Raw genomic sequence first — 56,274 nt, forward strand, 5'->3', positions numbered from 1 at the left:
CGGCGCGGACGTCGACATCCACGCGGCCGACTTCTTCGCGGGCATCGAGCTGTACCGCGGCGCCTCCTTCGAGGACTCGGCCTTCTTCTTCGACAGCAACGACGCGAGCTGCACGGACTCCTCCGCGACCGTCGCCAACTGCAAGGCCACCGTCGAGATCGACCCGTTCGCGCTGCTGAACGAGGACGCCGGCTCCTGGAAGGCCGCGGGCTTCGCGGTCGCCTTCAACGGCGAGAACCCGGAGGAGCCGAACCTGGACAAGGTCGGTGTCGCGGTGACGGACCCGACCAACTCCTTCAAGCTCCAGCGCTTCTCCAAGCTGACGGTCAACGCCTCGCCCGAGCCGGTGAAGAAGGGCAAGACCATCACCGTCACCGGCAAGCTGTCCCGCGCCAACTGGGACGACAACAAGTACCACGGCTACACCAACCAGTCGGTGAAGCTGCAGTTCCGCAAGAAGAACTCCGACACCTACACCACGGTGAAGACCATCAAGTCGAACTCCACGGGCGAGCTGAAGACCACGGTCAAGGCGTCCGCGGACGGCTACTTCCGTTACTCCTTCGCGGGTACGACGACCACTCCGGCGGTCAACGCCGCGGGCGACTTCGTGGACGTGAAGTAAGGCAAGGCGGCTACGCCGGGAAGCGGCGGTCCACCCATCTCCACGCGAGTTCCAGGGTGGCCGCCGCCACCGCCGCGATGCCGACCGCGATCCACGGCAGCGTCATGCCGACCAGCTTCAGGGCGAAGAAGTGCTGGAGCCACGGCACCACCAGGACCAGCAGGAACGCCCCGGCCATCGACGCCACCAGGGCGATGCGCCACCAGGTGTAGGGGCGGGCGATGATCGCCAGGACCCACATCGAGATCAGGAAGAGTGTCAGCGTCGCGGCGCTGGTCTCCGCGTCCAGCGCACCCTCGCCCGTGTAGTGCTCCCGGGCGATCAGATACGTCGCGAAGGTCGCCATCGCGGCCACCACCCCGCCCGGGATCGAGTACCGCATCACCCGCCGGACGAAGTTCGGCTTCGCCCGCTCCTTGTTCGGCGCGAGCGCGAGGAAGAACGCCGGGATGCCGATCGTCAGCGTCGACAGCAGGGTCAAGTGGCGCGGCAGGAACGGGTACTCGACCTGTGAGCAGACCACCAGGACGGCCAGCAGCACCGAGTAGACCGTCTTGACGAGGAACAGCGTCGCCACACGCGTGATGTTGCCGATCACCCGGCGCCCCTCGGCCACCACCGACGGCAGCGTCGCGAAGCTGTTGTTCAGCAGCACGATCTGCGCCACCGCCCGGGTCGCCTCCGAGCCGGAGCCCATCGCCACGCCGATGTCGGCGTCCTTCAGGGCGAGCACGTCGTTCACCCCGTCGCCCGTCATCGCGACCGTGTGCCCACGGGACTGCAGCGCCCCCACCATGGTCCGCTTCTGCTGCGGGGTGACCCGCCCGAACACCGTGTTGTCGTCGAGCGCCCGGGCCATGCCGTCCTCGTCGGCGGGCAGCCGACGGGCGTCCACGGTGGTGCCGGACAGCCCGAGCTTGGAGGCGACCGCTCCGACCGACACCGCGTTGTCGCCGGAGATGACCTTGGCCCGGACGTTCTGGTCGGCGAAGTAGCCGAGGGTGTCCGCCGCGTCCGGGCGCAGCCGCTGCTCCAGGACGACCAGGGCGGTGGGCTTCGCGCCCTCGGTCACCTCGGCGTCGTCGAGGTCGCGTGCGACCCGGGCGAGCAGCAGCACCCGCAGGCCCTGCTCGTTCAGCCGCCCGGTCTCGGCCAGGGCCGGGTCGTCGTCGGGCAGCAGGACGTCCGGCGCGCCCAGCAGCCACGTGCTCGTCTCCCCGCCCGCCTCGGCGAACGCGGCGCCGCTGTACTTGCGGGCCGAGGAGAAGGGCAGCGCCTGGGTGCAGCGCCACTGCTCGCCGTCCGGATAGGCGTCGATGATCGCCTTCAGGGACGCGTTCGGCCGCGGGTCCGACTCGCCGAGGGCGCCGAGCACCTGTCGTACGTACGTCTCGTCGGCGTCCTGGAGCGGCCGCAGCTCGGTGACGTCCATGCCGCCCTCGGTGAGGGTGCCGGTCTTGTCGAGGCAGACGGTGTCGACCCGGGCCAGCCCCTCGATCGCGGGCAGCTCCTGGACCAGGCACTGCTTGCGGCCCAGCCGGATCACGCCGATGGCGAAGGCGACGGAGGTGAGCAGGACCAGGCCCTCGGGGACCATCGGGACGATGCCGCCGACCGTGCGGGCGACGGAGTCGTCGAAGGCGTTCTCCTTCACGAACAGCTGGCTGATGATCAGGCCGATCGCGGTCGGGACCATCATCCACGTCACGTACTTGAGGATCGTGGAGATGCCGGAGCGCAGCTCGGACTGGACGAGGGTGAAGCGCGAGGCCTCCTCGGCCAGCTGGGCGGCGTACGCCTCCCGCCCGACCTTCGTCGCCTGGAACGCCCCGCCGCCCGCGACCACGAAGCTGCCCGACATCACCTGGTCGCCGGGGCTCTTGACCACGGGGTCGGCCTCGCCGGTGAGCAGCGACTCGTCGATCTCCAGACCGTCCGCCTCCACGCAGACGCCGTCGACCACGACCTTGTCCCCGGGGCCGATCTCGATCAGGTCGTCCAGCACGATCTCGGACGTGCTGACCTGCGTGGCGTCCCCGTCCCTGCGGACGGTGGGCCGTACCTCGCCGATCAGCGCGAGGGAGTCCAGCGTCTTCTTCGCCCGCCACTCCTGGACGATCCCGATGCCGGTGTTGGCGAGGATCACGAAGCCGAACAGGCTGTCCTGGATCGGCGCCACGACCAGCATGATCAGCCACAGGATGCCGATGATCGCGTTGAAGCGGGTGAAGACGTTCGCGCGGACGATGTCGACGGTGGAGCGGCTGCTGCGCACCGGTACGTCGTTGACCTGGCCGCGCTCCACGCGTTCGGCGACCTGAGCACCGGTCAGGCCGGTCACCGGTGAGGTGACCGTCGCCGGCCGCGCGGAGTCGAGCCGGGCACCCGCGTCGAGATGCGTCATGCATTCGACGGTACGTGCGGATTTGCCGCTTCACCTGCTGAATGTGGGGAAGATCCGACCTGGGGAGGAGAGGTGTCGTGCCCTGGTCGTACGGCAGTTGTACGTCGTCGGACCCTGGTGTCGCACCGTTGTGTCAGCCCGCTCGGCGGGCGGTGAGCAGGAGGTACTCCCACTCCAGGGCCGTGCCGCCCGGGCCCGTCCCCAGGTCGCCGTCGCGGCCGAGCTCCACCAGGTCGCGGTCCAGGGCGGCGACGCGGTCGGGGTCGTCGGCGATGTTCTTGTAGACGGTGATCGTCGGGCCGTAGCGCTCCTTGAAGTAGTCCCGGAACGCCTCGGGTGTCGCGAAGCGGTCGACCCCGGCGGTGCGGCGCTCGGCGCGGAAGTCGGTGACCCGGTCGCCGTCGCCGAGGAGTGCGCGCACATGGTTCACGTCTCCCCACAGCGGGGGCGGCTGGGCGCCGGGCGGGGGCGGGGGCGCGTACGGCTTCATCACGGCGAACATCCGGCCGATGAAGCCCCGGGGTGTCCAGCTCAGCAGGCCGATGGTGCCGCCCGGCCGGCAGACCCGGATCAGTTCGTCGGCGGCCTGCTGGTGGTGCGGGGCGAACATGACGCCGACGCAGGACAGGACGGTGTCGAACGTGGCGTCGCCGTAGGGCAGGTCCTCGGCGTCGGCCTCCTGCCAGGTGAGGGTGGCTCCCTGCCGTTCTGCCGCGAGCCGGCCCGCCCCGAACAGTTCCGGGGTCAGGTCGGAGGCGATGACGTCCGCGCCGGCCAGGGCCGCGGGGATCGCGGCGTTGCCGCTCCCGGCGCCCACGTCGAGCACGCGCTGGCCCGGGCGCACCCCGCAGGCCTCTACCAGGACCGCTCCCAGGCCGGGGATGACCTCGGCGGCCAGGGAGGGGTAGTCGCCCTGGGCCCACATCGCCCGGTGCTTGGCCTTCAGGGTCCGGTCGGCCTCTTCCGCGCTGTTCTGCGTCGTCATGGCTGCGCTCCTCACCGGGGCCGGGCGTTCGCCGCCTCCTCTTGAGCGTAGGGAGGGGGCGGGGCTGTGTCTCGCCGGAGCGGGTGGGGCGGGGCGGGCGGGCGCGGGTGGCGCCTTCTCGCCGGTGGTGGGTCGGGGCCGCGTCGGAGGGTGTCCGTCCTCGGAACGGCGCGATGGGGTCGGGGACCGACTCGCTGTTCGTTGACGCGCCAACCGCTGCGGGCGGACACCCCCCCCGACACGTCCCCTTCCGTGGTCCGGCGGCTGCGGGCGCGTCTCGGCTCGGGAGCCGTCCTGCGTGGTCCCGCTGGGCGGAAGGGGCCGTGCGGTCGGGGGTGGCTGCTTTTCGCCGTGGGCGGGTGTGTCTCGGCTCGGGAGCCGTCCTGCGTGGTCTCGCTGGGGTGAAGGGGCCGTGCGGTCGGGGGTGGCTCCTTCTCGCCGTGCGCGCCGGCACGGGCCCGCTGGGGCTACTGGGCCGAGGGGGCCGACGGGGTCGGGGGAGGGGTTGTCGGGTCCTGGGTCGCTGCTCGCTTGATCGCGGCGTCGCGCTTGCGGACGTACCAGATGCCCAGGAGGCCCAGGCCGCCTCCGGCCAGGCAGGTCCAGATCCACCAGGTGTGGCCGTGGTCGTCGAACCAGCCATAGAAGGGGAGCTGGATCAGGAAGAGGAGGAACCACAGAATCGTGCCGCCGATGATGGTGGCGACCACGGGGCCCTCCAGGGGCTCCGGCGCCTCGTGCCTGGGGGTCCACTTCGCCATGGGGACAGCTTACGAGGCGATCAGGTCTACGCGCGGAGATGGTCGTTCGGGGGTTTATATGTTCATACTGAAACGGTTTGTGTCTGACCACTTCTCTTCGTAGGAAACACCAAACACATGTCGTCCTCGGCTCCCGCCCAGGTCCCCGCCCCTGAACAGCCGGGAGCCGGGCCCACGTACGGCGCACTCGACCGCTTCTTCCGGATCTCCGAGCGGGGCAGCACCCTGTCCCGCGAGGTCCGGGGCGGTCTCGCCACCTTCTTCGCGATGGCCTACATCATCGTGCTGAACCCGATCATCCTCGGCAGCGCGAAGGACATGTACGGCCACCAGCTGGACAACGGTCAGCTGGTCACCGCGACCGCCCTCACCGCCGCCCTCACCACGCTCCTCATGGGCGTCATCGGCAATGTGCCGATCGCGCTGGCCGCCGGGCTCGGCGTGAACTCCGTCGTCGCGCTGCAGCTCGCCCCGCGCATGTCCTGGCCGGACGCGATGGGCATGGTGGTCCTCGCCGGGTTCGTCGTCATGCTGCTGGTCGCCACGGGGCTGCGCGAGCGGGTCATGAACGCCGTGCCCTTCGGGCTGCGCAAGGCCATCTCCATCGGTATCGGCCTGTTCATCATGCTGATCGGGCTGGTCGACGCCGGGTTCGTCTCGCGTATCCCGGACGTCGCGCAGACGACCGTGCCGCTGCAGCTGGGGGGCGACGGCCATCTCAACGGCTGGCCGGTGCTGGTCTTCGTGCTGGGCGTGCTGCTGACGCTCGCCCTGATCGTGCGCAAGGTGTCCGGCGCGATCCTGATCTCGATCGTCGCGATGACTGTCGTGGCCGTTGTGATCGAGGCCTTGGTCGATGTGCCCAGCTGGGGGCTCACCACTCCGAAGTGGCCCGGGAATCCTGTTGCCAGTCCTGACTTCGGGCTGGTCGGGCAGGTCAGTCTGTTCGGCGGGTTCGAGAAGGTCGGCATGCTCACCGGCGTGCTGTTCGTCTTCACCGTGCTGCTGTCGTGCTTCTTCGACGCGATGGGCACGATCATGGGCGTCTCCGACGAGGCGAAGCTGACGGACGCGCAGGGGCAGATGCCCGGCATCAACAGGGTGCTGCTGGTGGACGGCTTCGCCGTCGCCGCCGGTGGGGCCAGTTCCTCCTCGGCCACGACCGCCTTCGTCGAGTCCACCGCCGGTGTCGGCGAGGGTGCCCGCACCGGCCTCGCGAACGTCGTCACCGGCGGCCTCTTCGCCCTCGCGCTCTTCCTGACGCCGGTCGCCACGATGGTGCCGTCCCAGGCGGCGACCCCGGCCCTGGTCGCGGTCGGCTTCCTGATCCTGGCCGGCTCGGTCAAGGAGATCGACTGGGCGGACTACACGATCGCCGTCCCGGCCTTCGTGACGATGCTGATGATGCCGTTCACGTACTCGATCACCAACGGCATCGGCATGGGCTTCATCACCTTCGTGGTGCTGCGCCTGGCGGCCGGCCGGGGCCGGGAGGTTCCGACGGCGATGTACGCGGTGGCGGCGGTGTTCACGTTCTACTACCTGATGCCCGCGCTGGGGCTGACCTGAGCGGACGGGGTCCTCAGGTGACCCCGTAGAACCTCTCCGTCTCCTCGACGGCGGACTGGAACCGTTCGTCGAAGTCATCTCGAATGAGCGTCCGGACGACATAGTCCTGGACGCTCATTCCCCTTTTCGCGGCATGGTGCCGGAGCCGGTCGAGCAGCTCGTGGTCTATTCGCAGGCTGAGCACGCTGGTCCCCATGGGCATGAGGGTCGCGGCATCCTTCGGTGCGGCGGGTCGCGTTCCGCCGTCGCGTCACCCATATGAGTGATGTCACGGGTAAGTGGCCAGGGTCACGGGGGCTTCCGCGCGTCCCGGTGTTCTTTAGCGAGAGTAATGAGTTACGCTAAAGAACATGCCGGACCTCAGCCATGGCGACGACGTAGCCGCCGTGAACTCCCTCCGATCCGCCGTGATGCGGCTGTCCCGTCGGCTCAAGCACCAGCGTGTCGACGAGTCGCTCAGCCCCACCGAGATGTCGGTGCTCGGCACCCTGTCCCTCTGCGGCAGGGCCACGCCGGGCGAGCTCGCCCGCAAGGAACACGTCCAGCCGCCGTCGATGACCCGCATCGTGGCGCTGCTGGAGGCGAAGGGGCTGGTCCGTCTGGAGCCGCACCCCGAGGACCGGCGCCAGAAGGTCGTGACGCGCACCGAGCAGGCCGAAGCGATGCTCGAGGAGAGCCGCCGCAAGCGGAACGCGTTCCTGGCCACGCTGGTCGAGGACCTCGACGAGGACGAGTGGGCGAAACTCCGCGCCGCCGCCCCCGTGCTGGAGAAGCTCGCGCATCTGTAAGCCGTAGTCGCAAGGAGGCGAACCTGTTGAGTACGGGACCCGGAGCAGCTTCCGTCCCCGCACCTGATCCCCACGATTCCCCGCCCACCTCCGACACGCCTCCCTCCGGCCCGCTCCCGCGCAAGTCCTCGATGTTCTCCTCCCTGAAGGTCAGGAACTACCGCCTGTTCTTCCTGGGGCAGGTCGTCTCCAACATCGGCACCTGGATGCAGCGCATCGCCCAGGACTGGCTGGTCCTCAGCCTCACCGGCTCCTCCGCGGCCGTCGGCATAACGACCGCGCTGCAGTTCCTGCCGATGCTGCTCTTCGGCCTCTACGGCGGTGTCCTCGTCGACCGGCTGCGCAAGCGGCCCACCCTGCTCGTCACCCAGACCTCGATGGGCCTCACCGCCCTCGCCCTCGCCGTCCTCACCCTCACCGGCCATGTCCAGGTGTGGCACGTGTACGTCGCCGCCTTCGCGGTCGGTCTGGCCACGGTCGTCGACAACCCGGCCCGGCAGTCCTTCGTCTCCGAACTGGTCGGCCCCGGACAGCTGCAGAACGCCGTCAGCCTGAACTCCGCCAACTTCCAGTCCGCCCGTCTGGTCGGCCCGGCCGTGGCGGGTCTGCTGATCACCGGCGTCGGCACCGGCTACGCCTTCCTCTTCAACGGCCTGTCCTTCGTCGCGCCGCTCACCGGTCTGCTGCTGATGCGCGCCCGTGAGCTGCATGGCGTGGAGCGCGCCCCGCGCGGCAAGGGGCAGCTGCGGGAGGGCGTGCGCTATGTCACCGGCCGGCCCGAGCTGATCTGGCCGATCGTCCTGGTCGGCTTCGTCGGCACCTTCGCCTTCAACTTCCCCGTCTACCTCTCGGCCTTCGCGGACGACGTGTTCCACGCGGGCGCCGGCGCCTACAGCATGTTCAACACGCTGATGGCGGTCGGCTCCGTCGCGGGCGCGCTGCTCGCGGCGCGGCGCGGTACGGCCCGGCTGCGGCTGTTGATCGCCGCCGCCATGGTCTTCGGCGCGCTGGAGATCGTGGCGGCGACGACGCCGACGCTGTGGATGTTCGCGCTGCTCATGGTCCCGCTGGGCCTGTTCGGCATGACGGTCAACGTCACGACGAACACCAGCATCCAGATGTCCACGGACCCGGCCATGCGCGGCCGGGTCATGGCCCTCTACATGATGGTCTTCCTCGGCGGCTCCCCGGTCGGCGCCCCGATCGTCGGCTGGATCACCGATACGTACGGCGCCCGGGTGGGCCTCGCGGCCGGCGGTGCCGTGGCGGCGGCCGCCGCGGCCGTGATCGGCCTGATCCTGGCCCGCGTCGGCAATCTGCGCCTGTCGGTGGGCTGGCACCACGGACACCCACGGGTGCGGTTCGTCCCCCGGGAGCGGCAGGAGGCGCTGGCTCCGGCGGCGTAGGAGGCCGTTGGTGCGGGGTCCGGGGGGCTACACCCTGCGGGCCAGCAGCTGGCCCGGCCAGTTGTTGTCGCCGACCGTGAAGGACTCGGTGCGGGTGAAGCCGTTGGTCTCGTAGTAGCGGACGAGCTTGCCGTCGTCGCCGGCGTAGCAGTCCACCCGCAGGAGGCCCACCCCGGCCCGCCGGGTCTCCTCGGCGGCGTGCGTGAGGAGCGCGCTGCCGAGGCCGTGGCCCTTGAAGCGGCGGTCGGAGGCCAGCCAGTGGATGTACCGCTCGGGCTCGCCGGGCGGCGAGAGGTGGGCCAGATAGGCGCCGGGCGAGTCGGTCAGGGTGAGGGTGGCGGCCGGGACGCCGTCGGCCTCGGCCAGGAACACGCTGCCCTCGCCCATGTACCGGCCGACCGACTCCACCGTCTTCGGGCTCCGGGACAGGGGCTTCGTCCCCCACTGCCCCGTGCGACCCTGCGCGACCAGCCACTCCACGCAGCTGTCGAGCATCCCGAGTATCGCGGGAATGTCGTCGGGACCGCCTTCTCTGATGGTGATCTCCATGGGCTCATGGTGCCAGGCTGTCCCCATGAGAGTCTTCGCCGCTGTGCTGCCTCCCGACGACGTGGTCCGTGAACTCGGCTCCGTCGTGGACGCGTTGCGGAAGCTGCCCGGGGCGGACGGGATGCGCTGGACCGGCCGGGCCGGCTGGCACTTCACGCTCGCCTTCTACGGGGAGGTCGACGACGGCCTCGTACCGGAGCTGTCGGCCCGGCTGGAGCGGGCCGCCCGCCGTACCGACGCCTTTCCGCTGGCCGTGCGGGGCGGCGGTCAGTTCGGGCACGGCCGGGCGCTGTGGGCCGGGGCCGAGGGGGACCTGGCGACCCTGCGGCTGCTGGCCGACCGGGCCGAGGCGGCGGCGCGGAAGGCGGGGGTGCCGATGGGGGAGCACCGGCGCTACAAGGCCCATCTGACGCTCGCGAGGAGCCGGGAGGCGCGGGACGTGCGGGCCTGTCTGGACGCCCTGGCCGGGTTCATGGGCCGGACCTGGACGGTGGGCGACCTGGCGCTGGTGCGGAGCAATCTGCCGACGTCGGGGGTTCCCGGTGAGCAGCCCCGGTACGAGGCGGTCGGTCGGTGGGCGCTCGGGGGTGCCGGTTAGGCTCGGTGCCGTGGACCCGAAAACCCGTAACCGGATCATGGCCGGTGTGCTCGTGCTGATGTTTCTCGTTGTCGCCTTGGGTGCCGCGCTCGGCAGGTGAGGGGGCGGGGGGCTGCCCGTCGCTTTCCGGCTGCGGGCCGGTGGGGGCTGGTCGCGCCCACGCGGCGGAGCCGCATGTCGATACCAGCCCCGCGCCCCTTCAGGGCTACCAGGCGAAGGCCTCCGGGCTTGGACCCGGGCCCGGGAAGATCTCGTCGAGGCCGGTCAGGAGTTCCTCGGACAGCTCCAGGTCGGCCGCTCGCAGGGCGGACTCCAGCTGCCCCGCCGTGCGCGGGCCGACGATCGGGCCGGTCACGCCCGGGCGGGTGAGGAGCCAGGCCAGGGCCGCCTCGCCGGGCTCGATGCCGTGCTTGTCGAGCAGGTCCTCGTAGGCCTGGATCTGCGCGCGGGAGGCGGGGTCGGCGAGGGCGTCGGCCGCGCGGCCGGAGGTACGTCGTCCGCCCTCGACCTCCTTCTTGAGCACGCCGCCCAGGAGACCGCCGTGCAGCGGCGACCACGGGATGACACCGAGCCCGTAGTCCCGTGCGGCCGGGATGACCTCCATCTCGGCACGCCGCTCGGCGAGGTTGTACAGGCACTGCTCGCTGACCAGCCCGATGGTCCCGCCGCGCCGGGCGGCGATCTCGTTGGCCTGGGCGATCTTGTAGCCGGGGAAGTTCGACGATCCGACGTAGAGGATCTTGCCCTGCTGGACCAGGACGTCGATCGCCTGCCAGATCTCCTCGAACGGGGTGTCCCGGTCGATGTGGTGGAACTGGTAGACGTCGATGTGGTCGGTCTGCAGCCGCTTGAGGCTCGCGTCCACGGCCCGCCGGATGTTGACCGCGGAGAGCTTGTCGTGGTTGGGCCAGGCCGGGCCGTCGGCGCCCATGTTGCCGTACACCTTCGTGGCGAGGACGACCTTGTCGCGCCGACCCTCGCCCTTGGCGAACCAGTTGCCGATGATGCTCTCGGTACGGCCCTTGTTCTCGGCCCAGCCGTACACGTTGGCGGTGTCGAAGAAGTTGATGCCCGCGTCCAGCGCCGCGTCCATGATGGCGTGGCTGTCGGCCTCGTCGGTCTGCGGGCCGAAGTTCATGGTGCCGAGGACGAGCCGGCTGACCTTGAGTCCCGTGCGTCCGAGCTGCGTGTACTTCATGGTGACCAAGCCAACGTCTTGAAGTGCGCTCAAGGCAAGCACGTACGTACGTCAGCGTGCTGTCACGTCGGGGGGGGACCCCGGGCTCGCCCCCGGCCGGACAGGGGGCGGACTCCCGGGCCGATTCGGGTGACAGCCTCAGCGAAACGAGCCGCTCACGCTTCTACCGTGCTGGACATGAGGACTCCCGCGTCATCCACCACCCGCCGGGGCGTGCTCGCCCTCGGCACCGCCGCGGCGGCCACGCCCTGGCTCGGCACGGCCGCGGCCCGGGCCGACACCCACCCCGGCGAGCTGGACGAGCTGGGCATCACCGAGCTGCGCCGCCGCATGGCCGAGGGGCGACTCGACGCCGAACGCCTCACCCGCTACTACCTGGAGCGCCTCGAGCGCCTCGACCCGCTGCTGCACGCGGTGATCGAGATCAACCCCGACGCCCTGCGCGAGGCCCGCCGACGGGACGCCGAACGACGCGCCCGGGGGCCGCTGCACGGCATGCCCGTCCTGCTGAAGGACATGGTGGAGACCGCCGACCGGATGCACACCACGGCCGGTTCGTTCGCCCTGGAGGGCCTGAGGCCGGCGGCGGACGCCACGGTCGCGGCCCGGCTGCGCGAGGCCGGTGCCGTCATCCTCGGCAAGACCAACCTGAGCGAGTGGGCCGGCGGCATGTCGCTCACCCACCACGCCGGCTGGAGCGCCCGCGGCGGCCAGACCCGCAACCCCTACAAGCTCGACCGCTCCCCGAGCGAGTCCAGCTCCGGTACGGGCGTCGCCGTCGCGGCCAACCTGTGCGTCGCCGGGATCGGCACCGAGACCAACGGCTCGATCATCGACCCGTCCTCGGCGAACTGCGTCGTCGGTGTGAAACCGACGGTCGGGCTGGTCGGACGCGGTGGGGTGATCCCCGGCGTGCCCAGCCAGGACAGCGTGGGCCCGATGGCGCGCACGGTCCGCGACGCGGCGATCCTGCTCGGCACGCTGGTCGGGGTCGACGATCGCGACCCGGCGACGCGGGCGAGCCGCGGCCGCTTCCACCGCGACTACACCCGGTTCCTGGACGCGGACGGCCTGCGCGGCGCCCGCATCGGCGTGCCGCGCTCGGTCTACTTCGGCTACAGCCACCACGCCGACGAGATCGCCGAGCGCGCGATCGCCGTGCTCGGCAAGGCCGGGGCCACGATCGTCGACCCGGCCGACATCCCCACGGCCGAGCGGCTGGAGGACCTGCCCGGCTCGATGGTCGTCCAGGTCCACGAGTTCAAGCGGGCGCTGAACGCGTACCTCGCCGCGGCGCCGGGCGACCATCCGCGCAGCCTCGCCGAACTCATCGCGTTCAACCGGGCGCACGCCGACCGGGAGCTGCGCTACGTACGGCAGGACGGCCTGGAGGCGGTGCAGCGGCTGGACTTCACCGAACGGGAGTACCGCGAGGCCCTTGCCGCCAACCACCGGCTGTCCCGCGCCGAGGGCATCGACGCCGTGCTGCGCGCGCACGACCTGGACGCCCTGGTGATGCCGACCACCGGGCCGCCCGCCAAGATCGACCTGATCCGCGGGGACGCCCACGGCGGCGGCGCGTCCACACCCGCGGCCCTCGCGGGCTACCCCGCGATCAGCGTCCCGGCGGGCTTCGCCTTCGGCCTGCCGGTGGGGCTGACGTTCATGGGGACGGCTTGGAGTGAGCCGGTGTTGTTGCGGTTGGCGTATGCGTATGAGCGGGCCAGTGGTGTTCGCCGTCCGCCGGCCTATCGGCGGGCCGATGTGGGGTTCTGACGGGGTGGGGTGTCCGTCGCGGGGGAACTCGTCGGTCTAGAGGGTGAGGCCGAGGTGAGTGGTGGTCATGTCGACGTCCGTGCCGAAAGCGGAGCCAGACCCTTCAGTACACCGGGAAAGTCGATACGCACGGTGACCACGACACGGGGATGCGCGCATATGCCAGAACAGTCCGACACCCACGACCTCGTCCGACTCCTCCACCGCACCCTCCCCGACACCCTCCTCGGCATCTACCTCCACGGCTCCGCCACGCTCGGTGGTCTGCGCCCGCACAGTGACATCGACGTCCTGGCCGTCGTGCGGGAGTCCGTGACGCAGGCTCAGCGGCGGGCACTGGTCGAGGAGTTGCTCAAGGTGTCCGGGGTGGACGGGCGGCGGTACGTCGAGCTGATCGTCGTCGTGCAGGGTGACGTACGGCCCTGGCGCTACCCGCCCACCTGCGACTTCCTCTACGGGGACTGGCTGCGGGAGGAGTACGAGCGCGGGGTGATCCCGCGCCCGGGGCCCAGCCCCGATCTGGCGCCGCTGCTCACCATGGTGCTGCGCGCCGACGCGCCGCTCCACGGGCCGCCGCCCGCGGAGCTGATCGATCCCGTGCCGCACGCCGACCTCAGGCGGGCCATCGTCGCCGGTGTGCCGGAGCTGATGGACGAGGTGGACTCCGACACCCGCAATGTGCTGCTCACCCTCGCGCGGATCTGGACCACCCTCGTCACCGGGGACATCCGCTCCAAGGACGCGGCGGCGTCGTGGGTGCTGGGGCGGCTGCCCGCCGAGCACCGGCCCGTTCTCGCCCGTGCCCGGGCCGTCTACCTCGGGGAGGAGGGCGAGTGCTGGGACGGTCTGGGGACTCGGGCCTGTGCGGAGTTCCTGGTGCGGGGGATCGCTGAGAGCTACGCCTCGTAGGGCTCGCCCAGGTCCCACGCCTGGTACATCGCCTCCGCGAAGGCCGCCGCGATCTTGTGCTCGCCGCTCGGGCCCGGGTGCGTGCCGTCGTAGGTGTCGGTGGGGATGTCGTACGACGGCGGGGTCGAGGCCAGGAGGATGGGGGAGCCGGGCTCGTCGAGGTCCGCGGCCGTCTTGGCCAGCAGTTCGTTGAAGCGGGCGACCTCGGTGGCGAACGCCGCGTCCGTCTGGGCCCGGACGTTCGGGGTGACCGGCAGCCACACCATCCGCACCCGTCGGTTCGCGGCCCGTGCCTCGGCCGCGAAGGCCCGGACGTTCTCGGCGGTCTGCTCCGCGTTCGTGTAGAAGCCCAGGTCGATGAGGCCCAGGGAGACCAGCAGGATGTCCGCGCGCGTCGAGCGCACCGCCTCGCCGATCAGTGGGGCCATGTGCAGCCAGCCCTCGCCCCAGCCGGCCAAGTGGGCGCGGGGGAAGTCCGGTTCGGCGTAGGCGTGCGACGTCGGGGCCTCGTCCAGCTTGTCGTACAGCGTCTCGCGCGGGCCGACGAGGGTGCAGGGGCCGCCGTAGGAGCGGCACAGGTGCTGCCAGATCCGGTAGCGCCACGTGTGTTCGCCCGTGCTCCCGATCGTCATGGAGTCACCTACGGGCATGAACCTGAGCATCCGCTCATCATGGAGGATCACAGGAGGGTCGGGCTGCGGGATGGGGTGTGAGTCGGGCCACGCGGCGGGTGGTCGGCGGGCGGTGGCCGGCCTACCCGTCTGCGGGGCGGTGTGTGTGCCCATCTGTCTCGTCTCCGTCTTGCCTCCGTCCGCCCTCGGCGACCGAGCTGGAGGCGGCGCCCGGGCCGAGGCGGCGTGCGGGTCATCGAGGAGGCGCCCGCCGGGTGCGAGCGGCCCGCTGGATGCGAGCCGGTTGCCGCCGTCGCAGGCCGTGTTCGGGGCCGCCGGGTGATCGCGATCCCCCGCCCCCCCCGGGACCCACGCCGGACGCTCGCAACCCGCCCGCCCCCCCGACCCACGCCGGACGCTCGCAACCCGCCCGCCCCCGTGATCCGTCCCGCCCGTGATCCGTTGTGCCCGGTGAACCGCGGAGCGGGATGGCAGTCTTGGGGCATGCGCAGACCGATCGCCTTCCTCGCCGCGGCTCTCCTCGTGGGCGCCTTCGCCGTGCCCGCCTCCGCCGCCGACGGGGACGAGGAGTTCACGATCAAGGATCCGCGCATCACCGAGTCGAGTGGTCTGGCGGCGTCCCGCCAGCACCCCGGGATCTACTGGACGCACAACGACAGCGACGACGGGGCGTATCTCTACGCCGTCGACAGCGCGACGGGCGAGACGGTAGCCACGGTCACCATGGCCGGGGTGGGCAGTCCGCGCGATGTCGAGGCCATCTCCATCGGGCCGGACAACCAGATCTACGTCGGCGACATCGGCGACAACCTCGGCGGCAGCTGGCCGTACGTGTGGATCTACCGGCTGCCCGAGCCGAAGAACCTGCGCGACCAGACCGTCCGGGCCACGCAGTACGTCGTGAAGTACGCCGACGGCGCGCGGGACGCCGAGTCGCTGGTCGTGCACCCGAAGACCGGCCGCGTCTACATCGTCGACAAGAACGAGAAGGGCGGGCATCTGTACGAGGGGCCGGGCGAACTCTCCTCCTCCGGGGCGAACGTCTTCAAGCCCGTCGCGGCCGTCCCCGACCTGGAGGCGACCGACGCCACGCTCTCCCCGGACGCCGAACACCTCGTCGTCCGCAGCTACTTCGGGGCGATCGCCTACGACTGGAACGGCGGGAAGATCAAGAAGAAGGAGCGGCTCGGCGTGCCGTTCCTCGGGCAGGGGGAGTCCGTCACCTACACCGCCGACGGGAAGAAGCTCATGTACGGCGCCGAGGGGGCCGACAGCCCCGTGGAGCCGCAGGACGCTCCCGGGGCCGGTGGGTCCGGCTCGGCCTCCGGCAGCGGCGGTTCGGCCGCTTCGGACGGTGGCGGCGGGGGCGGGCTGAGCGGGAATCTCAAGAACGGCGCGATCGCCGTCGCCGTGGCCGGTGCCGTGCTGTTCGTACTGCGGGGAATGAGGCGGCGGCGACGGTAGGGGAGCCCGGCAGCCCCTAGCTCGCCGACTGCCCGCGCCGCTCCACCAGGACCTCGAGCCCGTCCAGGATCCGCTGCAGCCCGAACTCGAAGTGGTCGAAGTCGGAGCCGAAGCTGTCCTCGGAGAGCGAGGCCATCACCGGGTAGCGGCCGGAAGCCATGGCCTGTTCCAGGACCGGCACCTGCGCCTGCCAGAACTCTGCGTCCGTCAGGCCCGTCCGGCGCTCCGCCTCCCGCTCGTACAGCTGCGAGCGCGCGGCTCCGACGACGTACCCGTCGATCATGATGACCGCGGAGACCAGCTCGGGGTCGGTCAGTCCCATCGGGCGGATCCGGGTGAGGATCTTCTCCATGCCGTCGACGGCGCTCGGGCCGAGAACCGGGCGTGACTGGTTGACGTGGAGCAGCCAGGGGTGGCGGCGGTAGAGGGCGAGGGTCGTGCGGCCCAGTGCCTCCAGGGCCGCGCGCCAGCCGCCGTCGCCTGGGTCGGACGGGTTCTCGGAGCGGCGCTGCACCCGGTCCAGCATGAGGTCGAGCAGCTCGCCCTTGCCGGGGACGTACCGGTACAGCGACATGGCGCCGGTGCCGAGTTCGGCGGCGACGCGGCGCATGGACAGCCCGCCCAGTCCCTCCGCGTCCGCGACCTGGACGGCGGCTTCCACGACCCGGTCCAGGGTCAGAGTCGGCTTCGGGCCCCGGCTGGGGCGCCGGCCGGTGTCCCACAGCAGTTCGAGGGTGCGGGCGATGTCGCCGCTGCCGCTGGTCTCCGTACTGCCCGCACCACTCGTACCGCTCGTCATGGGCCCAGCTTAGAGGGCCGTACGAAAATTGGGTACGTCGTACGCGTAATAGGGTACGGTGTACTCAGTTCAGGGTCGGCAGGGACGCACACGGGAGGGGCGGCATGGACGGATACGCGGTACGGGCCGAGGGGCTGGAGAAGCGGTACGGCGAGAAACGCGCCCTCGACGGCTTCGACCTGGCCGTGCGCGAGGGCACGGTGCACGGTCTGCTCGGGCCGAACGGGGCGGGCAAGACCACCGCCGTCCGCATCCTGTCCACGCTGATCCGGCTGGACGGGGGCAGCGCCACGGTCGCCGGGCTCGACGTGGCCCGGCAGCCGCGCGAGGTCCGGGCCCGGATCGGGCTCACCGGGCAGTACGCGGCGGTGGACGAGGTGCTCACGGGCCGGCAGAACCTGGAGATGTTCGGCCGCCTGTTCCATCTGGGCGGCAAGCGGGCCAGGGCCCGGGCCGGTGAACTGCTGGAGCAGTTCGACCTGGCCGATGCCGCCGACAAGGGCGTGGGCAAGTACAGCGGCGGCATGCGGCGCCGCCTCGACCTGGCCGCGTCGATGATCCTCGCGCCGGCCGTGCTCTTCCTCGACGAGCCGACGACGGGCCTGGACCCCCGCAGCCGGGGCGAGGTCTGGGAGTCCGTACGGGCGCTGGTGGCGGGCGGCACGACGGTGCTGCTGACCACGCAGTACCTGGAGGAGGCCGACAAGCTGGCCTCGCGCATCACCGTCATCGACCAGGGGCGGGCCATCGCCGACGACACCCCGGACGGGCTGAAGAACCTGGTCGGCGGCGACCGGATCGAGGTCGTGGTCGCCGAGCGGTCCGAGATCCCGCGGGTGGTGAAGGTCGTCGCCCGGGTGACGGACGGCGAACCCGAGGCGGACGAGACCGAGTTGCGGGTGCACGCCCCGGTCGCCGACCGGGTCACCGCGCTCACCGAGGTGGCGCGGACCCTTCAGGACGAGGGCGTCCGGGTGGAGGACATCGGGCTGCGCAGGCCGAGCCTCGACGACGTGTTCCTGCGCCTGACCGGACACCGCACCGAGAAGGAGGCCGCGGCGTGAGCGCCCTCGACCTGAGCACGCCGAGCCCGCGCGGCGGTACGTACTGGCTGCTCTCCGACTGCTGGAACATCGTCCGCCGCGGCCTGACCCACTACCAGCGCCAGCCCGTCAACATCGCCTGGCAGCTGGGCTTCCCGATCCTGTCCGTGCTGCTCTACGGCTATGTCTTCGGCAGCGCCATGAAGGTGCCCGGCGGCGGGGACTACCAGGACTTCCTGATGCCGGGCATGTTCGCGATGACCATGGCGTTCGGCTTCATCAACACGGCGACCGTCGTGGTCTACGACTCCACCAAGGGCGTCATCGACCGCTTCCGCTCCATGCCGATGTCGTCCTCGGCGGTGGTGGCCGGGCGCGGGGTCACCGATCTGATCGTCGCCTGCGCCGAGTTGGCGATCATGATGCTCACCGCGCTCGCCATGGGCTGGCGTCCGGACGGCGGGCTCGGCTTCCTCGGGGCGTTCGGGCTGCTGCTGTGGCTGCGCTTCTCGCTGATCTGGATCGGCGTGTGGCTCGGCCTGATCGTGCCCAACCCGGAGGCGGCGGGTGGCCTCTTCGCGGTCGCCTTCCCCTTCACGATGATCTCCAGCATCTTCGTCGCGCCGCAGCTCATGCCCGACTGGCTGGGCTGGGTGGCGGTCTGGAACCCGATCTCCTCCACGGCGGCGGCGACCCGCGAGCTGTTCGGCACGCCGGTCGGCGGTGACACCTGGGTCGAGCAGCACGCGCTGCTGATGGCCGGGGTGTGGCCGGTGATCCTGACGGCGATCTTCCTGCCGCTCGCGGTACGACGGTTCAAGAAGCTCAGCCGGTAGCGCGAGCGACGCGTACCTCCCGGAGTCTTGACGTGCTCATGGTGCGTCAGTTTCCTGGGAGGTGCGCGGCTTTATGGGAGCGCTCCCATTCGATTCCGGGGCCGCGCCTCCCCCGAGAGTCAGAGAGGAAGCAGCCACATGTTCCGCACTCTGCGCAGAGCGCTGTGTGTTGCCGCGGCGCTCCTGTTACCGCTGGCCGGCACGCAGTCGGCCCAGGCCGACGTGGGCACCAAGGCCGCCGGCGCCGGTTACTGGCACACCAGCGGCCGCCAGATCCTGGACGCGGCCGGAGCGCCCGTCCGGATCGCCGGTGTCAACTGGTTCGGCTTCGAGACCGCCAACCACGTCGTCCACGGCCTGTGGGCCCGTGACTACAAGAGCATGATCGACCAGATGAAGTCGCTGGGCTACAACACCATCCGGATGCCCTACAGCGACGACATCCTCAAGTCCGGCACCATGCCCGACAGCGTCAACTACGACGGCAAGAACACCGACCTGCGCGGACTGACCTCGCTCCAGGTCCTGGACAAGATCGTGGCGTACGCCGGACAGGCCGGACTCAAGATCGTCCTCGACCGGCACCGCCCGGACGCGGCCGGACAGTCGGCCCTCTGGTACACCGCGTCGGTCCCCGAGTCGACGTGGATCGCCAATCTCAAGGCCCTGGCCACGCGCTACAAGGGCAACTCCACCGTCGTCGGCATCGACCTGCACAACGAGCCCCACGACCCGGCCTGCTGGGGCTGCGGCGACACCTCCCGCGACTGGCGCCTGGCCGCCCAGCGCGCGGGCAACGCGGTGCTGTCGGCCAACCCCGAGCTGCTGATCATGGTCGAGGGCGTGCAGTCGTACAACGGCACGAACGGCTGGTGGGGCGGCAACCTCATGGGCGTGGCCCAGTACCCGGTCCAGCTCGACGTGCCGAACCGGCTGGTGTACTCGGCCCACGACTACGCCACGTCGGTGGCCCAGCAGCCGTGGTTCAGCGACCCGTCCTTCCCCGCGAACATGCCGGGGATCTGGGACAAGTACTGGGGCTACATCTTCAAGCAGAACATCGCCCCGGTGTGGCTCGGCGAGTTCGGTACGACGCTCCAGTCGACGGTGGACCAGCGGTGGCTGTCCGCGCTGGTGACGTATCTGCGGTCGACGTCGGCGAACGGCGCCGACAGCTTCCACTGGACGTTCTGGTCCTGGAACCCCAACTCCGGCGACACGGGCGGCATCCTGAAGGACGACTGGCAGACCGTGGACACCGCCAAGGACGGCTACCTCAAGGCGATCAAGGCGCCGGGCTTCGCGGGAGGCGGTTCCGGGCCGGACCCCGGCGGGCCCGGTGAACCCGGTGGCGGGGCCGCCTGCGCCGCCGCCTACACGGTGAGCAGCGACTGGGGCGGCGGTTTCAACGCCGAGGTGAAGGTGACCAACACGGGCACGACGCCGCTGACCTCGTGGAAGGTCGCCTGGACGTGGAGCGGCGCGCAGAAGGTCACCAGCATGTGGAACGCCTCGTACACGCAGAGCGGGGCGAGCGTGACGGCGGTGAACGCCGCGCACAACGGGAGCGTGCCGGTGGGGGCTTCGGTGAGCCTCGGCCTCGGCGGCGCTCCCGGGGGCGGGGCGGTGCCGAGCGTGAGCTGCACGGCGACCTGACGTCGGGGTGAGGGGGTGCCCGGTGCTCGCCGGGTGCCTCGTCCGACCGACGGCTCCGGGGCGGCGTACGCTGACATTTATGGCGCCGTACCGTGCCAAAAGAGGTCAAACAGGGCAGGAATCGTCGAGCGATCCGCGCCTCCCGGTGTTCGTCGACTCCTCCGGCCGGCGTGCGCGCAACCTCCGGCGGGCCGGCTACGGGCTGGCCGGCTGTGCGGCGGCCTACATGGCGGTGCTGGGGCTGAGTCTGATGGGGGCGACGCCCTTCGCGCCGGGCGCGCTGCTCCCCGGCGACGTGGCGGCGCCCGCCGCGCCGAGGGCCCAGGCCCCGGGCGGGACGCCCCTGGCACCGCCCGGCGACGTCTCGGACGCCGCCGGTCCCAGCGCCCTGCTCGTCCCGGGGCTCACCGGGCCCGGCCCCTCCCTCGCCCCGCCCCTGGTGCCCGGCAGCCCACCGGCACCTTCCGACGCCGACCCACCGGAACCGCAGGCCCCGGCGACACAGGAGCCACCCGCACCGGAAGAGCCCGCGGACCCTGACGATCCCGCCGCGCCCACCGCTGAACCGGACCCGGACACCACCGCGCCCTCACCCCCGGCCCCGCCCACACCCGCTCCGCCCACCACTGAGCCACCCGCCCCACCGGCACCTGAGCCCACAGGGCCGGCGACCAGCCCCTCGGCACCGTCCGAAGTCGCCGAGCCGCCCCCGCCCGCCGACCCCTCGGTGGCCGAGGCTCCCTGATGCGGCGGCGCCCCGACCGGTCACCCGACCGCTCATCGAGGCCGTCCGGTCCGCGGCGGACGCGAGCGCCCCTGGCGCCACGGCATCGCTTCCGCATCGTCGTCCCCTTGATCCTGCTGGCCTTCGTCGCCTCGGTCCTCCTGGTCGAGGGCTACACCACCCGGGGCTTCGCCGGTGACCAGGAGGGGCGCGGTGGACGATCGGCCTCCGGTGTCCCCCGCTCGATCGCGGGCGGCGGCCCGGTCGTCGACACCACCAACGATCATCTGCGCAGCTATCGCACGCCGGACAGGACCGTCGTCCTGACCTTCGACGACGGCCCCGACCCGACCTGGACGCCCCGCATCCAGGCCGTTCTCGACCGCTACGGCACGCCCGGCACCTTCTTCGTCACCGGGCAGCAGACCGCCCGGTACCCGGAGGTGCTGCGCCGCGTGGTCCGCTCCGGCCACGAGATCGGCGTGCACACCTTCTCCCACCCGGACCTGACCACCCGGTCCGCGAACGACATCGACCGTGAGCTGTCGCTGACCCAACTCGCCCTCGCCGGGGCCGCGGGCATCCACACCTCGCTGATGCGGATGCCCTACTCCTCGACGCCCGCCGCCGTCGACACCCCGGAGTGGTCCCTGGCCCGGCGCCTGGGGGAGAAGGGCTACGTCCTGGCGTTCATCGACCAGGACACCAACGACTGGCGGCGGCCGGGCGCACGGGAGATCGCCGACGCGGCCACCCCGACCGGGGGCAGGGGCGCGGTCGTCCTCCTGCACGACGCGGGAGGGGACAGATCGCAGACGGTCGAGGCCCTCAAGACCCTGATCCCCCGGCTGCAGGCCCAGGGCTACCGCTTCACCACGCTCGCCGAGCTGGTCGGCGCCGACACCCTCACCAGCCCCGTCGGCACGGCGGACCTGTGGAGCGGCCGGATCTTCGTGGCCGCCGTCACCGTGTCGGCGACAGCGGTCACGGCCGTCAGCGCGCTGCTGCTGGTGGTCGGTTCGCTCGTCCTCGCCCGCTGTGTGCTGCTGCTCGTCCTGGCCCGTCACCACGCCCGCCGCCGACGCCCCGGCCCCGGCGGGGACGGGCCCGTCACCCGGCCCGTCAGCGTCGTCATCCCCGCCTACAACGAGGAGCCGTGCATCCCCAAGACGCTCCGCTCCCTCGCCGCGAGCGAGCATCCCCTGGAGATCATCGTCGTGGACGACGGTTCCCGCGACGGCACCGCCGACCTCGCGGAGTCACTCGCCCTCGACAACGTCACCGTCGTCCGGCAGCCCAACAGCGGCAAACCCGCCGCCCTCAACACCGGTGTCCTGCGGGCCTCCCACGACCTCGTCGTCATGCTGGACGCCGACACCGTCTTCGCCCCCTCGACCGTCGGCCGCCTCGTCCAGCCGTTCGCCGACCCGCGCGTCGGCGCCGTCGCGGGCAACGCCAAGGTCGGCAACCGGCGGCGGCTGCTCGGCCGGTGGCAGCACATCGAGTACGTCATGGGCTTCAACCTCGACCGCCGCATGTACGACCTGCTGCACTGCATGCCCACCATTCCCGGTGCCGTCGGGGCCTTTCGCGCCGAGGCCCTGCGGGACGCCGGGATGGTGAGCGCGGACACCCTCGCCGAGGACACCGACCTCACCATGGCCCTGCACCGGGCCGGGTGGGAGATCGGCTACGTGCCGGACGCGCTGGCCTGGACCGAGGCACCGTCCTCGCTGCGGGAGCTGTGGCGCCAGCGCTACCGGTGGAGCTACGGCACGATGCAGGCCGCGTGGAAGCACCGGCACGCGCTGATCGAGCGCGGCCCCGCGGGGCGCTTCGGCCGCGTCGGCCTGCCCCTGCTGGCCGTCTTCCAGATCTTCACCCCGCTGCTCGCCCCGCTGATCGACATCCTGGCCCTCTACGGCCTGGTGTTCGGGGACCCGCTCACCACCGTGCTCGCGTGGTGCGGTGTGCTGGCGGTGCAGGCCGTCTGCGCCGCGTACGCCTTCCACCTCGACGGCGAGCCGCTCCGGCCGCTGTGGGCGCTCCCTCTCCAACAGGTCGTCTACCGCCAGGTGATGTATCTCGTCCTCACCCAGGCCTGTCTGACCGCGATCAACGGCTACCGGCTGCCCTGGCAGCGGCTCAAGCGCAGCGGAGACGTGATGCTGCCTCCGCAGCCCTCGACCCGCCGGACGTGAGCGGCCGCGGTGGCGCACCGTACGGGCCCGTTCGGGTTCAGTTGCCCGGCCGCGGGGCCGTCAGCCTTCCTCCTGGGCGCTTTTCCGCTCAAGGTGTGATCATGAAAAATCCGCGTTTCTACCGTATGCCTCGATCCCTGGCGCACTCGGCTGGTGCGGCCGTCATCATCCTCGCGGCGGCCCTGACGTCCGCCGCGCCCGTCGCGGCCCAGAGCGCCGCGCCTCCCGGCAATGACAAGGGCAAGGGCCAGAGTTCCTCGTGCGTCACGTCCAACACCCAGAGGCAGGGGCTCGAGAACATCGTCTGGTCCGTCCTGTTCGGGCCCCAGAACAACACGACGGATACCCGATGTGACGGCGACGGCGACGAGGCGAAGGAGAATCAGGAGGAGGCCCCTGGCTTCCTTAGCTCCCTTCCCGGCTCCTGACCTGTTCCTGACCTGTTGGCCCAAACTCCCCTCTTTTAAGGTGCTTTGGGCGCAGGGTATGACTCGATTCGGTCAAGTCTCGGTCGAATATGTATGTGCATGGCGTGCTCTTCCGAAACGATGCGGCACGGCCCGTGTGACACACGGGCCTGACCCCCCTCACCGTTCTGAGAGAACTCCATGAGAAGAAGCGCAGCCGTACTGTGCGGCGCGACCGTCGTGCTGGCCGGGACCCTCACCGCGGCTCCCGCCAGCGCCGACGCGTCGCACTCCGCGAAGACCGCCGCCCAGGTCGCGAAGGTGACCTGGAAGAAGTGCGCCACGGACGACTCCCCGACGATGCAGTGCGCGTCGGTGAAGGTGCCGCTCGACTACGCGAAGCCGAAGGGGAAGCAGATCACGCTGGCGCTGTCCCGCGTGCCGCACACCGCCTCCAAGTACCAGGGCCCGCTGCTGGTCAACCCCGGCGGCCCCGGCGGCAGCGGCCTGTCGCTGGCCGGTTTCGTCGCCTCCTCCCTGCCCAAGGAGGTCGCGGCCCAGTACGACGTCATCGGCTTCGACCCGCGCGGCGTGGGCGAGAGCAAGCCCGCCCTGGACTGCAAGCCGGGCCACTTCGACCCGGTGCGCCCCGACTCCGTGCCCAGCACGCCCGCGATCGAGAAGGCCAACCTCGCGCGCGCCAAGTCCTTCGCCCAGGCCTGCGGCACGAAGTACAAGGACGTCCTGCCCTACATCAACACGGTCAGCGCCGTGAAGGACATGGACTCCATCCGCAAGGCCCTCGGCGCGAAGAAGATCAACTACTTCGGCTACTCGTACGGCACCTATCTCGGCGCCGTCTACGCCAAGTTGTTCCCCGAGCGGGTGCGGCGCCTGGTGCTGGACTCGATCGTCGACCCGACCGGGGTCTGGTACGACGCCAACATCAAGCAGGACTACGCCTTCGACAAGCGTCACAAGGCGCTGATGGCGTGGATAGCCAAGTACGACTCCACGTACAAGCTCGGCACCGATCCGAAGAAGATCGAGGCCAAGTGGTACGCCATGCGGGCGGCCCTCGCCAAGAAGCCGGCCGGCGGCAAGGTGGGCGCCTCCGAACTGGAGGACATCTTCATACCCGGCGGCTACAACAACGCCTACTGGCCCACCCTCGCCGAGACGTTCGCGGCCTACGTCAACAAGAACGACACCGCCGCGCTGGTCAAGGCGTACGACAACATCGCCGCCATCGACGCCTCCGGCGACAACGGCTACAGCGTCTACACCTCCGTGCAGTGCCGTGACGCCTCCTGGCCGCGCGACTGGAACCAGTGGCGCAAGGACAACTGGGCCGTGTACGAGAAGGCCCCGTTCATGGCCTGGAACAACGCCTGGTACAACGCGCCGTGCGCCTTCTGGCCGACCAAGTCGCAGAAGCCGGTGAACGTCGCCAACTCCAAGCTCCCGCCGGTCCTGCTGTTCCAGGCGACGGACGACGCGGCCACGCCGTACCAGGGCGGCGTCACCATGAACCGTCTGCTGAAGGGCTCCAGCCTGGTCGTGGAGCAGGGCGGCGGCAACCACGGCATCACGCTGGGCGGCAACGCCTGCCTCGACAAGCACCTGGCGACCTACCTCACCAACGGCAAGGTCCCGCACGGCAGCGGCACGGCCGACGCGGTCTGCAAGAAGCTGGCCGACCCGAAGCCGCAGGCCGCCGCGGCGAAGACGCCGAGCGCGGCCGGTAAGGCCCTGAGCGGAATCCTGGGCTTCGGCGGCTGAACATGCCCGCCTGAGCTCTGGCGTATATGACTGAGGGCGCCCCGCGTGTGCGGGGCGCCCTCAGTGACGTACGAGAAAGGTCAGAGCTTCTCGATCACGTAGTCGACGCACTTCGTGAGCGCCTCGACATCCGCCGGGTCGATCGCCGGGAACATCGCGACACGCAGCTGGTTGCGCCCGAGCTTGCGGTAGGGCTCGGTGTCGACGATGCCGTTGGCGCGCAGGACCTTGGCGACGGCGGCGGCGTCGACGTCGTCGGTGAAGTCGATCGTGCCGATGACCTGGGAGCGCTTGGCCGGGTCGGTGACGAACGGGTTCGCGTACTTGACGTCCTCGGCCCAGCCGTACAGCGTGCGCGCGGACGTGGCCGTGCGGCGCACCGACCAGTCCAGGCCGCCCTGGCCGTTGATCCACTCCAGCTGGTCGTTGAGGAGGAACAGCGTGGCGAGGGCCGGGGTGTTGTACGTCTGGTTCTTGCGGGAGTTGTCGATCGCCGTGGGCAGCGAGAAGAACTCCGGGATGTGACGGCCGGACGCGTGGATGCGCTCCGCGCGCTCGATCGCCGCCGGGGAGAAGACGCCGATCCACAGGCCGCCGTCGGAGGCGAAGGACTTCTGCGGGGCGAAGTAGTAGACGTCCGTCTCGGCGATGTCGACGGGCAGGCCGCCGGCGCCGGAGGTGGCGTCGACCAGGACGAGGGAACCCTCGTCGGCGCCCTGCACCCGCTTGACGGGGGCGGCGACACCGGTGGAGGTCTCGTTGTGCGTGAAGGCGTAGACGTCCACACCGGCCTCGGCGACCGGCTCGGGGTGCGTGCCCGGGTCCGAGGAGATGACGTCCGGCTCGGCCAGCCACGGCGCGAGCTTGGCGGCCTTGGCGAACTTGGAGGAGAACTCGCCGAAGGTGAGGTGCTGCGACTTGTTCTCGATCAGCCCGTGCGTCGCGACGTCCCAGAACGCGGTGGAGCCGCCGTTGCCGAGCACCACCTCGTAGCCGTCGGGGAGCTGGAACAGCTCACGGACGCCCTCGCGCACCTTGCCGACCAGGTTCTTGACCGGGGCCTGCCGGTGGGAGGTGCCGAGGAGGGAGGTGCCGGTCGCGGCCAGCGCGTCCAGCGCTTCCGTCCGCACCTTGGAGGGGCCCGCGCCGAAACGTCCGTCGGCGGGCTTGATGTCAGCGGGAATCTGGATCTCAGCCACGCAGGGGAGCGTAGCCGTTTCCGGAAACCTGGGCGAAACGTCGTCCGTCGGGTGAGACGGTGTTCCGGCGGCCGTCAGTGCGGCGACGGGCCGGGCCAGACGGCCGAGGCGTCGTCGCGGTGCGGGGCCGGCAGCCGGACCGGGCGGACGGGAACAGGGCGGACGCGGCCCTCGGAGGCGGCCGTCCAGGGGGCGGGGCGGCCGGAATAGCACAGGGTGGTGAGGACGAAGACGCCGTCGGCGTAGACCTCGACGTACTCACCGACGGTGAGGATGCGCAGTGCGGCGGCGGGGTCCGGCAGGAGGGTCTCGCCGAGCGGGGTGCCCTCGGGTCCGGTGACCCGGAGGTTCTTGCCGTCGCAGCCGACCGTGAGCGCGGGCCGGCCTTCGTCGGAGACATGCGTGCGCAGGGTGATCTCGGTGCGGCCGGAGAGGTCGACGTCACCGACCGCGTGCAGGGGGGCGTCGTACGTCTCCTCGCCGAGCCAGGGGTCCAGGCCCGGCCACCATTCCAGGCGGGGCACCGCATCCTCCCTCACGACGAGGGACTTGGGCTGGGCGAGCATGCCGCGGCAGCGGTCGCCGGTGTCGGTGAGGCCGACGCGGCGGGGGGTGGTGTGCAGCACGACGCGGGCGCCGTCGGGGGCGGTGACGACGCGCGGGGCGTACGCGCCCGTCGGGCCGAGCGGACCGCGGCGGGTCCACGGGCCGCGCAGGCGCGGGGCGGTCCACGCCTCGAAGCCCCGGGTGGCGCCGATGGAGCCGAGCAGCAGCCAGCTGCCGTCGTCGAGGCGTTCCAGGACCGGGCACTCCAGTTCGTCGACGTCGCCGGGGGAGATCAGCGGCGGGTGGACGGTCCAGTGCTCCAGGTCGTCGGAGGTGGCCCAGGCGACGCAGCCGCCGGCCTCGACCGGCAGGGAGGCGTCGGCGGCGCAGACCACCATGACCCAGCCGTCGGACTCGTCGTCGCGTACGACGAAGGGGTCGCGCCAGCCCATGCGTTCGCCCGTGCGGTACCAGCGCCCGTCCGCCTCGACGACCGGCCCCGTGCCGTGGCGCCGCCAGCCGGTGCCGTCGGCGCGGTCGGAGTGGGCCAGGCCGACCGACTGCAGGGGCCAGCCGTCGGGGGTGAGCCCGGAGACGGCGGTGTAGAGCATCGCCATGCCGGCGCCGTGCGGGAAGGCGTGCATGGTCCACACCGCCTGCTGGTCGAAGCGGCCCGGCAGGCCGTTGCCGAAGGCCGTGCCCTGCGGCTCCCAGTGGACCAGGTCGGTGGAGGTGGCCCGGCCGTAGGACGTCTCCATGCGCAGGTGGTCGAACTCGGCCGTCCACGGGCCCTGCAGATGCAGCGCGGTGTAGGTGCCGTCCGCGTGGCGCAGGAGGTCGAAGTCGTTCACACAGAGGCCGGGCGGCGCGTATCGCATGGACAGGTCCTGTCTGCCGACAGCGGCACTCAAACGCGTGCGCTGTGATCTGGCTGGCGAGAGTTTCTCTGAGAGTCAGCCGCAGTAAATCTGAACGCAAACGCTTGCGCAACAGGAAGGGCGGGTTTACGGTCTCGTCACTCCCCCTCACGCCGACGTGCTTCCGGGCCCCTGACCCGCGGCGTGCACCCGATCAAGGAGCGTCCCGTGACGGTCAGCATCACCGATGTCGCAGAGGCCACCGGGGTCTCGGCGTCCACCGTGTCCCGCGCCCTGCGCGGCCGTCCCGGAGTGTCGGAGGAGATGCGGGCCAGGATCGTCGCGGCCGCCGCCGAGCTGGGCTACACCGCCTCGCGCTCGGCGTCCAGCCTGGCCAGCGGGCGCACCTACACCATCGGCGTCGTCGTCCCGTACGTGGGCCGCTGGTTCTTCGGCACCGTGCTGGACTCCGCCGAGACGGTCTTCAGCGCCGCCGGTTACGACGTCCTGCTGTACAACCTCGGCTCACCGGAGGCCCGCAAGCGCTTCTTCACCAAGCTGCCGATCCGCAAGCGGGTCGACGCCGTGCTGTCCTTGCTGATCCCGGACCTGGAGGAGGCCGCGGCCCTGCGCTCCCTGGGCGTGCCGCTGGCGACCACGGTCGGCGGCGCCCGGCCCGGTTTCACGATGGTCGGCATCGACGACCGGGGCGGGGCGGAGAGCGCCGTACGGCATCTGGTGAACCTCGGCCACCGGCGGATCGGCATGATCTCCGGGGCCAGCGAGCCGCTGCACTGGACCACGCCCCTGGACCGCCGGCAGGGCTACCTGGACGTGCTGGCCGATGCCGGGATCGAGCCCGACCCCGCCCTGGAGGCGGACGGCGGTTACACCGTCGAGGGCGGCGAGCGGGCCATGACCGAGCTGCTGGCGCTGCGTCACCCGCCGACCGCAGTGTTCGCCCAGTCCGACGAGATGGCGATGGGCGCGCTGCGCGCCCTGCGCCGGCACCGGCTGAGGGTTCCGGAGGACGTGTCCGTCGTCGGCTTCGACGATCACGAGCTGTCCGAGGTGGTCGGGCTGACCACCGTGGCCCAGCCGGTCGCGGCCCAGGGCCGGGAGGCGGCCCGGCTGCTGCTGGCGTGGCTGGACGGCCCGGACGCCGGGCCGCCGCCCCCCGTCGAGATGCCCATCCGTTTCGTCCTCCGCGAGACCACCGCTCCGCCGCACACCGGCCGGCAGCGATAGCTCCACCCGTCCCCTTCGCCGCCCGCGACCGGGGCGCCGTCATCCAGTCCCCGGCCCCTCCCCACCGTCCGCGCACCCACCCGCACACCCCGCACGGAGACATGACCATGATCATCGGTAACGGAAAACACCGTCGTACGGGCCTGACAGCCCTCGCTCTGCTGCCCCTGGCCGCGCTGGCCGCCTGTGGCGGGGGCGGCGGCGGCGACACCTCCGCCGAAGAAGGCAGCGGCAAGGGCACCATCAGCGTCTGGGCCCACCAGGGCCAGGCGAACGAGGCGGCCGCGCTGCAGAACGCGGTGAAGTCCTTCAACTCCTCGCAGAGCGACGTCAAGGCCGAGCTGAAGCTCATCCCCGAGAACGACTACACCAAGACCATCACCACCACCGACGCCTCCGAACTGCCGGACGTGCTGGAGTTCGACGGCCCGACGATGGCGAACTTCGTCTACAACAGCAAGCTCGCCCCGGTCGACGGCCACGTCTCCGCCAAGACCCTCGGCAACGTCACCGACGCGATCAAGGCGCAGGGTGAGATCGACGGCAAGCACTACGGCCTGGGCATGTTCGACGCCGGGCTCGGCATGTACGCCAACAAGAAGCTGCTGGACGCGGCCGGCGTGAAGTACCCGACGAGCGTGGACGACGCCTGGACGGCCGAGGAGTTCGGCAAGGCCCTCGATGCGCTGAAGGGCAAGGACTCCGACGGCAAGGTCCTCGACATATCGGAGCAGTACGGCCTGGCCACCGAGTGGGGCACCTTCGGCTTCTCCCCGATCGTCTGGTCGGCCGGCGGCGGCCTGCTGAAGGACGGCAAGGCGGAGGGCGCCCTCGACAGCCCGGACGTCGTCTCCGCGATGAAGACCTTCCAGTCCTGGAAGACGTACGTCGACCCCAACACCGACGGCAACGCCTTCGCCAAGAGCAAGGTGGCGCTGAGCTGGGTCGGCCACTGGAACTACCCCGCGTACAGCGAGGCGCTCGGTGACGACCTCGTCGTCCTGCCGCTGCCGGACTTCGGCAAGGGTCCCAAGACCGGCCAGGGTTCGTGGGCCTGGGGCATCGGCGCCGCCGGCAAGAACGGCAAGGCCGCGGGCGTCTTCCTGGACTACCTGCTGAACGACACCAACGTCGGCGCGATGACGAAGGCCAACGGCGCGGTGCCCGCCACCAAGTCCGCACTCGCCAAGAGCGAGCTGTACAAGAAGGGGGGCCCGCTCCAGCTCTTCGCCGACCAGCTCGCCCAGCCCTGCGGCGACAGTGACATCAGCGCCTCCTGCGTCGCCGTCACCCGCCCGGTGAGCGCCGGATACCCCACGGTCACCGCCAAGTTCAACACGGCCCTGAACTCGATCTACGGCGGTGCCGACCCCAAGGAAGCCCTGCAGAAGGCCGCCCGCGCCATCGACCGGGACTTCACCGACAACGCCGGCTACGAGATCCCGTAACCCGCTGGACGCATCGGCCCGGGCGGGCCGTCGGCGACGTGGCGACGCAACGGCGCAGCCACGTACCGGCCGAGCCCGCCCCGCCGGGAAGAGGACCCTCCCGTGAAAACCGTGGAACCCGCGCACCCCGCGGCCCCTGGCCGGGCGCAGGCCGCCTCGTCCACGCCCTCCGCGAAGCCCTCGCGTCCGTCGCGCGGCAACCGCGACCGGCTGCACGGGCTGCTGATGTCGGCCCCGGCCGTCGTCGGGCTGATCGCCTTCGTCGGCATCCCGTTCGGCTACGCCGTGGTGCTCTCCTTCTACAACGTCCGCCTCGGCTCGCCGCTGGAGCCCGCCTTCTTCGGCGTGGAGCACTACCGGCGGCTGTTCACCGACCCCGACCTGTCCGGCCCGTTCCTGCGGGCGCTGCTGAACAACCTGACCTTCGCCGCGGTCGTCGTACCGCTCCAGACGGGTCTGGCGCTGACGCTGGCGATCCTGCTCAACCGCAAGCTGAAGGCGATCGGCCTGTTCCGGTCCTTCTTCTTCATGCCGGTGGTCTTCCCGATGGCGCTGGTCGCCGTGATCTGGCGGCTGATCCTCGCCCGCAGTGAGCAGGGCATGCTCAACTCCCTGCTGGACACGGTGAGTTTCGGCAACTGGGGTGCCTTCGACTGGCTCGGCGACGGGCTCACCGCGATGGGCTCGATCATCGTGCTGTCGGTGTGGCAGGGCGTCGGCTTCCAGATGGTCATCCTGCTGGCCGGCCTCCAGCAGATCCCGGGCGAGCTCTACGAGGCCTCCGAGCTGGACCGGGCCTCGCGCTGGCAGCAGTTCCGGCACGTCACCCTGCCCGGCATCCGCGGCACCCTCGTCTTCGTCGCGATGCTGACCTCGGTGCTGTCCTTCCGGGTCTTCGACCAGGTGTACATCCTCATCCGCGGCGGCGGCCTGGACGAGGACGCCACCCGGACGGTGATGTACCAGGCCGTCACCACGGCCTTCGACCAGAACAACATCGGCCAGGCCTCGGCCGTCACGGTGGTGTTCTTCCTGATCGTCGTCGCCCTGACGATCGTCCAGCGCCGCGTCGTCCGGCCCGACAACGAGGACTGACTCCCCCATGGCCATGACCCGTACGCCCGTACGCCGCGTCCTCGACTACACCGTCCTGAGCGTCCTGGCGTTCGTCTTCGCCCTCCCCGCGCTCTACCTCTTCCTCGGCAGCCTCAAGCCGTCCGACGAGGTCCTGAACGGCCTGTCCGGCTTCCTGCCCACCCATCTCTCCTTCGACAACTACACCGCCGTCCTCGACAGCCTCAGCTCCGACAGCACCGGCTACTTCTGGCAGTTCATGGGCGTGTCGGTGCTGCTGTCGTTCGTCGTGGTGACGGGCGGACTGATCGTCAACTCGATGGCCGCGTACGGTCTGACGCGGCTGAAGTGGCGAGGCCAGAACGCGGTGTTCACCCTCGTCCTGCTGCTGATGCTGATCCCGTTCGAGTCGGTGGCGGTGCCGCTGTTCTACATGTTCAACGGCCAGCGCAACACCCTGTTCGTCCAGGCGCTGCCGTTCGTCGCCAACGCCTTCGCCATCTACCAGTTCCACACGTTCTTCAAGAAGATCCCGCCGAGCATCGAGGAAGCGGCCCGGCTGGACGGCGCGGGGCCCTGGCGCACCTTCTTCGCGATCATCGTGCCGATGTCCAGGCCGGTGTTCGCCTCGGTCGCGATCCTCACCTTCCTCATCCAGTGGGGCTCCTTCCTGTGGCCGGTGCTGATGGTGTCCGACCCGTCGGTGCGTCCCCTCCCCCTGGAGATGAGCGTCTTCCAGGGGCAGCAGCCCCCGGACTGGGGCCAGATTCTCGCCTTCGGCGTGCTGCTGGTACTGCCCGTGCTGATCGTCTTCGCGTTCTTCCAGCGCTGGTTCGTCGAGGGCGTGGCCAGCTCCGCCGTCAAGGGCTGAGGCCTCAGGGGGCGCCCCGATCGATCACTGTCAGTGATCGGGTGCATGCTGGACGCATGACGGATGCCGGGGATCTCCCTGCCCTTGAGGCCGAGCTGAGCCGGGTCGTCCGGGGTGACGTGGGTTTCGACGTCACCTCCAGGGCGCTGGTCACCATGGACGCCTCCAACTACCGCCGCGTCCCGCTGGGCGTCGTCGCCCCACGCGACGCCGATGACGTGGCGGCCGTGCTGGAGGTGTGCCGGGCCCACGGCGTGCCGGTGGTGGCGCGGGGCGGCGGGACGTCCATCGCCGGTCAGGCGACGGGGACGGGCGTGGTGCTGGACTTCACCCGGTACATGAACCGGCTCCTGTCACTCGACCCGGTGACCCGTACCGCCGTCGTACAGCCGGGGCTGGTGCTCGACCGGCTCCAGGAGGCCGCCGCACCGCACGGGCTGCGCTTCGGTCCTGATCCGTCCACACACAGCCGGTGCACGCTCGGCGGCATGATCGGCAACAACTCGTGCGGCTCCCACTCGGTGGCGTGGGGGACCACCGCGGACAGTGTGCGTGAGCTGGACGTGGTCACCGCGCGGGGGCGGCGGCTGCGGCTCGGACAGGACTGGGCCGGGGCGCCGGACGGGCTGCGGGCCCTGGTGGACGGCGACCTGGCCCGGTTGCGCACCGGCTTCCCGGAGCTGCCCCGCCGCATCTCCGGGTACGCGCTGGACGCCCTGCTGCCCGAGCGGGGCGCCGACGTGGCCCGCTCCTTCTGCGGCTCCGAGGGCACCCTCGGGGTGCTGACGGAGGCGGTCGTACGACTGGTCGAGGCGCCACGCGCGCGTGCGCTGGCCGTGCTGGGCTACGCCGACGAGAGCGCGGCTGCGGAGGCCGCCGCCGGGCTGCTGCCGTTCGGGCCGCTGACGGTGGAGGGCATGTCGGCGGACCTGGTGCCGTCCGCGACGGCCCTGCCCAAGGGAACGGCCTGGCTCTTCGTGGAGACCGGCGGGGAGTCGGCGGGCGAGGCACGCGCGCGTGCGGAGGCGATCGTGCGGGCGGCCGACGTCGTGGACGCCCTGGTGGTCACCGACCCGGCGGGACAGCGGGCGCTGTGGCGGATCCGGGAGGACGCGAGCGGTACGGCGACCCGCATGCCGGACGGCACGGAGGCCTGGCCGGGCTGGGAGGACTGCGCGGTGCCGCCCGCCCGGCTCGGGGCGTATCTGCGGGACTTCCGGGGGCTGCTCACCGCGCACGGACTGCGCGGCACGCCGTACGGGCACTTCGGGGACGGCTGCATCCACGTCCGGATCGACTTCGACCTGCTGACGGAGCCCGGAATCGCCCGCTTCCGCCGCTTCTCGGAGGAGCTCGCGGAGCTGGTCGTGGCGCACGGCGGCTCGCTGTCCGGGGAGCACGGCGACGGGCAGGCGCGGGCCGAGCTGCTGCCCCGGATGTACGGCCAGGAGATGGTGGGCCTCTTCGAGCGGGCGAAGGGCGTATGGGACCCGGACGACCTGCTCAACCCGGGGATGCTCGTCCGCCCCGCGCCCCTCGACGCCGACCTGCGCTTCTCCGTCCTGCCTCGCGAACCGGTCGACGTCGCCTTCGGCTACCCCTCCGACGGCGGTGACTTCTCGGCGGCGGTACGGCGCTGCGTCGGCGTCGCCAAGTGCCGTACGACGTCGGCGTCCGGCTCCTCCGTCATGTGCCCGTCCTTCCGGGCGACCGGCGAGGAGCAGCACTCCACACGCGGGCGGGCCCGGCTGCTGCACGAGATGCTCGCGGGCGAGGTCGTGACGGACGGCTGGCGCTCGACCGAGGTACGGGACGCGCTGGACCTGTGCCTGTCCTGCAAGGGCTGCCGCTCGGACTGCCCGGTCGAGGTCGACATGGCCACGTACAAGGCGGAGTTCCTCCACCACCACTACGCCGGGCGCCTCCGTCCGGCCGCGCACTACGCCATGGGCAGGCTGCCGGTGTGGCTCCGGGCGGTGTCCCGTACGCGCACGGCATGGCTGGTCAACGCGCTCTCCGCGGTACGGCCCTTCGCGTGGGCGGCGAAACGGCTGGGCGGGATCGCGTCCGAACGGGAGATTCCGCGGGTGGCGAGGCGGACGTTCACCCGGTGGTGGGAGCGGCGGCGGAGGGAGACGGAGGGCGGGGGAGGCGACCTCGTCATCCTGTGGCCCGACACCTTCACCGAGCACCTCTCGCCCTCCGTCGGACAGGCCGCCGTGCGGGTGCTGGAGGCGGCCGGACTGCGGGTGGGGCTGCCGCCGACGCTGCGGCTGGTGAAACCGCCGGTGGGCGACGGGCGGACGGTCGCGATGGATCCGCTGTCGGTGCTGCGCGGCCGGGGCCGGGTCTGCTGCGGGCTGACGTATGTGTCGACGGGCCAGCTGGACCGCGCCCGGGCGGTCATGCGCCGCACGCTCGACCTGATGGAACCGGTGCTGGAGACCGACGCCCCGGTCGTCGTCCTGGAGCCGAGCTGCGCCGCCGCCCTGCGCACCGACGTCCCCGAGCTGCTGCACGACGACCCGCGCGCGGCCCGCCTCGCCGCGAAGGTCCTCACCTTCGCGGAGACGCTGGAACGCCACGCCCCCGACTGGACGCCGCCGCGCGTGGACCGCCCGGTGGCCGGCCAGACCCACTGCCACCAGCACGCGGTGCTGGGCGACGCCGCCGACCGCAGGCTGCGGCAGGCCGCTCTGCTCTCCGGCGAACTGAGCGGCGGCTGCTGCGGTCTCGCGGGGAACTTCGGCTTCGAGAAGGGCCACTACGAGGTGTCCACGGCCTGCGCGGAGGAACAGCTCCTGCCGTCGGTGCGGAACGCCCCGGACGGCACGGTGGTCCTGGCGGACGGCTTCTCCTGCCGCACCCAGCTGGAACAGCTGGCGGGGGTGCGGGGGAGCCACCTGGCGGAGGTCCTGGCGGCGGCGCTGGAGGGGGTGGGGGATGCGGCCGGAGGGGGAGGGATCGAACCGAAGGACGAGGGGTGAAGCGGGGGTACTTGAGGCGTTCGGACCACGCGACGGGCGGACCCGAGTGTCTGAGCCGGAGGAGAGCCGGTGCCGCTCCTACGCTCGCGGGACCAGCCACTCGAAGGAGCCCGCGTATGAGCATCCGCGTCAAACCGATCACCCGTGACGAGCACCTCGCGTTCGTCGCGGCCCGCCCCTCCGCCAGCCACACCCAGGTCCCGTCCTGGGGCGAGGTGAAGCCCGACTGGCGGGCGGAGAGCCTGGGTTGGTTCGACGCGGTCGGGCGGCTCGTCGGCGCCGGGCTCGTCCTGCTGCGCCCGCTGCCCGGGCCGCAGCTGCCCGGGCTGCGGAGATACCTCGCGTATCTGCCCGAGGGCCCGCTCGTCGACTGGCACGAGCCCGGCCTGGAACGGCTGCTGGAGCCGATGCTCGCGCACCTGAGACGCCGGGGTGCCTTCGCCGTGCGGATGGGCCCGCCGGTCGCGGTGCGCCGCTGGAGCGCCGAGGCGGTCAAGGCGGGCATCGCGGACCCGGCCGCCGGGCGGCTGAGCGACGTACGGGCGACGTCGTACGACCCGCGGGCCGGCCGGATCGCGGGCGATCTGCGCCGCATGGGCTGGCGGCAGACCGAGGCCGGCGGCGAGGGCGGCTTCGCCGCGGGGCAGCCCCGGTACGTCTTCCAGGTGCCGTTCGCCGGCCGGTCACTGGACGACATCCACAGCGGCCTGAACCAGCAGTGGCGGCGCAACATCAAGAAGGCCGAGAAGGCCGGCGTGAAGGTCGTACGCGGCGACATCGAGGATCTGCCGGCCTTCCACGAGCTGTACGGCGAGACCGCCGAGCGGGACCGGTTCATCCCGCGCCCGCTGTCCTACTTCCAGGGCATGTGGAGGGCGCTCACCGCCGAGCACCCCGACCGTATGCGGCTCTACCTCGCCTACCACGACGGCGAGGTGCTCGCCGCCGCGACGATGCTGACCGTCGGCGACCACGTCTGGTACTCCTACGGCGCCTCCACCGACCGCCGGCGCGAGGTCCAGCCGAGCAGCGCCGTGCAGTGGCGCATGATGACCGACGCCCACGCACTCGGCGCCGCCGTCTACGACCTGCGCGGCATCACCGACACCCTGGAGGAGTCCAGCGACCTGCTGGGCCTGCTCCGCTTCAAGGTGGGCACCGGCGGCGAGGCCGTCGAGTACCTCGGCGAATGGGAGTACCCCCTCAACCGGCTGCTGTACAAGGCGTTCGGCCTCTACCTCTCCCGGCGCTGACGTCTCGGCGCTGACGTCTCAGAGCCCGAGACAGAGGTAAAAGGGCTTCACGCACCTGACTGAGTCCATTACTGTGGACTGAGTAGTGCATCGGGATGTACGTGGAGTGCATGCGGGTGCACCCACAGCCCGCACCCGGAGCCGACCAGCACAGGACCGCCCGTGACCACCCCCGCCACCCCCGCCAACGCCACCACACCGCAGTCCGCGACGGCCGCCACGCCCTCCCCGGCCGGCGGCCCCGGCCGTCTCGGATCCCTCGGGCCCGTGGGCCTGGTACTCGCGGGCGGCATCTCCGTGCAGTTCGGCGGCGCGCTGGCGGTGACCCTGATGCCGAGGGCGGGTGCCCTCGGGGTGGTGTCGCTGCGCCTGTTCGTGGCGGCGGTCGTCCTGCTGCTGGTCTGCCGTCCGAGCCTGCGCGGCCACTCGCGCACCGACTGGGGCACGGTCGTCGTCTTCGGCATCACCATGGCCGCGATGAACGGCCTCTTCTACCAGGCCGTCGCCCGCATCCCGCTGGGCCCCGCGGTCACGCTGGAGGTCCTCGGCCCGCTCGCCCTCTCGGTCCTCGCCTCCCGCCGCGCGATCAACCTGGTGTGGGCGGCGCTCGCCCTCGCCGGTGTCTTCCTCCTCGGCGGCGGAGGCTTCAGCGGCCTCGACCCCACCGGAGCGGCCTTCGCCCTGGGCGCGGGCGCCATGTGGGCGGCGTACATCGTCTTCAGCGCCCGTACGGGCCGCCGCTTCCCCCAGGCGGACGGGCTGGCCCTGGCGATGGCGGTCGGCGCGGTGCTGTTCCTGCCGCTGGGCATCGCCGAGTCGGGGACGAAGCTGCTCGACCCCGTGACGCTGGGGCTGGGCGCGGCGGTGGCCCTGCTCTCCTCGGTCCTGCCCTACACCCTCGAACTCCTCGCCCTGCGCCGCCTGCCCGCCTCCACCTTCGCGATCCTGATGAGCCTGGAGCCGGCCATCGCCGCGACGGCCGGCTTCCTCATCCTCGACCAGGCCCTCTCCGCCATGGAGGCCGCCGCGATCGCCCTCGTCGTCGCGGCGAGCATGGGGGCGGTGCGGACGCAGGTGGGCCGGGGGCGCAAGAAGACGGCGGCGCTGGAGAGTACGGGGTTGGAGGGCTAGGGCCAGGGTCAGGGCTGGGGCTGGAGGCTAAGGCGCGAGTGCTGCCCGGATCCGGGTGAGCCACTCCTCACCCAGCCGAGGCCCGTCCGGGAACTGGTCGTCTCGATCCCAGCGCCAGGTTGTGATCACGGCCAGCACGAGGATCCGGCACTGGCGCAGCAACTCCCGATCGACCCCCGGATAGTGCTCGCCGACTTCCTCAGGCGCATGCGCGAGGTCCCATTCGACGGGCCCACGGCAGCAGGTCTCCAGGTCGATGAACAGCAGCCCGTTCCCCGTGCTGAGCAGATTCCCCGGGTGCGGCTCGCCGTGCAGAAGCTGCTCGGCCCCGCCCCGCTCCCCGATCACTCGCCTCAGCTTTCGCAACGTGTCACCGAGCAGCTCCCGATCGGCGTCGCCGAGCCCCGGAGTGCGGTCGCGGTCCGCCACGAGCCGTCGAGCCTGCTCGACCCGGTCCGTGAAGTGCTGCGTCGGGATGTCGATTTCACGCATCCCGGCATGCAGGCGCGCGAGCGCGTGGGCGTAGTCGGCCGGTGACACCTCGCTCGGCGTCACGGGTGCGTAGTAGGTCCACAGCGTGATGACGAAGCCGTCCCGCTCATGAACACGTGGCTCCACCCGCGGCTCAAGAACGGCCACCGGACACTCGACCTCGTTGAGCCGCTGAGCCACCTCGACTTCGAACCGCGCGACCTGGTCCGCCACCGGCGCCACCCGGGCCAGGACGTCACAGGGCAGCAGGCGCAGGGTGAGCTTGTTCGAGTCATGCAGAACGATCGCGTCGTCGGCTCTCAGGCCAAGTGACGAGGCGATCGACAGGGCCGCGGCCCTCGCGCGCTGTACCTCTGACACCTGCACAGTCGCCTGACCCCTCTCCTCCGGGCGTGACCGAGGACCACACACCCAACCACTGCTCGGCGCCGTACTCCTCGAACCGCTCCACCTCGGCGAACCCCAGCCTCTCCGCGAGGCGCATCGCACGCCCGTTGGCGGTCCGGGCGCACAGCACCACCGGCTCGCCGGGAAGCGCGTCGCCGAACCAGCCGAGCACCGCCCCGCACGCCTCGGCGGCGTATCCGCGTCCCCACGCCACCTCAGGCACCGCCCGTTCGAGCTCCTCGCGCGGTCGAGGCCCACCGACGTAGGCGCCCACCTCCGGCGATGAGAACAGCTCGATGAACGCCGCCCGGTCTCGGTCCTCGGACTCACGAAGCACGAGCCGTTCGGTCTTCATCGAGGGAGGCGGAGCGTGCGACGCGGAACCCCACATCGTCGATCCGGAACGTCGGATGGCTACGGCGCCGCACCGAGGCCCGGCAGCTCCAGTGCTCGTCGGACCAGCCGCCGCCCTTCAACACCCGGTACGTGCCGTAGACCTCGGCGTCGTAGAGGTCCCAGCACCAGTCCCAGACGTTGCCCAGCATGTCGTACAGGCCCCACGCGTTGGCCCGTTTGCCGCCCACCGCGTGGACCCGCTCGTCCGCGTTCCCCCGGTACCAGGCGACCTCGTCGAGCCGGCCATACCGCGGCCCGGAACTGCCGGCACGGCAGGCGTACTCCCACTCGGCCTCGGTCGGCAGCCGGTACCCATCGGCAGAGGCGTCCCACTCGACGCCCTCGTCCTCGCCGCGCAGCCGATACACGGGCGTCAGCCCCTCCGCCACCGAGAGGGCGTTGCAGAAGGCGACCGCGTCCCACCACGACACACCCTCGACAGGCAGCCGCTCGCCATGAGCGGTACTCGGCCGCTCACCGGTGACCTGGGCGTACCACTCCTGAGTGACGGGGAACGCCGACATCCAGAAGGGCGCGACCTCGGTCGTCCAACTCCGCTGCGTCCGCCGGTCGGAAAGCGTCACCGCCCCGGCCGGGACGGCAACCATCCCGCATTCCACGCCCTCGCCAACTCCCATGTGAGGTAAGCCTATTGAGGATCGCCATGAAATATCCAAGCCGACACCGCAGTTGATCCGTCCATGACTCAACGCCCCGGCCCCCGCCCCCTGTCCGACGAAGCCCTCTCCGACCTCCTCGGCAAGCAGCAGTTCGGCACGCTCGCCAGCGTCAAGCGCGATGGCCGTCCCCATCTGACGACCATGGTCTACAGCTGGGACCCCGAGGCCCGTATCGTGCGGTTCTCGACGACGGCCGAGCGCATCAAGGTCAAGCATCTGAGACGCGACCCGCGCGCGGCGCTGCATGTGCAGGGCGGTGACGTGTGGTCGTTCGCCGTCGCGGAGGGCGAGGCCGAGGTCTCCGAGGCCACGACGGTTCCCGGTGACGCGGTCGGGCGGGAACTGCTCGGGATGATCCCGCAGGGCGCGAAGCCGGAGGACGGAGACGCGTTCCTGGAGGAGCTGGTCGCCGAGCGCCGGGTGGTCGTCCGGCTGAAGGTGGACCGGCTGTACGGGACGGCGCTCGACATCAACGGCTAGACCACCCCGTCCGCGAGACCCCTCAGCGCACCAGGATCCCGCCCACGGTGATTCCGTAACGCACCCGCAGCCGACGCAGCTCCCACAACCCGACCGCTGTCACGGACACCGGGGCCCCGAGCAGGAACACCGCCCGCACCGGCCCCGGCATGCCCGCGTACGCCCCGGTGAACACGTCGATCAGGGTCATCTCCCACACCAGCGTCATCGCGAGCAGCGGCGGCATGGTCTGGTGGATGTCGGCGGTGCGGAACACATGGACCAGGGCGAGGCCGATGCCCCAGATGACGAACGGCAGCACCCACACCAAGGTGAACACGGTCGCCACCCAAGTGACCACGGACATCACGGGGTTGGTGGCGAACTTCCCCTCGACGAAGCCGGTGAGCACGGACGCCGGGAAGACGAAGACCCCGGCCACGAGAGCCACGATCGCGCCGAACGACCGCGCCGCCCGGCGCAGCAGATCCCGGCGGGCCGACGGAGCGGTCAATACCAGCAGGACGCCGACGGCCACCGGGAACGTCACCGACAGCATCAGCACGCTGATCCACGACTGGTCGAGGCGGTCGCTCGCGGCGTCCCCGACGGAGTCGGTGATCTTGTAGGCCACCGACACGTACACGAACGCGCCGAGCCCCACGAGTGTGCGGACCTTCTGCATGCGCGCGATGAACGCGTCCTCGACGAGATCCGGCCGGGACGGCTTGAAGACCCGGCGCGCGGTGTTGATGGGCCCGATCCGCCGCCGCAGCCGCGTGAAGGGGCCGGGTGGTGGCGCCTGCGGCGGCATCGGGTGGGGTGTGTACGGGTGCGGGATGTGGGGCGGATAGCCACCCTGGGGCGGGTAACCGGCGCCCGGCGGGGGATACCCGGCGCCCGGCGGCTGCGGAGGCCGGCCGTGCGGGTCGTACGGCGGCTGCCCGCCCGGATTCCAGGTGCTCATTCTGGTTTCTCCCCCGAAGTCCGACCAATGGAACGAGCGCGACTGGGAGTGTATTGATCGCGCCGTCAAAGAGCACGCTTTCAGCCAGCGCACATTTTCATGCAAGCATGCTTGATTGTTTCTGACCCCGCTGCCATGCTCCTCAGCACGTCGCACCACCCCGCACCACCCCGCACACCGCCGTGCCCCAGGGAGCGCCCGTGTCCGATCCGACGTCCGTGATCGACGACCTGCGCGAGGAGAGCGAGGAACTCGACCACCTCGTGGCCGAAGCGAGCGCGCCGCGCTGGGCACTCGCCACCCCCGCCTCCGGCTGGACCGTCGCCCACCAGATCGCCCACCTCGCCTGGACCGACCGCTCGGCCCTGCTCGCCGTCACGGACGCCGACGGCTTCCGTGCCCTGGTCGAGAAGGCCCTCGCGGCCCCGGGCTCCTTCGTCGACGAGGGCGCCGAGGAGGGCGCGGGACTCCCGCCCGCCGAACTGCTCGCGCGCTGGCGTGAGGGCCGTACGGCACTGGAGAAGGCGCTGCGGGCTGCCCCGCCCAAGGCGCGCTTCCCCTGGTACGGCCCGCCCATGTCGGCGGCATCCATGGCGACGGCCCGCCTCATGGAGACCTGGGCCCATGGACAGGACGTGGCCGACGCCCTGGGTATGGTGCGCCCACCCACCGACCGGCTGCGGCATGTGGCCTGGCTCGGGGTGCGGACCCGGGACTTCGCCTACGGCGTGCACGGGCTGACCCCACCCGCCGAACCGTTCCGCGTCGAACTCCACGCACCCTCCGGCGACATGTGGGCGTACGGCCCCGAGAACGCCCCGCAACGCGTCACCGGCCCCGCCCTCGACTTCTGCCTCCTGGTCACCCAGCGCGCCCACCGCACCGACCTCACCCTGCACGCCGACGGCCCCGACGCCGACCGCTGGCTCGACCTCGCCCAGGCCTTCGCCGGACCACCGGGCAGCGGCCGCACACCGAAGCCGAAGCCGAAGCCGACGGGGGAGGGAGAGCCCGAGTGACCCTGCGCATCGGCAACGCCTCCGGCTTCTACGGCGACCGCTTCGACGCCCTGCGCGAGATGCTCACCGGCGGCGAACTCGACGTCCTCACCGGCGACTACCTCGCCGAGCTGACGATGCTGATCCTCGGCCGCGACCGGCTGAAGGACCCGGCCGCCGGGTACGCCCGCACGTTCCTGCGGCAGTTGGAGGACTGCCTGGGGATCGCCCACGAGCGGGGCGTCAAGATCGTCACCAACGCCGGCGGGCTCAACCCGGCCGGACTCGCCGACGCCGTACGCCACTTGGCCGACCGGCTCGGCATCCCCGTACGCGTCGCACACGTGGAAGGCGACGACCTCACCGCCCGCCACCCCGGCAGCCTCGCCGCCCACGCCTACCTCGGCGGATTCGGCATCGCGGCCTGTCTGCGGGAGGGCGCGGACCTCGTCGTCACCGGGCGGGTGACGGACGCGGCCCTCGTCACCGGGCCCGCCGCCGCCCACTTCGGGTGGCGGGAGACGGACTACGACCGGCTCGCGGGGGCCGTCGTCGCCGGGCACGTCCTGGAGTGCGGGGCGCAGGCCACCGGCGGCAACTACGCCTTCTTCCGGGACGGCGACGTCCGCCGCCCCGGCTTCCCGCTCGCCGAACTCCACGAGGACGGCGGCTGCGTCATCACCAAGCACCCCGGCACCGGCGGCTTCGTCGACATCGGCACCGTCACCGCCCAGTTGCTGTACGAGACGGCCGGTGCCCGGTACGCGGGGCCCGACGTCACCACCCGGCTGGACACCGTACGGCTCGGCCAGGACGGACCCGACCGGGTGCGGATCGACGGCGTGCGCGGAGAGGCGCCCCCGCCCACCCTCAAGGTCGGGCTCAACAAGCTCGGCGGCTTCCGCAACGAGGTCGTCTTCGTGCTCACCGGCCTCGACATCGAGGCCAAGGCCGCGCTGGTGCGGGAGCAGTTGGAACCGGCTCTCGGCAAGGCCGCCGACGTGCGCTGGGAGCTGGTGCGTACCGACCGGCCCGACGCTTCGAGCGAAGAGACGGCGAGCGCGCTGCTGCGGCTCGTCGTACGGGACCCGGACCAGGAGACCGTCGGGCGGGCGCTGAGCGGGGCGGCCGTGGAGCTGGCGCTCGCCAGTTACCCCGGCTTCCATGTGCTGGCCCCACCGGGGAAGGGCTCGCCCTATGGAGTCTTCGAGGATGTGTACGTCCCCCATGGGGCCGTCGACCATGTGGCGGTCCTCCATGACGGACGCCGGATTCCCGTGCCACCGGCCCACGACACCGCCGTACTCGACCGACTGCCCGACCCCCCGCTCCCGGCCCCCCTGCCGAACGGCCCCACCCGCCACGCCCCCCTCGGCCTCGTCGCGGGCGCCCGCAGCGGCGACAAGGGCGGCAACGCCAACGTCGGCGTCTGGGCCCGCACGGACGACGCCTGGCGCTGGCTCGCGCACGAGCTGACGGCCGAACGATTCCAGCAGCTGATCCCCGAGAGCCGCGAACTGCACGTCACCCGGCACCTCCTGCCCCAGCTCCGCGCCCTCAACTTCGTCGTCGAGGGCATCCTCGGCGCCGGCGTCGCCGACCGGCACCGTTTCGACCCGCAGGCCAAGGCCCTCGGCGAATGGCTGCGCTCCCGCCACCTGGACATACCGGAGGCCCTCCTGTGACCGTCCTGACCTCCGCGCTCGACCCCAACAGCCCCGAGCACCGGGACAACCGCGAGGCGATGCTCGCCAAGCTCACCGCACTCGACGCCGAGCACGCCAAGGCCCTCGCCGGCGGCGGCGAGAAGTATGTGGCCCGACACCGCAAACGCGGCAAACTCCTCGCCCGCGAGCGCATCGAGCTGCTCCTCGACCCCGACACGCCCTTCCTGGAGCTGTCCCCGCTGGCCGCCTGGGGCAGTGACTACACCGTCGGCGCGTCCCTCGTCACCGGCATCGGTGTCGTCGAGGGCGTGGAGTGCCTGATCACCGCCAACGACCCGACCGTGCGCGGGGGAGCGAGCAACCCCTGGTCGCTGAAGAAGGCCCTGCGCGCGAACGACATCGCCCTCGCCAACCGGCTGCCCTGCATCAGCCTGGTGGAGTCCGGCGGAGCCGATCTGCCGTCCCAGAAGGAGATCTTCATCCCCGGAGGCGCCATCTTCCGGGACCTGACACGGCTGTCGGCGGCCGGGATCCCGACCGTCGCCGTCGTCTTCGGCAACTCCACCGCCGGAGGGGCCTACATCCCCGGCATGTCCGACCACGTGATCATGGTCAAGGAACGGGCGAAGGTGTTCCTCGGCGGCCCGCCGCTGGTGAAGATGGCCACGGGCGAGGAGAGCGACGACGAGTCCCTGGGCGGCGCCGAGATGCACGCGCGCGTGTCCGGCCTGGCCGACTACTTCGCCGTCGACGAGCCCGACGCGCTCCGCCAGGCCCGGCGCGTGGTCGCCCGCCTCAACCACCGCAAGGCGTACGCCGATCCCGGCCCGGCCGAGCCCCCCAAGTACGCCGCCGACGAACTCCTCGGCATCGTCCCCGGCGACCTGAAGAGCCCCTTCGACCCGCGCGAGGTCATCGCCCGCATCGTCGACGCCTCCGACTTCGACGAGTTCAAGCCGCTCTACGGCACGAGCCTGACCACCGGCTGGGCCACCCTGCACGGCTATCCGGTCGGCATCCTCGCCAACGCCCAAGGCGTGCTGTTCAGCGAGGAGTCCCAGAAGGCCGCCCAGTTCATCCAGCTCGCCAACCAGCGCGACATCCCGCTGCTCTTCCTGCACAACACCACCGGCTACATGGTCGGCAAGGAGTACGAGCAGGGCGGCATCATCAAGCACGGCGCCATGATGATCAACGCGGTCAGCAACAGCCGCGTCCCTCACCTCTCCGTCCTGCTCGGCGCCTCCTACGGCGCCGGCCACTACGGCATGTGCGGACGGGCCTACGACCCCCGCTTCCTCTTCGCCTGGCCCAGCGCCAAGTCGGCCGTCATGGGCCCCCAGCAGCTCGCCGGCGTGCTGTCGATCGTCGCCCGGCAGTCCGCCGCCGCCAAGGGACAGCCGTACGACGACGAGGCGGACGCCGCCCTGCGCGCCATGGTGGAGCAGCAGATCGAGTCCGAGTCGCTGCCGATGTTCCTGTCCGGGCGGCTGTACGACGACGGCGTCATCGACCCGCGCGACACCCGCACCGTCCTCGGCCTGTGCCTGTCGGCCGTCCACACGGCGGCGTACGAGGGTGCGCGCGGTGGCTTCGGCGTCTTCCGGATGTGAGGGACCTTTCCGTGATCACTTCTCTGCTGGTCGCCAACCGGGGCGAGATCGCCTGCCGCGTCTTCCGCACCTGCCGCGAACTGGGCATCCGCACCATCGCCGTCCACTCGGACGCGGACGAGGGCGCCCTCCACGCACGCGTGGCCGACGCGAGCGTACGACTTCCGGGGGAGGCGCCCGCCGACACCTATCTGCGCGGCGACCTCATCGTGAAGGCGGCCGTCGCGGCCGGCGCGGACGCCGTGCACCCCGGATACGGCTTCCTCTCCGAGAACGCCGGCTTCGCCCGGGCCGTCCAGGACGCGGGCCTGCTCTGGATCGGCCCGCCCCCCGAGGCCATCGAGGCGATGGCGTCCAAGACCCGTGCCAAGCAGCTCATGGGCATCCAGCCCCTCACCCACGTCACCGAAACCGACCTGCCCGTACTGGTGAAGGCGGCGGCGGGCGGCGGCGGACGCGGCATGCGCGTCGTACGACGACTCGCGGACCTGGACGCCGAACTGGCCGCCGCACGTGCCGAGGCCGCGAGCGCCTTCGGCGACGGCGAGGTCTTCGTCGAGCCGTACGTGGAGAACGGCCGCCATGTCGAGGTCCAGATCCTCGCCGACACCCACGGCACGGTCCTGCCGCTCGGCACCCGCGACTGCTCCCTGCAGCGCCGCCACCAGAAGGTGATCGAGGAGGCTCCCGCACCCGGCCTCCCCGAGGAACTCCGGCAGGAGCTGAGCACCCTCGCCGTACGGGCCGCCCGGGCCGTCGACTACGTGGGCGCCGGCACGGTCGAGTTCCTCGTCGCCGACGGCAGGGCGCACTTCCTGGAGATGAACACCCGCCTCCAGGTAGAACACCCCGTGACGGAGGCCGTGTTCGGCCTCGACCTGGTCGCCGAACAGCTCAGGATCGCCGAGGGCAGCCCTCTCGAAGGCCACCCCTTCGACAACGACCCTCCACGCGCGCGTGGCCACGCCGTCGAGGCCCGCCTGTACGCCGAGGACCCGTCCCGCGACTGGGCCCCGCAGACCGGCCGCCTGCACCGCCTGTCCGTACCGGAAGGCGTCCGCCTGGACACCGGCTACACCGACGGCGACACCATCGGCGTCCACTACGACCCCATGCTCGCCAAGGTCGTGGCCCACGCCCCCACGCGCGCGGAGGCCCTCCGCGCACTCGCCTCCGCCCTGGAACGGGCCGTGATCCACGGCCCCGTCACCAACCGCGACCTCCTCGTCAGCTCCCTGCGGCACGAGGAGTTCACGGCGGCCCGTATGGACACCGGCTTCTACGACCGCCACCTGCCGGAACTGACGGCCCCCACCACCGACCCGCACGCCCCCCTCGCCGCCGCCTTGGCCGACGCCCACACCGGCTCCCGCGCGCACTCCCGCTTCGGCGGCTGGCGCAACGTCCCCTCACAGCCGCAGATCAAGCGCTATGCGATGGCGGGGGAGGAACACGAGGCCCACTACCGGCACACCCGCACGGGCCTGGAGGCGGACGGGGTGACCGTCGTACACGCAGACGCCGGTCTCGTCATCCTCGAAGTGGACGGCGTACGGCGAAGGTTCGAGGTATCCCGCTACGGCGACCACCGCTACGTCAACACCACCACCCTCACCGCCCTGCCCCGCTTCCCCGACCCGACCGCCCAGCACGCCCCCGGCTCCCTCCTGGCCCCCATGCCCGGCACGGTCGTCCGAGTGGCCGACGGCCTCACCCCAGGAACCCCCGTCAAGGCCGGCGACCCCCTCCTCTGGCTGGAGGCGATGAAGATGCAGCACAAGATCACGGCCCCGGTCACAGGAACGCTGAGCGAGCTACACGCCGTACCAGGCCAACAGGTGGAGCCGGGCGCGCTACTGGCGGTGGTGACAGAAGCCTCTTAGGGGCGCGGGGAACTGCGCGACCAGCCACGGACAACCCGCACCCGAAAGGACTCCGATGGACACGGAAGACCACAAGGCACTGCGAGAAGCCGTCTCAGCCCTGGGCAAACGCCACGGCCGAGGATCCGACCCCACCCAACTCTGGTCAGAAGCGGGCAAACTGGGCTACCTGGGCGTCAACCTCCCGGAGGAGCACGGCGGCGGAGGCGGCGGCATCACCGAACTCTCCCTCGTCCTCGAAGAACTCGGCGCATCCGGCTGCCCCCTCCTCATGATGGTCGTCTCACCAGCCATCTGCGGCACAGTCATCGCCCGCTTCGGCACAGCCGCCCAGAAACAAACCTGGCTCCCCGCCCTGGCAGACGGCTCCCGCCTCATGGCCTTCGGCATCACCGAACCCGACGCCGGCTCCAACAGCCACCGCATCACCACCACCGCCCGCCGCGACCAGGACACCGGCGACTGGATCCTCACCGGCCGCAAGGTCTTCGTCTCCGGCGTGGACATCGCGGACGCGACCCTCATCGTCGGCCGCACCGAGGACGCCCGCACCGGCAGCCTCAAGCCCTGTCTGTTCATCGTCCCGCGCGACACCCCCGGGTTCGGCCGCCGCCCCATCGACATGGAGCTCAACGCCGCCGAGAAGCAGTTCGAGCTGACCCTCGACGACGTACGGCTGCCCGCCGACGCCCTCGTCGGCGACGAGGACGCGGGCCTGCTGCAACTCTTCGCCGGCCTCAACCCCGAGCGCATCATGACGGCCGCCTTCGCGATCGGCATGGGCCGCTACGCACTCGCGCGAGCCGTCGAGTACGCCCGCGACCGCCAGGTCTGGAAGACCCCCATCGGCGCCCACCAGGCCATCGCCCACCCCCTCGCCCAGGCGCACATCGAGCTCGAACTCGCCCGCCTGATGATGCAGAAGGCCGCCCACCTGTACGACGCGGGCGACGACACGGGCGCCGGAGAGGCCGCCAACATGGCGAAGTACGCGGCCGGGGAGGCCTGCGTGAAGGCCGTGGACCAGGCCGTGCACACCCTCGGCGGCAACGGCCTCACCCGCGAGTACGGCCTGGCGCAGCTGATAACGGCCGCGCGCGTGGCTCGTATCGCACCGGTGAGCCGGGAGATGATTCTCAACTACGTCTCCCACCAGACTCTGGGCCTGCCCAAGTCGTACTGAGACGGCCGGCGACGGCCCGCGCGCGAGGAGGAACCATGTTCCGCAGCGAGTACGCAGACGTCCCGCTTGTCGACCTGCCCATCCACGACGCGGTCCTGGCCCGGGCCGCGGAGTTCGGCGGCATCCCGGCGCTGATCGACGGCACCGACGGCACCACCCTCTCCTACGAACAGCTCGACCGCTTCCACCGGCGCGTCGCCGCCGGGCTCGCCGAGGCCGGGGTCCGCAAGGGCGACGTCCTCGCCCTGCACAGCCCCAACACCATCGCCTTCCCCACCGCCTTCTACGCCGCCACGCGCGCGGGAGCCACCGTCACCACCGTGCACCCGCTCGCCACCGCCCAGGAGTTCGCCAAGCAGCTCACGGACTCGGCGGCCCGCTGGATCGTCACCGTGTCCCCGCTGCTGGACGTCGCCCGCCGGGCCGCCGAACTCGCGGGCGGCGTACGCGAGATCTTCGTGTGCGACAGCGCCACCGGCCACCGCTCCCTGATCGACATGCTGGCCTCCGCCGCCCCCGAGCCGATGATCGACATCGACCCCGCCGAGGACGTGGCGGCCCTCCCGTACTCCTCCGGGACCACCGGCACCCCCAAGGGCGTGCTGCTCACCCACCGGCAGATCGCCACCAACCTCGCCCAGCTCGACGGGGCGATACCCGCGGGCCCCGGCGACCGCATCCTCGCCGTCCTGCCGTTCTTCCACGTCTACGGCCTCACGGCCCTGATGAACGCACCCCTCAGAAAGGGCGCCACCGTCGTCGTCCTGCCCCGCTTCGACCTGGAACAGTTCCTCGCGGCCATCCAGAACCACCGCATCACCGGCCTCTACGTGGCCCCGCCGATCGTCCTGGCCCTCGCCAAGCACCCGGCCGTCGCGCGGTACGACCTGTCGTCCCTGAAATACATCCTCAGCGCCGCCGCACCCCTGGACGCCCGCCTCGCCGCAGCCTGCTCCGAGCGCCTCGGCCTGCCGCCCGTCGGCCAGGCCTACGGCATGACGGAACTGTCGCCCGGCACCCACGTCGTCCCCCTGGACGCGATGCCCGACGCCCCGCCCGGAACCGTCGGCAAGCTCATCGCCGGCACCGAGATGCGCATCGTCTCCCTGGACGACCCCGGCAAGGACCTCCCCGCCGGCGAGTCCGGCGAGATCCTCATCCGCGGCCCCCAGGTGATGAAGGGCTACCTCGGCCGCCCCGACGCCACCGCCGCGATGATCGACCCCGACGGCTGGCTGCACACCGGGGACGTCGGCCATGCCGACCCCGACGGCTGGCTCTTCGTCGTCGACCGCGTCAAGGAACTGATCAAGTACAAGGGCTTCCAGGTGGCCCCCGCCGAACTGGAGGCCCTCCTCCTCACCCACCCGGGCATCGCCGACGCCGCCGTCATCGGCACGTACAACGACGACGGCAACGAGATCCCGCACGCCTACGTGGTCCGCCAGCCGTCCGCCGCCGGCCTCTCGGAGGCGGAGATCATGATGTTCGTCGCCGAACGCGTCGCCCCCTACAAACGGATCCGGCACGTCACCTTCGTCGTCGGCGTCCCCCGCGCGGCCTCCGGCAAGATCCTCCGCCGACAGCTCAGGGAGAGCGCATGAGCCTCGTGACGCGCACCCGCGCGCGTGCCGTCGAGACCCTCACCCTCGACTCACCGCACAACCGCAACGCCCTGTCGGCGGCTCTGGTCGCCGACCTGGCCGACGCCCTCACCGACGCCGGCAAGGACACCGACGTCCGCGCGATCGTCCTCACCCACACCGGCAACACCTTCAGCGCCGGCGCCGACCTCAAGGACCCACCGCCCCCCGACGCCCTGGTCGGCCTGCTCCGGCAGATCATCGAACTGCCCAAGCCGGTCCTCGCCCGCGTCACCGGCCACGTCCGCGCGGGCGGCCTCGGCCTCCTCGCCGCATGCGACATCGCCGCCGCCTCCACCGAGGCCACCTTCGCCTTCACCGAGGTCCGCATCGGCGTCGCCCCCGCGGTCATCTCCCTGCCCCTGCTCCCACGCACCGACCCGCGCGCCCTGGCCCGCTACTACCTCACCGGCGAACGCTTCGACGCGGCGGAGGCACAGCGCACGGGCCTGCTCACCACACACGCCGATGAGGTCGACGGAGCCCTCGCCCCCATCCTGGACGGCCTGCGCAAATCCGCCCCCGACGCCCTGGCCGAGACGAAACGGCTGCTCACGGCTAGGGTGCTGGAAGCCTTCGACCGGGACGCGGCCGACCTGACCGCGCTCTCGGCCCGGCTGTTCTCCTCCGCGCAGGCCCGCGAGGGGATGACGGCCTTCCTCGAACGACGGGATGCGGCATGGGTGGTGTGAGCACGGTCGACCGTGCGGAGCGGGTCCCCAAGCAGGACCGCAGCCGCGCCACCCGGCAGCGGCTCCTGGAAGCCGCCGTGGCCTGCCTCGCCGCACACGGCTGGGCCGGCTCCACGGTGTCGGTCGTCGCCGAACGCGCCGGCGTCTCCCGCGGCGCCGCCCAGCACCACTTCCCGACCCGCGAGGACCTCTTCACGGCGGCCGTCGAATACGTCGCCGAAGAACGCTCCACGGCCCTGCGCGCCCTCTTCCCCGAGGGCGCGTCCGGAGACCGCCACGCGGTCGTCGCCGCCCTGGTCGACCTCTACACCGGCCCCCTCTTCCGCGCCGCCCTCCACCTCTGGGTAGCCGCCTCCAACGAGGACCAGCTCCGCCCCCGCGTCACCGAACTCGAATCCCGCGTGGGCCGCGAGACCCACCGCATAGCGGTCGACCTCCTCGCCGCCGACGAATCCCTCCCCGGCGTCCGCGAAACGGTCCAGGGCCTCCTCGACATGGCCCGAGGCCTCGGCCTCGCCAACCTCCTCACCGACGACCGGGCACGCCGGGAGCGGGTCGTCGTCCAGTGGGCGGCACTGCTGGACGCGGCACTGGACTGAGAGGGCCGTCCGGCTCCGGGCCCCGCTCACGGAAGAACATTTCCCTTCCGTCATAAACGGCACCCCCTTTCCGTACGGGACGGTTAAGATCGATCGGCTCCCGTCGCTGAGCCCTGTCCCTGTGGCCGGATTCCCAGGCGACGCTCGCAATCCCGGGAGCGCACCCAACCGACTCGGAGGTTTCCTTCATGTCCCTAGGCAACGTGCATTACGACGAGAAACTCGCCAGTGTCTACGACCAGATGTATCCGATCGAATTCGACACTTCTCTCGCTGTCGATCTCATCGCCTCCCTGGCTCCGGCGGGTGGCCGAGTCCTCGAACTCGGCGTGGGCAACGGGCGGATCGCTCTGCCGCTCGCCGCACGCGGCTTCCAGGTCCATGGCATCGACGGCTCCGAGGCCATGCTCGCCGTCCTGCGGGAGCGCGACGAGAAGGGCGAAGTGACCGCGATCGAGGGCGACTTCACCGAGACCGGGACCGGCCACACCTTCGACGTCGTCACGGTCGTGCTGAACACCTTCTTCGTGGCGACGACCCGGGAGCAGCAGATCTCCTGCCTGCGCATGGTGCGCGAACAGCTCCTCGCGGACGGAAAGTTCGTCCTCGAGGCATTTGACCCGACGCCTTACCACGGCATGGAGAAGCCGGAGTTCTCCATGCGGCACCTCGACGACGGGGCGGTGATGCTCGACACCCTCCAGGTCGACCGCTCGCACCAACTCATGTACGCGACGCACACGATCATCGACGGCGGCCGGCCTGAGACCAAGCATCATGTCCTGCGCTACGCCTTCCCGTTCGAGCTCGATCTCCTGGCCGAGCTGGCCGGACTGCGCCTGGTGGACCGCTGGGAGGACTGGGAGCGCAACCCGTACACGGCCCGGAGCTTCCGTCATGTGTCCGTCTACGAGAGGGCCGACGCCCCCGCGTGACCGGCCTGGGGTGGTTGACCCATGCGTTCCCGGGTTGTCCGGTTTTTCAAGGTGGACGATCGGTAAAGAATTGATCTAGAGTCCCCCATGGCATATGCAAATGGGGGAGGTTGTGTAAACACGTGGGGTTCTTACTGACGGAAGCCACAGACGCGACGGCCGGGCCTGACCAGCTCATCGCCGCCGCGGACAGCACGACCGCATCGTGCGGGTGCGAGGGGCTGAGCGCCCTCAGTTTCGACGCCTCCGGTGTGTCGAAGCTGACCGACAGGGAGCGCGAAGTGCTCCATCTGGTGGCCGTCGCGCTGCCCAACCGCACCATCGCCCGCCGGCTCGGCATCGCCGAACGCACGGTAAAGGCGCACGTGGCGAGCGTCGTCGAGAAGCTGAAAGTGGCATCGCGGCTGGAGGCCGCGCTGCTGGTGAATCTGCATCACGATCTGATCTGCCCGGGCTGAACTGACCTTGGGGTCACCTCCCCAAAGGACAATGGCCAGGGGTCGAATCGTGGGTTCAGACTTAGACGTCCTCAACAGCGCAACGAATGACGGACCACAAGTTCCGAATTCGCTGCTCGCTGCCATTTTCGGCGGCGATTTCACGTAACACTCTAGGAGAGTGCGGAAATGCAGAACGACATCGAGATGATGGAGCTCGTCGGCGGTTTCGAGGCCTACACCGAGGCTGCGGAGCTGAACATCGAGGCGTCCATCGAGGCCCCGGCCGCCACGCCGACCGTCACCATCGTCTACACGAAGGTCTCCGTCGCGAGCGTCTCGCTCACCGCGAAGCACAGCTGCTGAACCACGGTCAGCACACCGTCCCGCCCAGCGGCGGACGGTCGGGCCGCCTTTAGCGGCCGCACCACGACGGTCCTGGACGCGGCTCGTGCGTCCAGGACCGTCCGCGTGGGCCCCGAGCGATCCGGCGGATCCCTCGCCTCGGGCCCCGTCCCATTGTGCGCCAAGCAGCCCTAGGGTGACCCCCTCGCGGCCGCCGTGCGCCGGTCTCACCCACGAACCAGCGGAGCCCGCAGCGATGAGCCGACAAGTTTCCGTCCTCCTGCCGTTCGTCCCCGCGCGCGCCGAACAGGCCGCGCCCTTCGGGGCGTTCGTCCAGTGGCGGGGCGCCCACGCCCTCTGGCAGGGGCAGGGCTCGTCCACCGAGCAGCACCAGATCTTCACCCAGCTCGGCGGCATGGGCATGCGGATGCCCTTCGGGATCGGCGTCTCCCTGATGGCGCTGCGCCATCCGCTGCTCGCCGCGCTGGAGGCCCGTACCCTCGCCGCCTCCTCCGGGCACCCGGTCGTCGCCGGATTCGGCCCAGGCGCCCGCTCCTTCCAGGCCTCGATCCTGGGCGAGCCGTACGCCAGCCCGCTCACCGCGTCCCGCGAATACCTCACCCTGGTCCGTGCCCTGCTCCAGGGCGGCGAAGTCGACCACCGGGGCACCTACTTCTCGTACACCGGCGCCCTGCCGCAGGTGCCCGCGCCGAACGTGGACATCGGGCTCGGCGTGCTGCGCCCCGGCATGGCCCGGCTCGCCGGTGAGAGCGCCGACGTGGCCATCACCTGGCTGACACCGCCCGGATACGTCCGTGACGTGCTGGTACCCGCGCTGCGCGAGGGCGCCGAGGCCGCGGGCCGGCCGATGCCCCGTGTCGTCACGTTCGTCGCCACCGCCGCGGCGGCCGACGACCGCGACCTGGTCGCCACCCTCGCCCAGGGCAGCTCCGGCCACTTCGAGGGCCCGCACTACCGGGACATGCTCCAGCGCGCGGGCGTCCAGGTGCGCGACACCGACCACGACGGCATCGCGCGCGGACTGCTGCGCTCCGGCGGCATGCTCGCCGGGGACGCCGACGAGATCGGCGCGGGCGTGGCCGCCTTCCACGACGCCGGGGTCGACGAGGTCGTCCTCAACTGTGCCGGCGTCGCCATGCGATGGGGGCCCCGTGCTGTCCTGAGCGACCTGGACCGCCTGTTCAGCGGCAACGCCTGGTGACGGAGCAGACCATGACCCAGGAAGTGATGACACCGGCCGCACCCCTGCTGAACGTACGCCGTCTGCTGCTCATCGGCACCGGCTCGGTCTCCGCCCTCGATCTGCCGGGCTGGCTGGGCTGGCTCAGCGCCACCCATCCCGACCTGGAGACCCAGGTCGTCCTCACGCGCAGCGCCGAGCGGTTCGTCACGCTCCAGGCCGTCACCGGCATCACAGGACGCGTGGCGCTCCGGGACAGCTGGCCCGACGAACCGACGGTGTCCGTGCGCCACGTCGAACTGGGCGAGTGGGCCGAGGCCGTGGTCGTCTACCCGGCGACCCTCGCCTTCACCGCACGCTTCGCGCAGGGCCTCGCCGACAGCCCCGCCCTGCTCACCGCGCAGTGCACCCGGGTCCCCGTCGGCCTCGCGCCCGCCCTGCCGCCCGGCGGGGCCGGCAGCCACGCCTACCGGATGCACACCGAGGCGCTGAAGGCCCGCCCCAACGTGGTCGTCCTGCCGCCCGTGCCCGGCCGCAGCCAGACCACCGGCCGCATGGACAGCTGGGCCCCCGGGATGCTCCCCGACCTGCTGATCCGACTGGAACGCTGCCGCGTCGCACGTGCGGGGGCCGGGGTCGGGGCTGGGACCGGCGCTGAGACCGAGGCCAGGACCGGGGCCGAGGCCAGGACCGGGGCCGAGACCAGGACCGGCGCCGAGACCGAGACCGAGACCAGGACCGGCGCCGAAGCCGGGACCAGGGGCCGGCGCCCGCTATGAACCCGTCGGTGAACCCCGCGACCGGTGTGACCCCCTCCGCTGCTCCCGTGACCTCGTACGGCACCGGCCTGCTGACCACCGAGGTGCGCTCCGTGCCCGGCGGCTACGAGTGGCTGCGCGCCCCCGGCCCGGCGGCCCCCGCCCCCTTCCGGCCCGCCACCGACGACCTGCGCCGTCTGTGCGAGGACATCGGCGAGCACGAAGGGGTCCGTCTCGTGGTCGGCACGGAGACCGAGGCCGGTCGACGCTACCCGGCCGGTCATCACGAGTCCGTCGCCCACTACCTGCTCATCGGCGGCCCCTCGGCGGTCCCCGGCGGTGCGCCGGCTCTCCGGCGTGCCCTGCGCGGCACCGGCGCGTTGCTCGCCGCCCTGCACCGCGCCCCCGTGCCCGCCACGGCCCTGGAACCGGGGCCCGCCCGGGGACTCCTGCGGCTGTGGGGCTGGCTCACCGAAGGCACCGGGGCGGCGGCCTTCGCCGCGCATGACGGCGTACACGACGTTCTCCGCGACTGGTGTGCGCGGGCGCTGGGCGCCGGCGGGGACGGGCGGGCCGGTGCCGGCGACGACCGAGACCCGCTGCTCCCCCCGGTGCTCAGCCACGGCGCCCCGGGCCTCGGCTCCCTGGTGCTCGACCCGCGCGACGGCGCCGCCGTCCTGCTCACCGGCGAGGACCTCTGCCTCGCACCCTGGCCGTTCGACCTCGGCTGGATCACCGGCGAACTGGCCGAAATGCGCTGGGCACACGGCGGCGACCCCACCGAGTGGCAGCGGCTCCTCGGCGCCCTGGCCGAGGGATACGGGCGTGGTCCGGGCGATGCGCAGGGCCGCCGCTGGGCCGCCCTGCGCATCGCCCTGCACGCCCACGACACGCTCGCCTACAGCGACGCGAAGAGCGGTGCCGTCGGCGTGTACGTCCACCTGGCCGCGCGTCTCGTGCGGGCCGGTGACGCCCGGTGATCCGCAGGTTCACGCTGGCCAACGGCCTGCGGGTGGTGGTGGACCCCACCGACGCGGGGCCGCTCGCCGGAATCGCCGTGCACTACGGCGTCGGCTACCGGTCCGAGCCGCCCGGGCGGGCCGGATTCGCCCACCTCTTCGAGCACCTCATGTTCGACGGCAGCGAGCACTTCCCCGCCCGGGGCTATCTCGCCGAGGTGCTGGCGGCCGGCGGGGAGGCGAGCGGCACCACC

The 56,274-nt window shown here is 71.4% G+C and carries 51 protein-coding genes and 1 pseudogene (2 of these 52 cut by a window edge); 38 read left to right on the forward strand and 14 right to left on the reverse strand.

The window, feature by feature from the left end:
* Positions 1–625, forward strand: partial view of a hypothetical protein gene (locus tag ACFT4A_RS12375; RefSeq protein ID WP_382828599.1) — the 3' portion only. It extends 284 nt beyond the left edge of the window; the window shows 625 of its 909 coding nt (coding positions 285–909); its start codon lies beyond the left edge, outside the window; it ends in the stop codon at positions 623–625.
* Between the two features lie 10 nt (positions 626–635).
* On the opposite strand, the gene ACFT4A_RS12380 is transcribed toward ACFT4A_RS12375, so the two are convergent.
* From ACFT4A_RS12380 to ACFT4A_RS12390, 3 genes are all read right to left on the reverse strand, one after another.
* Positions 636–3,029: an HAD-IC family P-type ATPase gene (locus ACFT4A_RS12380; protein WP_382828601.1), complete on the reverse strand. Its 2,394-nt coding sequence runs from the start codon at positions 3,027–3,029 to the stop codon at positions 636–638.
* Positions 3,030–3,162: 133 nt separating this feature from the next.
* Positions 3,163–4,014, reverse strand: a complete 852-nt coding sequence (locus ACFT4A_RS12385; RefSeq protein ID WP_382828604.1) for a class I SAM-dependent methyltransferase — start codon at positions 4,012–4,014, stop codon at positions 3,163–3,165.
* Between the two features lie 467 nt (positions 4,015–4,481).
* Positions 4,482–4,775 carry a DUF2530 domain-containing protein gene (locus tag ACFT4A_RS12390; RefSeq protein WP_382828606.1) on the reverse strand — a complete coding sequence of 98 codons (294 nt, stop codon included), beginning with the start codon at positions 4,773–4,775 and terminating at the stop codon, positions 4,482–4,484.
* A 117-nt stretch (positions 4,776–4,892) separates the two neighbouring features.
* Here ACFT4A_RS12390 and ACFT4A_RS12395 point away from each other — a divergent pair, with 117 nt between their 5' ends.
* Entirely contained in the window at positions 4,893–6,344 is a 1,452-nt protein-coding gene (locus ACFT4A_RS12395) for an NCS2 family permease (RefSeq protein ID WP_382828609.1), read from the forward strand.
* Positions 6,345–6,357: 13 nt separating this feature from the next.
* On the opposite strand, the gene ACFT4A_RS12400 is transcribed toward ACFT4A_RS12395, so the two are convergent.
* Positions 6,358–6,540 (reverse strand): BrnA antitoxin family protein, encoded by a 183-nt coding sequence (locus tag ACFT4A_RS12400; RefSeq protein WP_261680509.1) that lies wholly within the window; start codon positions 6,538–6,540, stop codon positions 6,358–6,360.
* Positions 6,541–6,694: 154 nt separating this feature from the next.
* Between ACFT4A_RS12400 and ACFT4A_RS12405 the strand changes: the two genes are divergently transcribed.
* The gene (locus ACFT4A_RS12405; protein ID WP_184597761.1) at positions 6,695–7,132 is read left to right on the forward strand and encodes a MarR family winged helix-turn-helix transcriptional regulator; all 438 of its coding nucleotides are present in this window, start codon (positions 6,695–6,697) and stop codon (positions 7,130–7,132) included.
* Between the two features lie 26 nt (positions 7,133–7,158).
* Positions 7,159–8,538, forward strand: a complete 1,380-nt coding sequence (locus tag ACFT4A_RS12410; RefSeq protein WP_382828614.1) for an MFS transporter — start codon at positions 7,159–7,161, stop codon at positions 8,536–8,538.
* A gap of 27 nt (positions 8,539–8,565) precedes the next feature.
* Here ACFT4A_RS12410 and ACFT4A_RS12415 read toward each other — a convergent pair whose 3' ends face one another.
* Positions 8,566–9,087 carry a GNAT family N-acetyltransferase gene (locus tag ACFT4A_RS12415; protein ID WP_382828616.1) on the reverse strand — a complete coding sequence of 174 codons (522 nt, stop codon included), beginning with the start codon at positions 9,085–9,087 and terminating at the stop codon, positions 8,566–8,568.
* A gap of 25 nt (positions 9,088–9,112) precedes the next feature.
* Here ACFT4A_RS12415 and thpR point away from each other — a divergent pair, with 25 nt between their 5' ends.
* Positions 9,113–9,685, forward strand: coding sequence for an RNA 2',3'-cyclic phosphodiesterase (gene thpR / locus ACFT4A_RS12420; protein ID WP_382828620.1), 573 nt, complete (start codon positions 9,113–9,115; stop codon positions 9,683–9,685).
* A gap of 205 nt (positions 9,686–9,890) precedes the next feature.
* On the opposite strand, the gene ACFT4A_RS12425 is transcribed toward thpR, so the two are convergent.
* Positions 9,891–10,883 (reverse strand): aldo/keto reductase, encoded by a 993-nt coding sequence (locus ACFT4A_RS12425; RefSeq protein ID WP_382828622.1) that lies wholly within the window; start codon positions 10,881–10,883, stop codon positions 9,891–9,893.
* Between the two features lie 177 nt (positions 10,884–11,060).
* Between ACFT4A_RS12425 and ACFT4A_RS12430 the strand changes: the two genes are divergently transcribed.
* Both ACFT4A_RS12430 and ACFT4A_RS12435 read left to right on the forward strand, forming a co-directional pair.
* Positions 11,061–12,659: an amidase gene (locus tag ACFT4A_RS12430; protein ID WP_382828625.1), complete on the forward strand. Its 1,599-nt coding sequence runs from the start codon at positions 11,061–11,063 to the stop codon at positions 12,657–12,659.
* Between the two features lie 159 nt (positions 12,660–12,818).
* Positions 12,819–13,568 carry an aminoglycoside adenylyltransferase family protein gene (locus ACFT4A_RS12435; RefSeq protein WP_382828628.1) on the forward strand — a complete coding sequence of 250 codons (750 nt, stop codon included), beginning with the start codon at positions 12,819–12,821 and terminating at the stop codon, positions 13,566–13,568.
* Here ACFT4A_RS12435 and ACFT4A_RS12440 read toward each other — a convergent pair.
* On the reverse strand, positions 13,556–14,230 hold the full coding sequence (locus tag ACFT4A_RS12440) for a GDSL-type esterase/lipase family protein (protein WP_382828630.1): 675 nt from the start codon (positions 14,228–14,230) through the stop codon (positions 13,556–13,558). The genes ACFT4A_RS12435 and ACFT4A_RS12440 overlap by 13 nt on opposite strands.
* 453 nt (positions 14,231–14,683) lie before the next feature.
* Here ACFT4A_RS12440 and ACFT4A_RS12445 point away from each other — a divergent pair, with 453 nt between their 5' ends.
* A complete protein-coding gene (locus ACFT4A_RS12445; RefSeq protein ID WP_382828632.1) occupies positions 14,684–15,664 on the forward strand; it encodes a WD40 repeat domain-containing protein in 981 nt (326 codons plus the stop codon).
* Between the two features lie 16 nt (positions 15,665–15,680).
* Here the strand turns inward: ACFT4A_RS12445 and ACFT4A_RS12450 are convergent, their stop codons facing one another.
* Entirely contained in the window at positions 15,681–16,463 is a 783-nt protein-coding gene (locus ACFT4A_RS12450) for a TetR/AcrR family transcriptional regulator (RefSeq protein WP_382828634.1), read from the reverse strand.
* A 104-nt stretch (positions 16,464–16,567) separates the two neighbouring features.
* Between ACFT4A_RS12450 and ACFT4A_RS12455 the strand changes: the two genes are divergently transcribed.
* The 7 genes from ACFT4A_RS12455 (at position 16,568) to ACFT4A_RS12485 (ending at position 25,112) form a co-directional block, all read left to right on the forward strand.
* Complete coding sequence (locus ACFT4A_RS12455) at positions 16,568–17,527, forward strand: ATP-binding cassette domain-containing protein (protein WP_382828637.1); 960 nt, start codon at positions 16,568–16,570, stop codon at positions 17,525–17,527.
* A complete protein-coding gene (locus ACFT4A_RS12460) occupies positions 17,524–18,342 on the forward strand; it encodes an ABC transporter permease (protein WP_382828639.1) in 819 nt (272 codons plus the stop codon). The genes ACFT4A_RS12455 and ACFT4A_RS12460 overlap by 4 nt, the downstream gene beginning before the upstream one ends.
* A gap of 138 nt (positions 18,343–18,480) precedes the next feature.
* Complete coding sequence (locus ACFT4A_RS12465; RefSeq protein WP_382828642.1) at positions 18,481–19,998, forward strand: cellulase family glycosylhydrolase; 1,518 nt, start codon at positions 18,481–18,483, stop codon at positions 19,996–19,998.
* Positions 19,999–20,077: 79 nt separating this feature from the next.
* Complete coding sequence (locus ACFT4A_RS12470) at positions 20,078–20,743, forward strand: hypothetical protein (protein WP_382828645.1); 666 nt, start codon at positions 20,078–20,080, stop codon at positions 20,741–20,743.
* On the forward strand, positions 20,743–22,923 hold the full coding sequence (locus ACFT4A_RS12475; protein ID WP_382828647.1) for a bifunctional polysaccharide deacetylase/glycosyltransferase family 2 protein: 2,181 nt from the start codon (positions 20,743–20,745) through the stop codon (positions 22,921–22,923). The genes ACFT4A_RS12470 and ACFT4A_RS12475 overlap by 1 nt, the downstream gene beginning before the upstream one ends.
* Positions 22,924–23,024: 101 nt before the next feature.
* Positions 23,025–23,351: a hypothetical protein gene (locus ACFT4A_RS12480; protein WP_382828650.1), complete on the forward strand. Its 327-nt coding sequence runs from the start codon at positions 23,025–23,027 to the stop codon at positions 23,349–23,351.
* Positions 23,352–23,531: 180 nt separating this feature from the next.
* The gene (locus tag ACFT4A_RS12485) at positions 23,532–25,112 is read left to right on the forward strand and encodes an alpha/beta hydrolase (protein WP_382828652.1); all 1,581 of its coding nucleotides are present in this window, start codon (positions 23,532–23,534) and stop codon (positions 25,110–25,112) included.
* Between the two features lie 80 nt (positions 25,113–25,192).
* Here ACFT4A_RS12485 and serC read toward each other — a convergent pair whose 3' ends face one another.
* Positions 25,193–26,311 (reverse strand): phosphoserine transaminase, encoded by a 1,119-nt coding sequence (gene serC, locus ACFT4A_RS12490; protein ID WP_382828655.1) that lies wholly within the window; start codon positions 26,309–26,311, stop codon positions 25,193–25,195.
* A gap of 74 nt (positions 26,312–26,385) precedes the next feature.
* Positions 26,386–27,735 carry a mucin-1 gene (locus ACFT4A_RS12495; protein WP_382828658.1) on the reverse strand — a complete coding sequence of 450 codons (1,350 nt, stop codon included), beginning with the start codon at positions 27,733–27,735 and terminating at the stop codon, positions 26,386–26,388.
* Between the two features lie 207 nt (positions 27,736–27,942).
* Between ACFT4A_RS12495 and ACFT4A_RS12500 the strand changes: the two genes are divergently transcribed.
* From ACFT4A_RS12500 to ACFT4A_RS12530, 7 genes are all read left to right on the forward strand, one after another.
* Positions 27,943–28,962: a LacI family DNA-binding transcriptional regulator gene (locus tag ACFT4A_RS12500; protein WP_382828660.1), complete on the forward strand. Its 1,020-nt coding sequence runs from the start codon at positions 27,943–27,945 to the stop codon at positions 28,960–28,962.
* A 107-nt stretch (positions 28,963–29,069) separates the two neighbouring features.
* Positions 29,070–30,410, forward strand: coding sequence for an ABC transporter substrate-binding protein (locus ACFT4A_RS12505; protein WP_382828662.1), 1,341 nt, complete (start codon positions 29,070–29,072; stop codon positions 30,408–30,410).
* Positions 30,411–30,512: 102 nt separating this feature from the next.
* A complete protein-coding gene (locus ACFT4A_RS12510) occupies positions 30,513–31,505 on the forward strand; it encodes a carbohydrate ABC transporter permease (RefSeq protein ID WP_382828664.1) in 993 nt (330 codons plus the stop codon).
* 7 nt (positions 31,506–31,512) lie between these two features.
* A complete protein-coding gene (locus ACFT4A_RS12515; RefSeq protein WP_382828667.1) occupies positions 31,513–32,355 on the forward strand; it encodes a carbohydrate ABC transporter permease in 843 nt (280 codons plus the stop codon).
* Between the two features lie 56 nt (positions 32,356–32,411).
* Positions 32,412–35,342 (forward strand): FAD-binding and (Fe-S)-binding domain-containing protein, encoded by a 2,931-nt coding sequence (locus ACFT4A_RS12520; protein ID WP_382828669.1) that lies wholly within the window; start codon positions 32,412–32,414, stop codon positions 35,340–35,342.
* 116 nt (positions 35,343–35,458) lie between these two features.
* The gene (locus ACFT4A_RS12525) at positions 35,459–36,595 is read left to right on the forward strand and encodes a lipid II:glycine glycyltransferase FemX (RefSeq protein WP_382828670.1); all 1,137 of its coding nucleotides are present in this window, start codon (positions 35,459–35,461) and stop codon (positions 36,593–36,595) included.
* A gap of 162 nt (positions 36,596–36,757) precedes the next feature.
* Complete coding sequence (locus ACFT4A_RS12530) at positions 36,758–37,726, forward strand: DMT family transporter (protein ID WP_382828673.1); 969 nt, start codon at positions 36,758–36,760, stop codon at positions 37,724–37,726.
* Positions 37,727–37,753: 27 nt separating this feature from the next.
* On the opposite strand, the gene ACFT4A_RS12535 is transcribed toward ACFT4A_RS12530, so the two are convergent.
* The 3 genes and pseudogenes from ACFT4A_RS12535 to ACFT4A_RS12545 form a co-directional block, all read right to left on the reverse strand.
* Entirely contained in the window at positions 37,754–38,584 is an 831-nt protein-coding gene (locus ACFT4A_RS12535; protein WP_382828675.1) for a phosphotransferase enzyme family protein, read from the reverse strand.
* Between the two features lie 16 nt (positions 38,585–38,600).
* Positions 38,601–38,996: pseudogene (locus ACFT4A_RS12540) on the reverse strand (GNAT family N-acetyltransferase); the annotation flags it as partial.
* Positions 38,932–39,609: a formylglycine-generating enzyme family protein gene (locus tag ACFT4A_RS12545; RefSeq protein WP_382828678.1), complete on the reverse strand. Its 678-nt coding sequence runs from the start codon at positions 39,607–39,609 to the stop codon at positions 38,932–38,934. The pseudogene ACFT4A_RS12540 and the gene ACFT4A_RS12545, both read right to left, overlap by 65 nt.
* Before the next feature lie 93 nt (positions 39,610–39,702).
* On the opposite strand from ACFT4A_RS12545, the gene ACFT4A_RS12550 reads away from it, so the two are divergent.
* Positions 39,703–40,161 carry a PPOX class F420-dependent oxidoreductase gene (locus tag ACFT4A_RS12550; protein WP_382828680.1) on the forward strand — a complete coding sequence of 153 codons (459 nt, stop codon included), beginning with the start codon at positions 39,703–39,705 and terminating at the stop codon, positions 40,159–40,161.
* A gap of 22 nt (positions 40,162–40,183) precedes the next feature.
* Here the strand turns inward: ACFT4A_RS12550 and ACFT4A_RS12555 are convergent, their stop codons facing one another.
* Positions 40,184–41,107 carry a hypothetical protein gene (locus tag ACFT4A_RS12555; protein ID WP_382828683.1) on the reverse strand — a complete coding sequence of 308 codons (924 nt, stop codon included), beginning with the start codon at positions 41,105–41,107 and terminating at the stop codon, positions 40,184–40,186.
* Between the two features lie 200 nt (positions 41,108–41,307).
* Here ACFT4A_RS12555 and ACFT4A_RS12560 point away from each other — a divergent pair, with 200 nt between their 5' ends.
* The 15 genes from ACFT4A_RS12560 to ACFT4A_RS12630 form a co-directional block, all read left to right on the forward strand.
* Positions 41,308–42,126, forward strand: coding sequence for a TIGR03084 family metal-binding protein (locus ACFT4A_RS12560; protein ID WP_382828685.1), 819 nt, complete (start codon positions 41,308–41,310; stop codon positions 42,124–42,126).
* Positions 42,123–43,790 carry an acyclic terpene utilization AtuA family protein gene (locus ACFT4A_RS12565; protein WP_382828688.1) on the forward strand — a complete coding sequence of 556 codons (1,668 nt, stop codon included), beginning with the start codon at positions 42,123–42,125 and terminating at the stop codon, positions 43,788–43,790. Before ACFT4A_RS12560 ends, ACFT4A_RS12565 begins: the two co-directional genes overlap by 4 nt.
* Positions 43,787–45,385 carry an acyl-CoA carboxylase subunit beta gene (locus ACFT4A_RS12570; RefSeq protein ID WP_382828691.1) on the forward strand — a complete coding sequence of 533 codons (1,599 nt, stop codon included), beginning with the start codon at positions 43,787–43,789 and terminating at the stop codon, positions 45,383–45,385. The genes ACFT4A_RS12565 and ACFT4A_RS12570 overlap by 4 nt, the downstream gene beginning before the upstream one ends.
* An 11-nt stretch (positions 45,386–45,396) precedes the next feature.
* Positions 45,397–47,268 (forward strand): acetyl/propionyl/methylcrotonyl-CoA carboxylase subunit alpha, encoded by a 1,872-nt coding sequence (locus tag ACFT4A_RS12575; RefSeq protein WP_382828693.1) that lies wholly within the window; start codon positions 45,397–45,399, stop codon positions 47,266–47,268.
* A gap of 55 nt (positions 47,269–47,323) precedes the next feature.
* Positions 47,324–48,451, forward strand: coding sequence for an acyl-CoA dehydrogenase family protein (locus ACFT4A_RS12580; protein WP_382828695.1), 1,128 nt, complete (start codon positions 47,324–47,326; stop codon positions 48,449–48,451).
* Between the two features lie 35 nt (positions 48,452–48,486).
* Positions 48,487–50,055: a 4-coumarate--CoA ligase family protein gene (locus ACFT4A_RS12585; protein ID WP_382828698.1), complete on the forward strand. Its 1,569-nt coding sequence runs from the start codon at positions 48,487–48,489 to the stop codon at positions 50,053–50,055.
* Positions 50,052–50,786 (forward strand): enoyl-CoA hydratase family protein, encoded by a 735-nt coding sequence (locus ACFT4A_RS12590; RefSeq protein ID WP_382828700.1) that lies wholly within the window; start codon positions 50,052–50,054, stop codon positions 50,784–50,786. The genes ACFT4A_RS12585 and ACFT4A_RS12590 overlap by 4 nt, the downstream gene beginning before the upstream one ends.
* The gene (locus tag ACFT4A_RS12595; RefSeq protein ID WP_382828703.1) at positions 50,774–51,385 is read left to right on the forward strand and encodes a TetR/AcrR family transcriptional regulator; all 612 of its coding nucleotides are present in this window, start codon (positions 50,774–50,776) and stop codon (positions 51,383–51,385) included. Before ACFT4A_RS12590 ends, ACFT4A_RS12595 begins: the two co-directional genes overlap by 13 nt.
* Before the next feature lie 188 nt (positions 51,386–51,573).
* Positions 51,574–52,320 (forward strand): class I SAM-dependent methyltransferase, encoded by a 747-nt coding sequence (locus ACFT4A_RS12600; protein ID WP_382828706.1) that lies wholly within the window; start codon positions 51,574–51,576, stop codon positions 52,318–52,320.
* 122 nt (positions 52,321–52,442) lie between these two features.
* Positions 52,443–52,778, forward strand: coding sequence for a LuxR C-terminal-related transcriptional regulator (locus tag ACFT4A_RS12605; RefSeq protein ID WP_382828709.1), 336 nt, complete (start codon positions 52,443–52,445; stop codon positions 52,776–52,778).
* A gap of 168 nt (positions 52,779–52,946) precedes the next feature.
* Positions 52,947–53,123 carry an LxmA leader domain family RiPP gene (locus ACFT4A_RS12610; protein WP_382828712.1) on the forward strand — a complete coding sequence of 59 codons (177 nt, stop codon included), beginning with the start codon at positions 52,947–52,949 and terminating at the stop codon, positions 53,121–53,123.
* Between the two features lie 235 nt (positions 53,124–53,358).
* A complete protein-coding gene (locus tag ACFT4A_RS12615; protein ID WP_382828715.1) occupies positions 53,359–54,324 on the forward strand; it encodes an LLM class flavin-dependent oxidoreductase in 966 nt (321 codons plus the stop codon).
* Between the two features lie 11 nt (positions 54,325–54,335).
* On the forward strand, positions 54,336–55,082 hold the full coding sequence (locus tag ACFT4A_RS12620; RefSeq protein WP_382828717.1) for a flavoprotein: 747 nt from the start codon (positions 54,336–54,338) through the stop codon (positions 55,080–55,082).
* A gap of 8 nt (positions 55,083–55,090) precedes the next feature.
* A complete protein-coding gene (locus ACFT4A_RS12625; protein WP_382828719.1) occupies positions 55,091–56,041 on the forward strand; it encodes a hypothetical protein in 951 nt (316 codons plus the stop codon).
* On the forward strand, positions 56,038–56,274 hold the 5' portion of the coding sequence (locus tag ACFT4A_RS12630; RefSeq protein ID WP_382828722.1) for an insulinase family protein. 2,367 nt of this gene lie beyond the right edge of the window; 237 of the gene's 2,604 nt are visible here — the first part of the coding sequence; it begins with the start codon at positions 56,038–56,040; its stop codon lies beyond the right edge, outside the window. Before ACFT4A_RS12625 ends, ACFT4A_RS12630 begins: the two co-directional genes overlap by 4 nt.

It is taken from the genome of Streptomyces sp. NPDC057099, from assembly GCF_042671245.1.
GTDB lineage: Bacteria > Actinomycetota > Actinomycetes > Streptomycetales > Streptomycetaceae > Streptomyces > Streptomyces purpurascens.

What these genes read in the sequence shown, in the direction of transcription:
- ACFT4A_RS12380 (WP_382828601.1), bottom strand. Translation starts at nt 3,029, where the DNA reads ATGACGCATCTCGACGCGGGTGCCCGGCTCGACTCCGCGCGGCCGGCG.
- ACFT4A_RS12385 (WP_382828604.1), bottom strand. Translation starts at nt 4,014, where the DNA reads ATGACGACGCAGAACAGCGCGGAAGAGGCCGACCGGACCCTGAAGGCC.
- ACFT4A_RS12390 (WP_382828606.1), bottom strand. Translation starts at nt 4,775, where the DNA reads ATGGCGAAGTGGACCCCCAGGCACGAGGCGCCGGAGCCCCTGGAGGGC.
- ACFT4A_RS12395 (WP_382828609.1), top strand. Translation starts at nt 4,893, where the DNA reads ATGTCGTCCTCGGCTCCCGCCCAGGTCCCCGCCCCTGAACAGCCGGGA.
- ACFT4A_RS12400 (WP_261680509.1), bottom strand. Translation starts at nt 6,540, where the DNA reads ATGGGGACCAGCGTGCTCAGCCTGCGAATAGACCACGAGCTGCTCGAC.
- ACFT4A_RS12405 (WP_184597761.1), top strand. Translation starts at nt 6,695, where the DNA reads ATGCCGGACCTCAGCCATGGCGACGACGTAGCCGCCGTGAACTCCCTC.
- ACFT4A_RS12415 (WP_382828616.1), bottom strand. Translation starts at nt 9,087, where the DNA reads ATGGAGATCACCATCAGAGAAGGCGGTCCCGACGACATTCCCGCGATA.
- thpR (WP_382828620.1), top strand. Translation starts at nt 9,113, where the DNA reads ATGAGAGTCTTCGCCGCTGTGCTGCCTCCCGACGACGTGGTCCGTGAA.
- ACFT4A_RS12425 (WP_382828622.1), bottom strand. Translation starts at nt 10,883, where the DNA reads ATGAAGTACACGCAGCTCGGACGCACGGGACTCAAGGTCAGCCGGCTC.
- ACFT4A_RS12430 (WP_382828625.1), top strand. Translation starts at nt 11,061, where the DNA reads ATGAGGACTCCCGCGTCATCCACCACCCGCCGGGGCGTGCTCGCCCTC.
- ACFT4A_RS12435 (WP_382828628.1), top strand. Translation starts at nt 12,819, where the DNA reads ATGCCAGAACAGTCCGACACCCACGACCTCGTCCGACTCCTCCACCGC.
- ACFT4A_RS12440 (WP_382828630.1), bottom strand. Translation starts at nt 14,230, where the DNA reads ATGCTCAGGTTCATGCCCGTAGGTGACTCCATGACGATCGGGAGCACG.
- ACFT4A_RS12445 (WP_382828632.1), top strand. Translation starts at nt 14,684, where the DNA reads ATGCGCAGACCGATCGCCTTCCTCGCCGCGGCTCTCCTCGTGGGCGCC.
- ACFT4A_RS12450 (WP_382828634.1), bottom strand. Translation starts at nt 16,463, where the DNA reads ATGACGAGCGGTACGAGTGGTGCGGGCAGTACGGAGACCAGCGGCAGC.
- ACFT4A_RS12455 (WP_382828637.1), top strand. Translation starts at nt 16,568, where the DNA reads ATGGACGGATACGCGGTACGGGCCGAGGGGCTGGAGAAGCGGTACGGC.
- ACFT4A_RS12465 (WP_382828642.1), top strand. Translation starts at nt 18,481, where the DNA reads ATGTTCCGCACTCTGCGCAGAGCGCTGTGTGTTGCCGCGGCGCTCCTG.
- ACFT4A_RS12470 (WP_382828645.1), top strand. Translation starts at nt 20,078, where the DNA reads ATGGCGCCGTACCGTGCCAAAAGAGGTCAAACAGGGCAGGAATCGTCG.
- ACFT4A_RS12475 (WP_382828647.1), top strand. Translation starts at nt 20,743, where the DNA reads ATGCGGCGGCGCCCCGACCGGTCACCCGACCGCTCATCGAGGCCGTCC.
- ACFT4A_RS12480 (WP_382828650.1), top strand. Translation starts at nt 23,025, where the DNA reads ATGAAAAATCCGCGTTTCTACCGTATGCCTCGATCCCTGGCGCACTCG.
- ACFT4A_RS12485 (WP_382828652.1), top strand. Translation starts at nt 23,532, where the DNA reads ATGAGAAGAAGCGCAGCCGTACTGTGCGGCGCGACCGTCGTGCTGGCC.
- ACFT4A_RS12495 (WP_382828658.1), bottom strand. Translation starts at nt 27,735, where the DNA reads ATGCGATACGCGCCGCCCGGCCTCTGTGTGAACGACTTCGACCTCCTG.
- ACFT4A_RS12505 (WP_382828662.1), top strand. Translation starts at nt 29,070, where the DNA reads ATGATCATCGGTAACGGAAAACACCGTCGTACGGGCCTGACAGCCCTC.
- ACFT4A_RS12515 (WP_382828667.1), top strand. Translation starts at nt 31,513, where the DNA reads ATGGCCATGACCCGTACGCCCGTACGCCGCGTCCTCGACTACACCGTC.
- ACFT4A_RS12520 (WP_382828669.1), top strand. Translation starts at nt 32,412, where the DNA reads ATGACGGATGCCGGGGATCTCCCTGCCCTTGAGGCCGAGCTGAGCCGG.
- ACFT4A_RS12525 (WP_382828670.1), top strand. Translation starts at nt 35,459, where the DNA reads ATGAGCATCCGCGTCAAACCGATCACCCGTGACGAGCACCTCGCGTTC.
- ACFT4A_RS12545 (WP_382828678.1), bottom strand. Translation starts at nt 39,609, where the DNA reads ATGGTTGCCGTCCCGGCCGGGGCGGTGACGCTTTCCGACCGGCGGACG.
- ACFT4A_RS12550 (WP_382828680.1), top strand. Translation starts at nt 39,703, where the DNA reads ATGACTCAACGCCCCGGCCCCCGCCCCCTGTCCGACGAAGCCCTCTCC.
- ACFT4A_RS12555 (WP_382828683.1), bottom strand. Translation starts at nt 41,107, where the DNA reads ATGAGCACCTGGAATCCGGGCGGGCAGCCGCCGTACGACCCGCACGGC.
- ACFT4A_RS12580 (WP_382828695.1), top strand. Translation starts at nt 47,324, where the DNA reads ATGGACACGGAAGACCACAAGGCACTGCGAGAAGCCGTCTCAGCCCTG.
- ACFT4A_RS12585 (WP_382828698.1), top strand. Translation starts at nt 48,487, where the DNA reads ATGTTCCGCAGCGAGTACGCAGACGTCCCGCTTGTCGACCTGCCCATC.
- ACFT4A_RS12590 (WP_382828700.1), top strand. Translation starts at nt 50,052, where the DNA reads ATGAGCCTCGTGACGCGCACCCGCGCGCGTGCCGTCGAGACCCTCACC.
- ACFT4A_RS12595 (WP_382828703.1), top strand. Translation starts at nt 50,774, where the DNA reads ATGGGTGGTGTGAGCACGGTCGACCGTGCGGAGCGGGTCCCCAAGCAG.
- ACFT4A_RS12600 (WP_382828706.1), top strand. Translation starts at nt 51,574, where the DNA reads ATGTCCCTAGGCAACGTGCATTACGACGAGAAACTCGCCAGTGTCTAC.
- ACFT4A_RS12610 (WP_382828712.1), top strand. Translation starts at nt 52,947, where the DNA reads ATGCAGAACGACATCGAGATGATGGAGCTCGTCGGCGGTTTCGAGGCC.
- ACFT4A_RS12615 (WP_382828715.1), top strand. Translation starts at nt 53,359, where the DNA reads ATGAGCCGACAAGTTTCCGTCCTCCTGCCGTTCGTCCCCGCGCGCGCC.
- ACFT4A_RS12620 (WP_382828717.1), top strand. Translation starts at nt 54,336, where the DNA reads ATGACCCAGGAAGTGATGACACCGGCCGCACCCCTGCTGAACGTACGC.